This is a genomic window from Pseudoalteromonas sp. GB43 (assembly GCF_054923805.1).
This window is the reverse complement of record NZ_JBPCHJ010000001.1, coordinates 2,835,760-2,893,430: the sequence shown is the minus strand read 5'-3', so window position 1 is coordinate 2,893,430 and position 57,671 is coordinate 2,835,760. Positions and strand designations below refer to the sequence as shown.

Genomic DNA, 57,671 nt, shown 5'->3' with positions numbered 1-57,671 from the left:
CTCTAAAAATGGCGTTTAAGATATTTTTGTCTTCGGGATTGTTCTCAAGCTCAACTAATTGCTCTGACAAAAGCTCTAAGATTTCTCCTGCCTCAACAAGGAAATCCTGTAAAATATCTTCATCGACTTCAAAGCTCATGCAGCTACTCTCCTCTTAGAAGCCCAGACTTGATAATAGATCATCGACTTCATCTTGTCCTGAGACAACATCATCACGAGAGTCTTTATCAATAATGGACCTTCAGGACCTGCTAGTGTATCACTTGTTGCAGGTGCTTTTTCTATGGCCTGTTTTTCTTGTTGTTGATGACCATCTTCTTGACTGCCAAACACAGTTAAGAGATTAATTAAACTGTCTTCTACTTCTCGCACTAACTCAATGACGCGACGGATTACTTGCCCCGTCAAATCTTGATAGTCCTGTGCCATCAGCACATTGGTCATCAAGCCCTGTAGCTCATCGGTTTTAGTATGCGAGTTATTCATAAAATTATCTAAGCTATGACATAGCTTTTTAAACTCACCGAGCTCTATTTCTCGGCTCATTAAACGATCCCACGTTGGTTTAATCGTCGCTATTTCATCTGCAAGTTGTTGCGCTATAGGTAAACTAGCTTCAACTGCATCCATGGTTTTGTTAGCGGCGCTTTCTGTCATTTCCATAACATAATTTAAGCGCTGCTTAGCGTCTGGGATCGCATCGGTAGTTAAATCTGAAAGACGAGTATCTAGATCAAAGTTTTTTAGCGCTTCATGTAATTGTCGCGTCAGTTTACCGATTTCAGCAAACAGCTCTGATTGTTCTTTTGATGCTGTTTCAAGTATCAGCTGATCAGCTTTTTCTTGTTCACCATTTTCAAGAAACTCAACAAGTTGACGAGCTTGCTCTAAACTTATTTGAGGCGCAGCTAGTGCTGACATAAGCCTCTCCCCTTAGATTAACCTAAACGTTCAAACACTTTTTCCAATTTGGTTTTAAGTGTCGCAGCAGTGAATGGTTTAACGATATAGCCATTAACACCCGCTTGAGCAGCAGCAACAATTTGTTCTTTTTTCGCTTCAGCTGTCACCATTAATACAGGAATATGCTTAAGGCTATCATCAGCACGAATTGCTCTTAACAAATCAATGCCTTGCATACCTGGCATGTTCCAATCTGTTACAACAAAATCAAATTCTTGATTTTGTAGCATTGGCAATGCTGTTGACCCATCGTCAGCTTCCTGCACATTGGTAAAACCTAAATCCCTTAATAGATTTTTAATGATACGTCTCATTGTAGAAAAATCATCAACAACAAGAATTTTCATGTTTTTATCCAAAACATCCTCCGGTGAGGTTTGAACCTATATTTACTTACTACTAATTAATCCAGTCATTGATTTTTGCTTTGAGCTTAATCATCGCCTGACCATGTATCTGACTCACACGCGATTCACTAACATCGAGTATGTGTCCTATTTCTTTTAAGTTCATTTCGTCGTTGTAGTACAAAGACAAAACAAGTGCATCTCTTTCTGGTAACGATTGGATAGCCGTTAATAGAGACTGGTTAAACCGCTCATTTTTAACGTTATTAAACGGTTTGTCTAGTCCTAAATCCTGACCTACAGGTGTAATGACGTCTTCATCAACGCCTAAGTCCTCTATACCTAATACTTTACTAGAATTTACATCATGTAGAATATGATGGTACTCATCGAGCGTTATATCAAGTTTTTCAGCGACTTCTGTATCTTTAGGTTCACGATTTAGCGTGCTTTCTAATTCGGAAATGGTTTCAGCCACAAGGCGAGCATTTCGGTGAACTGAGCGTGGTGCCCAGTCACCTCTACGAATTTCGTCTAACATCGCACCACGAATACGAATTCCAGCGAAAGTTTCGAAACTAGCCCCTTTGCTAGCATCAAAGTTTTTTGATGCTTCAATTAGGCCTATCATGCCTGATTGAATTAAATCATCGAGTTGGACACTGGCAGGTAAACGAGCAATTAGATGGCACGCCACTTTTTTAACTAAAGAGGCATGTTTTTCAACAATCGCATTTAAGTTTTGTGCTGATTGATATCCCATCGCTTTATTCACCGATGTTGTCATAGTTAGCCGTTTACTAGTTTTTCAATGAAAAATTCTAAATGGCCAGAAGGTTGATTAGGAATCGGCCACTTAACTGCTTTTGTTGCTAATGTTTTAAACGCCACCGCAGCTGGTGAGTTTGGAAATAATTCAACAATCACCTTTTGACGTCGCGTAGATTTACGCATGTTCTCGTCATAAGGAATGGTAGCTACCAACTCCATTGAAACGTCTAAAAAGCGATCCGTTACTTTTGAAAGTTTAGCAAATAATTCTTGCCCTTCACGCAAACTGCGCACCATATTGGCAACAATTTTAAATTTATATACGCCATGCTCACGGCTAAGCACTTTTATAAGCGCATAAGCATCGGTAATTGAGGTAGGTTCATCGCATACAACCACAACAACATCTTGGGCTGCACGAGAAAAGCTTAATACCATGTCAGAAATACCTGCGGCGGTATCGACAATTAAAATATCAAACTCGGTGTTTAACTCGCTAAAAGCGCGAATAAGACCTGCATGCTCAGATGGTGTTAATTCCACCATGCTTTGCGAACCAGACGTCGCTGGTACAATTTTGATGCCTGCAGGGCCTTCAACGAGAATTTCGTCAAGCTCACACTCGCCTGACAAAACATGAGATAAGTTACGTTCAACACGAAGGCCAAGCATTACGTCACAGTTTGCCAAACCTAAATCGGCATCTAATACTAATACACGATTTCCTTGCTGACCTAATGCGATTGCGGTATTGAGTGAAACGTTGGTTTTACCCACTCCACCTTTACCGCCAGTCACAGCGATAACTTTAACGCCACTATTATTATTTTGATTCATTTTGCGCAGGCCGCTTGCTTGATCTAATACTGTGTTAATCATACATCCCTACTGTGTTCGACGCTACTGCTTGACGTCTTGAATGTTGTGCTTTTGCTCGTTTTAAATACAATTGTTCAGCTTTTTTCACTAGTTTTTCAGCATTCGCTACGCGAATATCCTCAGGAACACGCTGACCGTTAGTAAGATACCCTATTGGCAAGCGATTTTGAATCGCTATGCTAATAATCTCACCTAAACTTAAAGATTCATCCAATTTAGTGAAGATACAGCCACTTAGGTGAACCTTTTTAAAGTGTCTTACGGTTTCTTGCAACACATTTATCTGTGCTGTAGCACTTAATACTAAATAACTACGAATATCAACACGCTGATTACGCATTAGGGTATTTAACTGCTCAGTTAAACGTAAATCACGTTGGCTCATACCCGCTGTGTCTATTAATACTAGACGCTTATTACGTAAATGGTATAACACTTCAGCTAATTCATTCGCATCTTTTACCTGCTTAACACCACAACCAATAATACGACCATAAGTAGCCAATTGTTCGTAGGCACCAATTCTGTAGGTATCAGTGGTGATCAACGCCACTTTATCAGCACCATATTTTTGTGCACCCAGTGCAGCTAATTTTGCAACTGTGGTTGTTTTACCAACGCCTGTTGGACCCACTAACGCAAATACACCGCCTTGACGCAGGATTTCGTTATTCGTTGTATGCATTTGGTTTTCAACCATTTGCAGAAGTGCTTGCCACGCTTGTTGACGTGATACATCATCAGGAATGAAACAGGTCATTTGCTCAGCAACATCACGTTCAATACCCATACCTGCTAAGCGGTCAATCATACATGCGCGAGTCGGATCACGGCGTGCCATATCTTGTTGCATTAAGCCAGATACTTGGTGTTCAAGTAATTGACGAATCGCATTCATTTCTTCGCGCATGGTCGTCATTTCTGATTGATTCGCAGGTTCTGAGTTTTTGTGCTCGGCTGGTGAATCTAAATCATCAAAACCAGAATCTAAGTCGTCATCAAAACCTAAGCTATGTGCTTGAGTTTGTACACGAGGTGCTGCCTGCGGTTGATAACGAGGAGCTTGCTTGTATTGTGGCTGTTGCTGCTCAAAGCTTGGCTCTTTTGCTTGATAGTGTTCACTCGTATCAATACCAGATTGACTAAACATTGACGCAAGCTCTGGCGAACGAGGGCGTGGGGCTTGACGCTCAAGTAACGCTTGTAGGCTATCAGCAACTTTCGCTTGCGGCTCAGGTTTAGCACGCATTGGCTCAGGTTTAACAAAGTTATGCTGTGGAGCAGGTGCTGATTGTGCCACTGCTGGTTTAGCTTCGGCTTTCGGGGCTGCTTTGTCGTAATCAACAGCTGCAACGATTTCAACGCCGTTAGCAAGCTTTTTGTTCGACATAATAACCGCATCAACACCTAACTCATCTTTCACTTCTTTCAGTGCAGTGCGCATATCTTTAGCAAAAAAACGTTTAATTTTCATGGTTCAACCCCTTTACTATCCTATTGTTGGCCTACTGAGCTGACAATCTTAATCTGTCTTTCGTCTGGTACCTCTTGGTAAGACATCACCCTTAAACCTGGGATGGTGTACTTAACGAAACGAGATAGCACAGTCCGTAACATTCCTGACGTTAACAGTATCGAAGGTTCGCCGGCCATTTCTTGGTTTTGGTGCGCTTCATTCAATGATTGTTGAAGTCGCTCTGCAAGGCCTGGCTCTATTCCGGCACCTTCGTCACCTGCATTCTGAAGTGACTGATGCAACATCTGTTCCAACTCAGGCGCCAAGGTTATGACAGGGATCTCAGAAGACATACCAACAGCGTCTTGAACAATCAGTCTGCGTAGTGAAATTCTCACTGCAGCCGTTAGTACATCTGGGTCTTGGCTACGTGGGCCATACTCAACAAGAGTTTGAACAATCGAGCGCATATCGCGAATTGCCACCCCTTCATTGAGTAAGTTTTGTAGCACTTTTACGATAGTAGTGAGTGGTAATACATCAGGAACCAACCCTTCAACAAGACGAGGATGACTCTTCGCTAACATATCTAATAAGTTTTGCACTTCTTCATGACCAAGCAGTAAAGCTGCGCTATTAGTAAGTAACTGACTAATATGAGTTGCAACCACAGTTGCTGAATCAACGACTGTGTAGCCAAGTGACTGCGCTTCATCTTTTTGATTTGGTTTGATCCAAACCGCATCCAACCCAAATGCAGGATCTTTTGTGGCAACCCCTTTGATTGGACCAAATACTTGACCTGGATTAATCGCTAACTCATCACCATGCTTAAGCTCACCCTCACCGCTTGAAACACCCATCATAGTGATTCTGTAAGCGTTAGGGTCCAGTTCTAAGTTATCGCGAATATGCACAGGAGGTACCAAGAAACCAAGCTCCTGAGACAGTTTCTTACGCACACCTTTGATACGATTTAATAGTTCACCACCTTGAGATTGGTCAACAAGTGGAATTAAGCGATAACCCACTTCTAAACCAATAACGTCAACCTGTTGAACATCATCCCAACCCAGTTCTTTTTGCTCTTGTTTATTAGCAACACCTGTTCCTGGTGCACCTCCATTTGCTTCTTGCTCTGCTTTTTCGGCTTCTGCTTTGGCTTTTTGTTGTTGCGTGAAGTAAGCAAGGTAACCCAGTAATCCACCTAAGCTTAAAAATGCAATATGCGGCATACCTGGCACTAGACCCATGATGATCAAAATACCTGATGCGATATACAAAGACTTTTCGTTACCTAGCTGAGTCTTAACTTGGTCGCCCATGTTGTGCGATTCATTTTGACGGGTAACAACGATTGCAGTACCGATTGACAGTAACAATGAAGGCAGTTGTGCAACTAGACCATCACCAATGGTTAGCAAGGTGTACACTTCCATCGCACGGCTGAACGATAAATCATGTTGGATCATACCAACAAATAAACCACCAACGATGTTAATCACTAGAATAACGATACCCGCTATTGCATCGCCTTTTACGAACTTACTCGCACCATCCATTGAACCATAGAAATCGGCTTCGCGGGTAACCTCTTCACGGCGTTCACGGGCTTGCTCTGCACTGATAAAACCAGCGTTTAAATCAGCATCAATCGCCATTTGTTTACCCGGCATTGCATCAAGAGTAAAGCGAGCTGATACTTCAGAAATACGACCTGCACCTTTGGTGATAACCACAAAGTTAATAATGATTAAAATCAGGAAGACCACTAAACCAACGGCATAGTTACCGCCGATAACCACCGAGCCAAAAGCCTCGATAACTTTACCGGCTGCATCACCGCCGTTATGACCTTCGAGTAATACTACACGGGTACTGGCGACATTCAGCGCTAAGCGCATGATGGTTGCAATCAGTAGAACCGCAGGGAACATACCAAATTCAAGGGGTTTCATGGTGTAAACTGTAACCAGTAACACCACCAGTGCTAACGCGATATTAAACGAAAATAGAATATCTAAAAGAAATGGCGGCAGGGGTAAAATCACCATACCCAGCGCAGCAAGTACCATTAACGGCGTGCCGATACCCTTCGCATATTCTTTTTTATCTCTGTTAAGTTGTTGTAATACCGCTTTAAATTCCATAATTCAACAATTTCAAAAAATTGACACTACACGGAATTTGCAATAACTATTCCAAGTTATAAATTTACTGTTTAGTATTTGTAGGCATCGGGTATTGGGAGCTTTTTATTGAGTGGTACAGGACGTTTACCGCGCCCTTTTTGGAAGCGTTTTAACTGGAAGACATAAGCTAGCACTTGTGCAACGGCAGTGAATAGCTGATCAGGTATTTGATGACCAACATCGGTGGTGTGATACAGCGCACGAGTAAGCATGGGTGATTCAACAATTGGCACGTCATTCCCCTTGCCCACTTTACGAATTTGCATAGCAAGCTCGTCCACGCCTTTGGCAAGAACAATAGGCGCACCCGCTTTAGCTGTATCGTATTTTAGTGCTACAGAATAATGGGTCGGGTTAGTTACGATCACATCGGCATCAGGCACGTCTTGCATCATACGCCTTTGCGACATTTCACGCTGAGTACGGCGAATACGCGCTTTTATTTGCGGATCACCCTCAGAGTTTTTAAATTCGTCTTTTACCTCTTGTAAGGTCATTTTTAACTGTTTATGGTGTTTGTGACTTTGATAAGGAGAATCTATTGCAGCAATAATGATTAACGTACAAGTTAACCCCAAGAACATCCAAGATAGTATTTCGAGTGCATGGATAAAATTTCCGGGCGCGCTTTCAATGCTTAGGTGCAGTATTTCATCAAAGAAAGTATTAATTAAGAACACAGCAAAGCCTGCAACCACTACAAATTTTAAAATAGACTTAACTAGCTCTACTCCTGCTTGAGGGCCAAGCATACGCTTAATACCTTTAGCTGGCGACATCTTACTTGCTTTTGGTGCTGCCGCTTGCCAACTAAAGTTATAACCCCCCAGTAAAGTATTCCCAACAAAAGCGGCTATGACGATGATCAACACAAACATTGCCATAGGGAATAACAATGCATCCGCAACAATTCCCCACACTGAAAACATCTTAGTGGTGTCGTAGGTTTCATTACGGTTAAGGCTTAATAAACGTCCCATTATATTATAAAGACCTTTACCAATTTCAGGGCCATACAACAAGAGTGAAACTGCAGAAAAAATAAGCACAAACATGGTACCTAGCTCTTTTGAGCGGGCAACCTGACCTTTCTTCTTGGCATCATCAATTTTTTTCTGCGTGGGTTCTTCGGTTTTTTCTTGACCAGAATCTTCAGCCATGGCGCGCTCCTAAGGTGTACAACCAACAAGGCTGCACATTAACTCAACCATTTTTAACCACTGAAACTCAAATTGGGTCATAAAGTTGCCTAATGTTGCCCAAATAATCACAAGACCAGCTACTAAGGTAAACGGAAAGCCAATTGAGAAAATATTTAACTGCGGTGCCGCTCGGGTCATTACACCAAACGACATGTTAATCACCAGCATGGCTGTCAGTGGAGCTAAAGCAAGCACCAAGGCTGTGGTGAACATCCAACCACCCCAAGTAACGATATCCCAGTAATGATCAACCGCCCACCAATTGCCATCAATTGGTAGCACTTCAAAGCTATGAATGACCATTTGAATCATCATTAAGTGGCCATTGAACACAAAGAAAAGCAAGGTCGCCAAGATTAAATAAAATTGTCCCACAGCGGGTACACTCAGACCATTCGATGGATCAACTACGGACGCAAAACCAAGACCTGTTTGCATCGCGAGTATTTGCCCAGCAAGAACAAAAGTATTTAGCAATAAAACAGATGCAAACCCAATCGCCACACCAATAAGCATTTGCTGAATGACCACAAGAATCATCTCAAACGAAAAAAGATTGTTGAAAGTCGCAGGGGGCAGCATAGGCACAGCAACAAAGGTTACAACTACAGCTAAACCAAGCTTAATTCGGCTTGGTACATTCTTCGCACCAAGGCCTGCCATAATCATTATCATTGAGCTAATACGCACTAATGGCAGCAAAAAGTCGCTGAGCCATTGAATAATGACCGCAAATGGAAATTCCATTTAGCCTGCAATCTCCGGTATAGACATCACTAAACGGGTAAAATAGTCCATAAGCTCTTGCGTGAACCAGTGACCACCTATAATAAGTGCGCTTATGGTAATTAGCAAACGAGGTAAAAAGCTTAAGGTTTGCTCATTGATTGATGTTGCCGCTTGGAAAACTGCTACGACTAGACCGACTAATAAGCCAGGTACTACGATTGCAGACACTAACTTTATAACTAAAAATAGCGCGTCACTGAGTATATCGACAAAAATTTCGGGTTCCATTTTGTCTCTCCTACCTAATTATGTGCCTTGAATTGCATTGTTACACCCCGAGCCCAAAGCTCTTCGCCAGCGTGCCCATCACAAGGCTCCAGCCATCCACCAACACAAACAGCATGATCTTAAACGGCAAAGACACAATCATCGGCGAAAGCATCATCATACCCATGGCCATTAATACGGAGGCCACCACTAAATCAACTATCAAAAATGGGATGAAGAACATAAAACCAATGATAAAGGCCGTTTGCAATTCGCTGGTAACAAACGCTGGGATCAATACAATCAACGGCGTGTCTTCTGGCGAATCTAATTGCTCATAACCAGCTATTTTCGCAAAGGTCTCTAAATCTTTTATACGAACTTGCGAGAGCATAAACGCTTTCATTGGCTCTTTGGCAAGTTCTAATGCTTGCACTGAGGTAACTTGCTCATTCAAGTACGGCTCAATGGCGCGCTCATTCACCTGCTGATAAATTGGCGCCATAATAAAAATACTTAAAAATAGCGACATGCCTAACAAAATTTGATTCGAAGGCGTTTGTTGTAAGCCTATTGCTTGGCGTAGTATCGCCAGAACTACAATAATCCGTGTAAATGAGGTCATCATAATGACCGCCGCTGGAATAAAGCTCAGCGCCGTCATGATCGCTAATACTTGTAGCGTCACTGAGTAATCTTGAGAGCCATCAGGGTTGGTGGTAATGGTCAGTGCTTCTATGCCTTCAGCGTTAACCGACGGCAAAAACAACACACTTGCTAAAATAAGTATCCACTTGATCATAGCGTTAATTCTTTTTATTTGAAGGTGATTGTGGGTTCAGTAACTTACCAAATTTTTTGGCAAGTTCTGGCAGTTCTTTTTCTTGTAATGGTGTTTCTAGTTTATGCAGGTAGTTAATACTGTGCGGGGTCACACCAATTAAGTGCTGAGCGTTATCGATTTCAATGACCATCAAGCGCTCACGAGAGCCCAAAGGCAAACTGCGCACTACTTTAAATTCATCACTATTAGCAAGATTTGGATTTAGTTTTTTAACCAAAAAAGCCAAAGCAATAATAACCACCAGCACTAAAAGCAAAGACATCACCATAGACAGTAAATCTGCCGTCGGTGATGCCGTAGGAAATGCAGTGCTCGACGCACTTGTTAAAGCAACTAAAGCATTCATCGTAACTTTTTAATACGTTCAACTTGGCTAATGACATCAGTTAAACGAATACCGAACTTATCGTTTACAACGACCACCTCACCATGGGCAATCAGCGTGCCGTTAACCAATACATCAAGCGGCTCACCAGCGACTCGGTCTAGTTCTACCACCGAACCTTGGTTAAGCTGTAATAAGTTACGAATGTTGATTTTTGAACGGCCCACTTCCATAGAAATAGTAACCGGAATGTCCAAGATGGTATCAAGTTTTCGCTTTTCGTCGCCCGATAGCTCATGTCTTTCATCTTTTAATTCATCAAGCTCTGCCACAGCAGCATCGCCTGAGCCACCCTCAGCTTCTTCAGCTTCGGCTAGTGCCGCGGCCCATTCGTCCATTGTATCTTGATCATCACTCATTATGTTTAACCTTATAAATCGACTACCAGTCTAAATCTACACCTTCAGATAGATGTAGATCTTCTTCTAGTTCTGCTAATTCTGCATCTGAATCCAGTTTTTTGCCACCTTTAGTGAACACATGTAGTTCTGACTTAACTGATTCAGGGCGTTTAATTTTTTCGCTAATTTGTAGCGCCACATTGTCACGTGAGCGGCCCATTTTCGCTCTGAAGGTCGGCAATTCTTCTACAAATACGGTGATATGCTCTGGCATTTCAACTGGGATAATATCGCCAGCTTTAAGCTCCATGATCTGTTGTAGCGTTAAATCAACCTCAAGCAATTGAGTCGATAGGTCGACTTCTACATCCATGATCTCATCACGTAATGCTTTACTCCAACGTAAGTCGGTGTCTTCGGTGTCTGATTGCACACCGGCATCGAGCAATTCGCGAATAGGCTCAAGCATTGAATACGGTAATGCGATATGGAAATCACCACCACCACCATCTAGCTCAATATGGAAGGAGCTAATAACAACCACTTCAGTTGGACTTACGATGTTCGCCATTGCTGGGTTAACTTCTGAGTCAAGGTACTCAAAAGATACATCCATTACCGGCGCCCATGCTTCTTTATAATCTTCGAAGATAATTTTAAGGAGCATTTGAACAATACGCCGTTCTGTTGGCGTAAACTCACGGCCTTCAATTTTTGCATGATAGCGGCCATCACCACCAAAAAAGTTATCCACTAAAATGAATACTAATCGGGCTTCCATGGTAATTAAGCCAGTGCCCTTCAACGGACGAAAACGTACCATGTTCAAACTGGTTGGCACGAATAAGGTATGAATATATTCGCCAAATTTAATCATTTGCACGCCGTTGATTGACACCTCAGCGGTGCGGCGCATCATGTTAAATAGGCTAATTCGCATATGACGGGCAAAACGTTCATTCACGATCTCCAAGGTCGGCATACGACCACGGACAATACGATCTTGTGATGAGAAGTCATACTGTAAGGTATTACTGTCTAAGTCATCACCTTCGTGAATATCTTCCTCTTCGACTTCATCAACGCCGTGTAAAAGCGCATCAATTTCGTCTTGAGATAATAAATCGCTCACGCTGACCCCTTATTGCATCACAAAGCCGGTGAATAATACCCGCTCTATCACTTTGCTACCTTCAACATCACTTAATGCTGATTGTACTTTTTCAAGTGCAGCAACACGCACTGACTCTTTACCTTCACTGGTACCTAATTCATCTGCGGTCGTTGTTGAAAGAACGCCAAGTAAGGTACTTTCGATAAGTGGAATATGCTTTTTGGCAGTTTCTTCGTTCACTTCACCGCGAACAAGTAGCTGAACTTTTATTTGTACAATACGGTCGCGACTCGCACCGGGTACATTAAATACAAATGGGCGTGGCATTGCGACATAGAGAGCCGAACCAATCTGTGCGGAGCTCGATGGTGCAGCAGCCTCAGTCACTGTGGTTTCATCTGCTAGGCTCTCTTCAGGGGCATCATCACCCATAAATAAAAAGTAACCTGCGGCGGCGCCAACAATCAACACTACAGCTGCAATAATGATAATCAGCTTCTTTTTGCCTTTACCCGTATCTTCTATTTCTAAATTTGCTTCTTCAATCATTGTCACTTCCCTCAAAGTTACAGCAAGTTGTTTATCACACTGTAACTATTTTATTTCTTATAATAGCAGGACTTATGCATAGTAATCTATTGATGATGAAGATTGTTGTCGAGAAGTTTCTGCGCTTTGCGCTGTTACTTCTGGTTGTTGCTCCTCAGCTTGTTGATTTCCTGCAAGCTGCCCTTGCCCAGACTGCTCTTGTTGTTGCTCAGGGTTACCTTGCTGAATACTACTTTCACCCAATTCAATACCTTGCTGCGCAAGCATTTCGCGCAAACGTGGCATTGATTGCTCTAAAGCTTCTTTAGCCTGCTGATTTTGAACAACAAAATTAATTTGCGCTTGTTCAGCATCGCTACGTATACGAATTTGCATACTGCCCATTTCTGGTGGGTCTAAGCGAATTTCCGCTTCTTTATTATTAATATTTAGTAACGCACTAACTCGCTCTTGGAGCATCTTTGCGGCGTCACTCTTTATAATATTGATCGCTTGCATTACACCAGGGTCAATGCTCACCGATTTAGAGTGAGCCTGAGTTTGTGTGGTTGCTTGAGTCTGCATTGTTTGTGCATCAATTGCTTGCTCATATTGCTGATGAGCCACCTCATAGGCACCCGGTTGTGTTGCTGCATTGGCTTGAGTCGTTAACTGAGTAAATAACTGAGCTACACGCGAAGGCACAGCTTCTTGTGTACGTTCGGTATTAATTTTTGTATCAAGCTCTAAAGTTACTTCTTCACTAGTTGCAGCCTTTGTAACATCGGCTGTAACCTGCGCAGTATTGTTTTGTTTTGTATTATTATTTTCAGCATTGACTGTGGCGGCGGTTATCGGCATCGCTGTGTTGACTATTGCAGGAGCATTAATAGCCTCTTTGAGCACAGTTTGTGCCGCAGAAAGTTTTTCGTACTGAGCAGTACCCGGCGTTAACGTTTGCAGTTGAGTATTCACTTTATTTAACAGTGCTTGCTGCTCATCTTTCGTCAGTGCAGTGATTTGCTTTTCGATGCTAGTCGGCAGTTTAGTATCAAGCGCTTTATTATCAGCTAATTTAGCATCTTGTTTTGTCAGACTTTCATCAGCAATGCCTTGCTCTACAGCAAATTGTGATACAGGGCTCTGTGCAGGCTTACTACTCATCACATCAGTCAATAGCGACTTGATTGTTGCCAGCTCATCAGCGCCAAGCTTATTGTCAACTTTTAGTTGATTGATTTGTTGCTCAAGTTGCTTTTGTTGATCAGTGCTGAGCGACAAACCTTTAGCGAACTCACTTACAGCCTGACCGTCGCCACTTTGTAGTTTGGCAAGCAGGTTAACGATTGACTTATCAGTTACTGGTTTATCTGATGCTTTTGCCGCGCTTGCTTCAACGCTCTTAGGAGCTAACTGCTCAGTAGCTAGATTTACCGCTGGCTTATCAACGTTGCCATGCGCTTGCTTTGTCGTCACTTCAGCCGCTTTTGCATCAGTTTGAACGCTATTATTTGCATCGCTGAGCATCTTGTTTAAAACAGCTTTGCTTTTATCATTTGCGCCGAGTTCATTTCCATCAGCTGTTTTTACAGCGTCTAAATCAACAGTGGTTTCTTTACTGTCCGTTGCTTGTATTGCACTGGCAAAGTTAGCTACCTGAGATTTTGTATCCGGTGTATTAACAGCTGAAACACCTTGCTTTTCTTTGTCTGTTAATGGGTCATCAACAATAGGGGTCACGCTATCTTTTGGCGGTAAATCACCAATCGCTTTTAGTTGACTATCTACTGCTGTCGCAACTTTAGACTTATGTAATAAACTTGCGATTGAGTTGTCACCTTCTGCTGCGACTTTTGAATCATCGGTTTGCGCAACGTCTGTCATAGGTGAAGGTATTACAGGTGTAATGGTATCGATTGGGGTTGGTTTTTTATCAACAACTACAGGGCTAAAGTCATTATTTTCAATCAATTTATTAACACGTGTACTCATAGCTTGAGCCGCATTAATTTGCGAAAGCAGTGAGTTATCTTCACCTTCTACAAGTGCAAGTTCATCGCTTTGCTCTTTAGTTACAGCTTCATTACGAACATCTGGATTTATTTTAGGCTGCTGATCTGTAGATGTGGGAGCAGTTGCAGCTTTAGCATCAGTCGCTGTATTCTCATCACCTGGTTTTGCATCTGATTTAGGTTCTTCAGATGTACTGATAGCTTTAGGTTCATCAACTGAGTCAGCATCTGCATCACTTTTTGCTTGCGCGTTTGCCGCTTCACTTGCTTCTGTCAGTGAAGTTAAAAAACTTAAGCCCGATGCTTTGTTGTTAGACTCTGAGTCTTTGCCTGAAAAACCAGTACCTTGCTCAGTTTTAACCTGCAAATTGATATCACTGATCGCCATAATTCACCTAAACCTAGTCATCTAAAGTAATGAGGCAATTTGCCGCCGCAAGTGCCAAAATTAATGCTACTGGTTAGGTAAATGCAATTAACATGCCTAAAAAGGAAGTATTTTAAAGAAGTGCGTTTTTAAGTTGACGCTGATAAAACTGATTTGCAGCAAATTCATCCAGCATTTTTTGTTCTGCTTTTGCCACTTGCATCGCTTGTTTTTCAGCTTGCTTTTCGATTAACTTCGCTACTGCTTTTGCTTTCACTTGTTGCTTTAACCACAGTGCTTTTCGCTGTGTCACAACTTGTTTTGCGGTATTCACTGTACTTGCTTGCTGGCGTATCGCTTCTTCAATTTTTGCAATAAAAGCATGATATTGGCTGAAGCCAGCACTAGACAAACCAGAGCGACCTTTCAAATGTAACTGCTGAGAATACTCTAAACGAAAGTTATTAAGCCCTTGCAGTTTTTGTTGATTGCTTTGTAAGTGCTGCTGTGCTTTTAAATAATCCATGCGTAAAGACTCTTCTTTATCGCTCTCAAGCTTTAACAATAAATCAAGTTTACTTTTAGCCATTAACCTTGCCCTAATAACTGCGCTAGACCTTGCAGACCTTCATCATAACTGATCACATCTTTCATACCTTGTTGAAGGAATTGATTGACTCGCGGCATCATATTAATTGCTTGGTCGAGCATAGGATCGGTGCCTTTTTGGTACGCCCCTAAGGTGATCATATCTTTGTTTTGTTGATACATTGAATACACTTGCTTGAGCACACGCGCTTGTTGCATATGCGCTTCAGATACAACCTGCGGCATTACACGAGAAATCGACTTTTCAATATCAATAGCCGGATAGTGACCACTGTCGGCTAAATCTCGAGATAAAACAATGTGGCCATCTAAAATAGCGCGGGCAGAGTCAGCAATTGGATCTTGCATATCATCGCCCTCACTAAGTACAGTAAAAAACGCGGTGATCGCTCCTTGCCCTTCACCACCATTACCGGCACGCTCCACCAGCGCAGGTAATTTAGCAAATACTGAAGGCGGATAACCTTTCGTAGCCGGAGGCTCACCAACCGCTAAGGCAATTTCACGTTGTGCCATGGCATAACGGGTAACAGAGTCAAGTAATAACAACACGTTAAGTCCTTGATCGCGAAAGTATTCCGCAATGGTCACTGCACTTTCACAGCCTTTTAAACGCATTAATGGTGACGCATCCGCAGGGGCTGCAACTACCACTGAGCGCTTACGCCCTTCGACTCCTAAAATTTCTTCAATGAATTCTTTTACCTCACGACCACGTTCACCCACAAGGCCGCCAACCACGATTACATCTGCTTCAGAACCACGAGTCATCATACCTAGTAGCACTGATTTACCAACACCAGAGCCTGCAAACAGACCCATACGCTGGCCTTGACCCACGGTAATAACGGAGTTGATGGCTCGTACACCTACATCCATAGGTTGACTGATTGGTCGTCTTGCCAGCGGGTTAATTGCGTTTTGCGCAAACTTTAAGTGATGCTCAGCATTAATTGCACCTAAGCCATCAAGTGGCCGACCAAGGCCATCCACTACGCGGCCAAGTAAACTCATGCCTACAGGCAATCCTGTTTCGTTTACTTTTGGGATAACTCGCGCACCTGGTAGTACGCCAGAGATGTGATCATTTGGCATTAAGTACAGTGTTTGGTCATTAAAGCCAACAACTTCAGCATCAACAAAGCCGTTAATGGTTTCAATTTTACATTGACTACCAACAGGTGCTCTAAGCCCTTTTGCTTCTAGCGTTAAACCAACAACACGCGTCAGAATACCGGCAACAGCCGGTTTTGGAGCCTTGATATGTTTTTCATAGCGCTGTAAGCGTTCGCTAAGAGTCATTGATTGAGCACTCATAATGAACCTAAAAAGTGTTAGATACCACTGCTATGCAAAAAGTTTTCCAACGTTTCTTTGACGCGAGTTTTTATCGTCATATCGAGGGATGATTGCGGGGTTTTAATTTCGCAGCCACCGCGCTCTAAAGTCGGCTCTGCCACTAACTGCCAATGGTTATCTGCAACAGTTTGTTCGCCATAACTTTCGGTAATTAAAGCAATATCATCAGGATGTAAGTGAATACGTACTTTCACTTGCTCTTCACCTAACGCATCAATGGCTTGCTTCAAAGCATGTAAAATGACTTCTGGTGAGGTTTTGATTTCTTGGTAAACTAAGACTTCAGTTAACATAACAGCTAATTGCACTAACTGCTTTTCGGCACTTTCATCGACTTTAGATAATGGTTGAGAAAGGCTATCAAGTAAGCTTCTTAAGTTAGTGAGCTGCTCTTCTAAAATAGGCTTAATTTCTTCTTGGCCTTGCTCCTTACCAAGCTCAACACCTTCTTTAAAACCCGCTTCTTTCCCCTCATGCGCGCCTTTTTCAAAACCATCTATATAGCCTTGTTCATGACCTTGCTTTAGCCCTTCTTCATAGGCATCTTGACGGATTTTTTCAAGTTCAGCCATGGTCAATGACGGAATTTCAGGCTCTTCTGGCTGCTCTTCGGCCTGCTGCTTTTGCTGCTCTTTACGATATAAGTCAGCTAAAGGCGTGCCATACGCCGTTGAGCGTCCAGCGAGTTTTGTTGTATCTTGCGTCACTTCAGGAATTGGCCAGTTTTCCAATAGTTCATCGGCTGCTTCACTGGCATGTACTGGGCGTCCTGTATGAAATGAAGACTTACTCATGGCTTACAGGAACTCCTCACCACCACCGCCACCAAGCATAATTTCGCCTGAGTCAGCTAAACGTCGTGCCGTAGAAAGAATTTCTTTCTGTGCCGCTTCTACTTCGCTAATACGAACAGGGCCCATTGCCTCAAGATCATCAGCGAGTAATTCAGCGGCACGTTTTGACATATTGCCCAAAATCTTCTCTTTTAATGCTTCGTCAGTACCTTTAATTGCTTTCATTAATACATCTTGCTGTACTTCACGAAGAATTGCTTGAATACCACGGTCTTCAACATCCATTAAGTTCTCAAAGACAAACATAAGGTCTTGGATTTGCTGTGACATCTCTTCATCGTGTTCACGGATTGAATCCATTAACTGACCTTCAACATTGGTATCTAGGTAGTTCATGATATCAGCGATCGCTTTCAAGCCACCCATTTTCGCAGCTTGCGCACCAGCTTGACCTGCGAACTGTTTCTCCATGATTTCATTCAACTCTTGCAATGCTGCTGGTTGAACTTCTTCAAGGTTTGCAATACGCATGGTTAAATCTAGACGCACTTTTTCTGGGAATTGCGACAAGATTTCCGCTGATTGCTCTGGCTCTAAATAAGATAAAACAATGGTTTGAATTTGCGGGTGCTCGTTGCGAATGATATTCGCCACTTGCTTTGAGTCCATCCACTTCAATGAATCAAGACCTTTCGCCCCTGAGCCCATAACAATTTGGTCAATAAGGCTGGCAGCCTTGTCTTCACCAAGCGCTGCTGTAAGGGCTTTTTTAATAAAGTCTTCAGACTGAAAGCCAATGGTACTGAAGCTTTGAATTTGCTCAATAAACAAATTATGGACTGCGCTAATTTTCGCTTGCGATAAATCATCTAGTGCGGCCATTGCCATACCCACTTTTTGCACTTGCTTTGGCTCTAAGTGCTTAAGGATTTGCGCAGCATCTTCTTCTGATAAGCTCAGCAATAAGATTGCCGCCTTATCAACACCGTCTAATTTATCAACATCAAACGCCGGTGGTAATTGTTTTTGTTCTTGATCAGTCATCTTCTGTTAACCACGCTTTCACTACTTGAGAAGACAGTTCTGGTTCATTTGCAACCAATGCACGAACTGCTTTGAGTAAATCTTCATCGCCATGTAAGTCTGGCAGCTGTAGTGTACCATCACTTGAGAATCCTACAGCAGCAGAGTCAAAGTCTTTATTTAGCATATCTAGCGTGCTATCACCAATATCTACACCTGCACTTAATGCATCTTCATCATATTCTTCTAGTGTATCGTCTGGGTAAATTAGACGTTTCAGCATAGGTCTTACAACAAAGACAATAAGTACGATGATAACCAGTGCACCTAATGCTAAGCGTAGCATCTTCATGAACCAATCTTGCTCCCAAAGTGGAACTTCAATCGCTTCACCTGTATCTTGTCTTACAAATGGCACTGTAACGACTTCAAGTGCATCACCGCGTTGCATATCAAACCCAACACCACCTTGTAGTAAGCGACGAATATTTGACAATGCTTCGACAGAGCGAGGAACCATAGTTGTTTCACCGTTTTCACCTACTTGTGGTACATAATCAACGGCAACTGACACACTGATGCGGCGGATAACACCGGTTTGCTGGCGCTTATGCGAAATTGTGGTATCAAGTTCGTAGTTACGTGTTGCTTCTTTATGCGAACGACTTGGGTTCGTTGCTGAACCTGCACTACCTTGGCCAGCGACCTCAGGAATATTAGAGTTAACTGGCGGCTGATTCGTTAGCGCACCAGGAATGCCCACAGCAAGACCACCAATGTTGTTTTCTTCGAACGTGGTTTCACTGCGCACAGCGGGTAAGTCTGGGTTATAACGTTTTTGTGTTTCTTCGACTGCACTAAAATCCATATTTAAGTCGACTTGCGCTGTGTAGTTACCTAAACCTACAACTGGAATAAGGATGCTATCGATTTTATTTAAGTATTCTTCTTCACGCTTACGCTCAATTTCATACTCTTTTCGAGAGCGAGCAGCAAGTGAGTTTTGTGAGCCTGAATTCAGTAAACGACCATTTTGATCGGTAACAGTAACACGCTCTGGCGATAAACCTTGGACTGCTGAGGCAACAATATCAACTACTGAGTCAACTTCTTCACCATCAAGCGTACGGCCGCGTTTTAAGGTTAGTACTACCGTCGCTGAAGGTTGTTTTTCACGACGAGCAAATACGTTTTCTTTTGGAATAGCTAAAAGTACTTTGGCGCGAGTAACATTTTTTAGCTCTTCGATGGTACGTGCAAGCTGTTGCTCACGACCATGCTTTAAGCGTTCACGTTCAAGGCGTTGGCTTACACCAAACCCCATGTCTTGCATGATGATGTCAGTACCTGAGCTTGGCGCTTGATCTAGCCTTCACGAGCCATCAATAATTTGATGTTTTGGTATTCACCTTCTTCAACAGAAATGACGTTACCATCAAGTTCGTAATCAATCTTTTGAGCGTCTAAGAAGTCCAGCGTTTGAATAAGCTCTTCCGTTGGCATTTTGCCAAGCGGACGCATATCTGGCTGACGAGCCCAAATAATAATAAAAATTGCGATAGCCAAACAGATTGCTAAAGCAATCACTAAAGTAGCCTGGCGTAAAACGTCTACACCATTTAAGGCACTTAGGTAGCCTGACTTTTGCTCTTGTTGATCGTCAGTATCGGTTGCATCGATACCGCCGCCTGCTAAGGCTAGATCAGTTGATTGATTAGATTGCGCCACAATAATTCTCCACTACCTAGTTACACAGGCATGTTCATGATTTCTTTATAAGCTTCAACAAGTTTATTGCGAACCTGTACCGTCGCTTCAAAGGCAACTGATGACTTTTGCGAAGCAATCATTACGTCCGCAAGTGAAACACTGCGATCGCCCATTTCAAGCGCGGTTACTTTTTGTTTTGCTTCTTGTTGTAAGCCATTCACTGTATCAAGTGCATTGGTAAGTAAATCACCAAACTGTGCCGATGAAGTTGGCTGAGTTTGTGTTGGTAAATTATTAATTGAGTTACCACGACCAACTTCTGAAGCCATAGATTGCATTTCTTGAAATAATGCGCTGTTTTGAACTTTCATAATACTCTCTGACAATGCAGTTTACTTATGCACTGATAAAGCACAAACCGTGCCACAAAATAAAACAAGTATTTTCAATAACTTAATGCAGTTAATTTACTTGTCAGAGTTTTGACAGCAAACAAGCTCACAAAAATGCGAGCTTGTTTGACTAACTTTTTGGAAGGAGTTTATGCAGGTAAGGCGATACCCAAGTCTCGCATTTGCGCCAGTTTATAACGTAACGTGCGCGGACTGATACCTAAGGTTTCTGCAACCTCTTTACGCTTACCGTTACAACGCGCTAAGGTTTCTAAAATAATACGATGCTCTTTGTCTTTCAGCTCGTCTTTGTAATTACCTTGCTCACTCACTTGTGGCACGGTATCTAGATTAACTTCAACAGGCTGTTCTTGATATACCGGTGCGTTGTGTGGCGGCGTAGCGACTGGCTTGATATCCACCGTAAGCAACTCTTCAATAAAGACATCATCTTGATGAATACTATTACCATCGCATAATATCAACGCCCGTTGAATAACGTTATCGAGCTCTCGTACGTTACCTGGCGTTAAGCATGCGATAGCAGCTTTTGTTTCGCACCCTCACTTAGTTGAGCGATAGGTTCTTTACTTTTCAGGCAATGACGCTCAATTAGATGCTCAGCCAACACAACAATGTCACCAGGACGCTCGGCTAATGGTTTCCACATTAGCGGGAATACATTTAAGCGATAATATAAATCTTCCCTAAATAGATTTTCGCTCACTGCTTCTTTTAAATCTCGGTTGCTTGTAGCAAGAACACGAACATCAAGCTCTATGGTTTTACGACCGCCTAAGCGCTCTACTTCGCGCTCTTGAAGTACACGCAGTAATTTTGCTTGTAAGCCTAAATCCATCTCAGTGATTTCATCAAGTAAGATGGTACCACCTTGAGCTTGCTCAAATTTACCCGGGCAAGCTTGAATAGCGCCGGTAAACGCCCCTTTTTCGTAACCGAATAAAGTTGCTTCAAGCATGTTTTCAGGAATAGCAGCACAGTTAATAGCCACAAAGGGGGCATCGCTACGGTTTGATTTATCGTGGATAAAACGAGCCAACACTTCTTTACCTGACCCACTTGGGCCAAGCACCATAACACTGGCATCTGAGCGCGCTACTTTACTGGCAAGTTCTAATAACTTAATGCTCGATGGATCGGCAACAATTGGGCCATCGGTTTCTTTTTCCTTTTCAGGTAGATAACGACTCACCATGTTAAGGAGCACTTCTGGAGCAAACGGTTTTGCCATGTAATCAATCGCACCTAAACGCATTGCTTCTACAGCATCATCAATGGTGGCATAGGCTGTCATCATTAATACCGGCAGCTCAGGATAATTAAGTTTAATGCTACGTAATAGGTCAAGGCCACTCATGGCGCCCATTTGCACATCACTAACAACCAATGAATAGCTATTTTGCTTAAGCAAGATCATCGCTTGTTCAGCGCTATCTGCAGCAACGCAATCAATACCCGACATTTCAAGGGTATCGATCAGTGCTTCTCGTAAGCCTGCGTCGTCTTCAACGACTAAAATAGAGTTAGTATTCATTTTGCCTCCGCTGAGATTGGTTCTGCACTAATTGGCAAGATCAAACTAAAACATGCTCCCCCATGAGCATTATTAGTCACTTCAACCCGTCCTTGGTGCGCATTGGCTACTGAACTTACAACTGCAAGTCCAAGCCCCGTGCCTTGGCTTTTGGTAGTGTAAAAAGGTTCGAATAATTTGTTGGCATGACGTAAATCAACACCTGGGCCATTATCACTGACACTGATACGAACACAGTTTTCGCTAGTTTCGTCACGTTCGGCACTCAGGGTTACCACAGCCTCAGAGCCAATAATTTGAATACTATTGTGGATCAGGTTTTGAATAGCACTCGCCAGAGCAGTTTTATTACCCATAATTTCAATATCTGGCTCAGGCAAGTTCACGCTAAGTTCACTGTTATTTTGTGCAACCATAGCATCAGCACCGGCTTTTACTTCATTAAGTAACTGTTGCATTGAAACGCTTTCGACCACTTGTTGCTCACCACTTTTGGCAAATAACAGCATATCGTTCACTTGGGTTTCTAAATCTTTTAAACGCGACATTAGCTTCGTATGAAAGTTGCCACGCGAGCTTTCTGGCAATCGCTTTGAGCCTAAATTTGCGGCATACAGCATGGCCGCTGATAACGGTGTTCTGACTTGGTGAGCAAGCGAAGCGACCATTTTGCCAAGCGCACTTAAGCGCTGCATATGTGCAACTCGCTTTTGTAAGCGTCTGGTTTCAGTTAAATCTGTCATTAGAATTAACTGCCCTGGCTCTGGAGCAAGCGCAGTAATATCAAGCTTAATTAAACGGCCATCTTTAAGTGATACTTCATGTCCATCGTCTTGCTGTGGTCGAAATGAGCGTTGAATAACGCTAAACCACTTTTCACCTTCAAGGGGTTCACCTAGCATATCAATGGCAATTTGATTGGCTTTTGCGATCATGCCTCGGCCATCTAAAACCACCACACCCGCAGGCATGGTATCAACCAAATGGCGTCTAACCAACTGGCTTGTTGGCGCAGCTCACTCAATTCACCCACATACTCTTCTTGCTGTAGGCATGGGTTATATTGTTTGGCTGTGATAAATTGTGGTTTTAGGACATTTGCTAAGGCCATAATCAATACTCAAAAAATCGTGTCTACCTAGCTAAATGCACAATCCGTACCAAATTTATTTTTGTTTTATTTCAATAAATTAAAGACAAAAACAACACTGACAAAAAAATGACAATCGCGAGGGAATAATGCAAAAAGAACACCATTGTCGTTGCCCATGGCTCGATACCAGCAAAGAAGATTATGTGGCCTATCATGACCAAGAATGGGGGGTGCCATTATATGATGATCACCGCTTATTTGAGTTTATAACCTTAGAGTCAGCACAAGCGGGACTGAGTTGGTATACCATACTTAAAAAACGTGATGGCTATCGCAGTGCCTTTAAAAACTTTGTTGTTGAAGATGTTGCCAGAATGACCGAAGACGACGTCGAACGGTTAATGCAGTTTGAAGGCATTATTCGTAATCGCGCTAAAATCGCTGCTACTATCAATAACGCGCAGCGTTTTATTGAAATTCAAAAAGAATTCGGCAGTTTCTCAAACTACCAATGGCAGTTTATGGGTGGCAAGCCACTGGTAAACGACCTCGATAAATTAGCGGACTATCCGGCTATTACTGAAGCCTCAACAGCATTTGCCAAAGATTTAAAAAAGCGTGGCTTTAAGTTTTTAGGGCCAACCACTGTGTATGCGCATATGCAAGCCTGTGGCATGGTTAACGACCATAGTAATGATTGTTTTAGAAAACAAGAGATTATTGATAGTTATTAGGTGATATGGGCTAAGCTTGGCTTCTATCTTCTCGGTGCTGCAAGCAGCCTCCGGTGGTAAAAAGCTAATTAAGTAACTTATTCACAAAGAGGCTAAGAGACGCTGCGCTTATGAGGTAAAAATAAAGATGTTAAATTTTAGGCTCTAGGCTACTAGGTGTAGCGCGCAGCACCTCGATTACCTTGGTGGTAAAAGTATTAAGAGCCTGATTCACAAATAGGTTAAAGGAATATTGCGCTTTAAATATTAAAAGAAAGGGCTTGGTTTCTCATTTGTTCCTCATTATTTTCTCTTTGTGCAAAAAGCTTTTAGTGATTTATTACCACAGCAGACCCCGAATGAAAGACGGTGAGCGCGCCCGTAAGTTTAGCGCCTATAAATAAAGACACAGCCCATTCTATAGGCGTAATAACCATAGTACTTAGTTAATTTTTGCCTAAAACCTGCTCTTAACTATTAGTCACGCGTTAGGTTGTATTTCTTCATTTTTTCGACCAGTGTGGTGCGCCTAACACCTAAAATTTCTGCTGCACGTGCAACAACGTAATCATAGCGCTCTAATGCTTGGCTAATTAAGCTAATTTCTAGCTCAGCAAGATACTCTTTGAGCTCAATTCCTTCATCTGGTAATAAACCTGAGTCAGCCGTTGTTGCTGGTACTTCAGGTTCTTCATCATCGTAATCACTAAAGCCGGTACTGAAAATATCGTTGAAAGCATCTCGCTCCATCAACTCTTCAGGGTACTCAGGCTCATAAGCCTCAACTTCGATATAACGATATTTAGCTGGTAGGTCTGGCACATCAACTACTTTATCAGGGAACATGATCACCATGCGCTCAACTAAGTTAGCAAGCTCACGAATATTTCCCGGCCACGCATGCTCTTTTAAGCTTTGAATCGCACGCTCAGTGAATTTGGCCGTTGTGCCACTTTGCTCGTTCACACGACGCATTAACTCTTTTAAAAGCAGAGGAATGTCGTCAGCACGCTCACTTAGCGAAGGATTTTCAATTGGAAACACGTTTAAGCGATAAAAAAGGTCTTCACGGAAGTCGCCTTTTTCAATCATCTCTTCAAGGTTGCGGTGAGTTGCAGCAATAATTCGTACATCAGCTTGAATAGGCTTAGTACCCCCTACTCGCTCATAGCTACGCTCTTGCAACACACGTAGTAGTTTAACCTGCATTTGCAAAGGCATATCACCTATTTCATCTAGAAACAGCGTGCCGCCTTGCGCTAATTCAAAGCGCCCTTTGCGTGCAGAAATAGCGCCCGTAAAGGCCCCCTTTTCATGGCCAAATAGCTCACTTTCAAGAAGTTCGCCAGGAATAGCACCACAGTTTACCGGCACAAATGGCCCGGTATTGCGTTTAGAGAGTAAATGAACATTACGTGCAACAACTTCTTTACCTGTGCCTGACTCACCTAAGATCAGCACATTGGCATCGGTTTTTGCTACTTGCTCAATTAAAAAGCGCACATCTTTTACAGCTTCGGTTTCACCGACTAAACCATCAAATGATTTGTTGGATTTAGCTTGTTTATGGTCACCCGGTAGCATGCGCTGATATTGCTGACAATCATGCAATAGCTGAGTAGTTACGTCATGGTTAAACGGTTCACAAATTAAACCAACTACATTAGCAATGCTTAGCAGCGGTTTGAGTGTTTCACCAATTAATAAAAACGGAATGGCAGGAAACTGTTTGATCACAGCCTCGTGATTTAGCTGCTGTAAAGCACCAAGAATGACCATGCATTCTTGCTGTTGATGTTTTTCACAAAAAGACTGTAATGTAGTCTCATCAACTAATTGTGCAGTTTCACCAATGAAGGTAAGTGCTGCATGTAAACCTATCGCACGATTATTATTATTGTCTAAAATTAAGATCATTATTGGCGAACCACAGTTACCACGAGGTTAGTTAATTTCTAAATTGTAAGCGAGTTTAGGAGGGATGCAAGCGCTAAGCGGCAATTTATTGACATCAACGCCAAAAAATAGTCACTTAGCACTAAAATTTAATACTAAAGAATTAACTTACAAATTTAGCCTGTTTGAATTTTAAAATATTCTATACTCGTTGCTATAATCTCTATAGAAATGCTCAAAGAAAGATAACATCAATGGCATTAATATTGCTTATCTATTTTTATGAATCGGTGTTTTTAATATAGGATTTTCTCATGGCACATATATCGATAAAAAAGTACAGTCAAGTTAGCGTTAGCAACATTAATGAAATGTCTCCTTATGAGCAGATCAATTTGATTTTCAGCAATATTATCGGACGCTTAGCAGCAACTAAAGGCTTTATTGAGCGTAAAGAATTTGAAAAAAAAGGTGAAAATATTTCTACCTGCATTTTATTATTCGGTGCTCTACAAGATGCACTCAATTTTGAGCATGGCGGGGATATCTCTAGCAACCTACTATCGCTGTACGACTTTTGCCAACGCAGGTTAACTGAAGCAAATGTAAACAACGACATTGCAGCAGTAGATGATGTTATCCGTATCGTTAAAGAAATAAAAGAAGGGTGGGATTCTATTCCGCTCGAAGAGCGCATACCTAAAGCTGAGCAATAATGCCGAATTATAACGCTCTGAATGAATTACTCATTGCATTATCAGAGCACATAGATAAAACAGATATTGAGCTGGCAAGCCAAACGTTAATAGCTATTGACCAAGAGTTAAAACATTGGTGTGAGAGTGAAACACCACCTCAAGAAAAAGAGTTATTAGCTATACAAGCTAAAATTTTAGCCGCTACAGCTAGACTTAAAAACGCGAGAGATAAAACTCAAATCCGAGTTAATCAACCAGCGTAAATCACAAAAAGCTATTTCTAAATATAAAGCAACTAAACGCTAATTTTCGTTTAGTTGCTTTTGACATACTCAGTTATATAAACGCGTTATTAGCGCTATATCAATTGTGAAAAATAAAGTCGCGGTTGTAGATAGTGAATTGGTTTTTGTACTTCTATTCAAACAAAGTAAAATATTTACTAAATAGATCGTTTATGAACCAAAAGCAAAAAAGCGCCAAAAGAGTTGGCGCCTAAATACCGATAAGAAAATAGACTAATCAATTATTTACTTTGCTTAACAACCCCTGGCATATTATCAAGCTGCGCTTGCACATAGCTACTGGTTGAGTTCATCTGGGCTACAAGTAAATCCATGCTATTGTACTGTGCGTATAAACGAGACTCTAACGACTCCATTTTTCTTGCAAAATCAATTCGCTCATCATCTAAGCCATCTAACTGGGTTTGTTTACTGTCAATTCTGTTTTGAACAATACCATCTGAGTCTGTATAAAAGCTCATTAGCTCATCAAAAGACTGTGCAAAACCGCCCTCGTCTTCATTTTCACCTATAAAGAACTCCTGCACTAGGTCTACATCTGCTTCGACTTGCTCGTTTAGGCGTTCTGTGTCTAGGCTTAATTTACCGTAACGGTCTGCTTCAACCCCGAGTTTTGATAACGACAAACTACTGCCATCACTCAGGGTTACTTCACTGGTTAATTGCTGACGGAGTTTTGACATTACCCCACGAAGCATAGAATCACCAGCCATCACACCAGCGCCGTCTTCACCTGATTTACCTAAATTATTACTAAGCTCAAGTAATTCGTTATAACTTTCAATAAAACTGTTTAAGCCTGCTTTAATATTATTGTTATTTTCAGTAATTTTTAACGTGCTATCATCGTCATCAGTGCCATGTGCTTTTTTGGCGGTAATCGTTACACCGTCAATAACATTTGCAAACTCGTTATCACTGCTAGTAACTGTTAAATTACCATCTATGGTAATTGAAGCATCTATTGCAGCAATTACTTCACTGATGTTTGTCACCCCTGCATCTGTGTCATAGCCTAGAGCCGATAAACCTGCCGCGTCAGTATTATCGCCATCAGCATCAGTTGCTGTAACTTTTATTGCGTTTTCAACACCACTATTTTTTGCGGATAAAACTAAATGCTGGCCATTATCGTCGGTAATAATCGTTGCTGTTACATTGTCGTTATCTTTACTGTCATTAATCGCATCACGAATTTCAGACAAAGTTGCAGTATCTGACACATCAATATCAAAACTATTCTCACCTGACGCTATAGTTAACGTCCCTTCACCAACTGCGGCATCTTCTGCAAATGCACTTGACATCAATTTATGTTCAGTCGCAAGATTGTTTACTTTTACATTATAACCACCAGGCTGAGCCTCTTTATCTGAGCTTAGTGTTACAAAATCATCACTACCAGAAATACTACGTTTTTGGTAGTTATCAACCTCACCTAACGCTTCCATTGAGGTTTGCAATTTTTCAAGCGCTGATTTTAGTGCACCTGCAGCTGAAATATCTGTAGTTAACGTTGCTTCCTTGTTGTTTAAACGTGAAGTAAAAGGGGTACTTTCAGCGCTAACCAAAGCATCAACAATATCTGCTACTGCTAAGCCCGAGCCTAAACCATTAAATGAAATAGCCATAATACTTCCTCACATTACACATTTAACTTAACAAAAAACTTTAAACAGTTTGATCAATTAAAAAACCTGCGGTTTCTGAAAGTTTAGCCACTAGGCTCAACACTTCTTCAGATGGGTATTGCTTAATTAGCTCACCACTGTTTTTATCAACCACTTTAATAACATCACGGCCCGACTCTTCATCAACTTGAAACTGCAAACTTCGATTCATTTCGCCCATGAAATCTTGCAATTGTTGCGCCATCTTCTCAAGCTGCTCACGACCAATTCATCTTTTTCACCGCTTTGTTGCGATTTTTTTTGCGCTTGCTGAGAGCTTTGCTCCATTTGTTGTTGAAGTGTATTTTCCGTTTTATTTGATTCATCAACCGCCGTTGCTGTTAATTGAGGACTCGCCGCTAACTTATCATCAGCTTTTTGCGGAGCCACTGCAAAATCAGGGCTTTGGGTTATTGCACTCATAACGCCTCCTTAAACATTTTACCCTAGGGTAATACAACAAAAGGAGATTAGCACAAGCCAATCTCCTTTTTATTTTAGTTAACTAATGCTGACTTAACCATTAGTGTTGTAACTAATCACACTATTAACCAATTAAGCTAAGCGCTGCTTGTGGTAATTGGTTCGCTTGCGACAAGATTGATGTACCCGCTTGTTGCAAGATTTGGTTTTTAGTCATAGCAGCTGTTTCAGATGCAAAATCAGTGTCTTGAATACGGCTACGTGAAGCAGATACGTTCTCTTGAACATTTGCTAAATTACTGATTGTTTGACTAAAGCGGTTTTGCACCGCACCTAAGTTTGCTCTTTGTGCATCAATTTGCGATAACGCACCATCTATAACAGCTAATGCGCTTTGTGAGCCATCCTGACTTGTAATATCCAAATCAGAAACTTTATTAAGTGAAGCTACTGCATCAGCACCTAAATCTGCATCAGTGGCTGTTACAACGCTAAAGCTGTTATCTGAAGACAGTTTAATACTCCCAGCTACAGCAACACTATCAGCCGCAGCAGCTTGTCCATCCAATGCAATAGCAGTAGTTTGAACAGTCCCGTCTTGGGCAACACCTTTTACTTCCATATCAGCTGTAGCTGCCGTAAAATCAGAAATGTTAATATCTTTACCAGATTCATCTGTAAGCACTAATTTACCATCTTTACTCTCAGCAGTAACACCCGTGTTACTTGTTTCTGCGTTTATTGCAGAAGCTAAATCTGTTAAGTCACTTGTGTCAGCTACCGATGCTGAGATTTGTGTTCCATTCAACTCAAAGGTTACAGAGTCAGCGGCTGTTAAAGATATCTCAGCCTGAGATCTTGCATCAGCTGTTACACCTGTAGAATTAGATAGCTCATTTATAGCTGTTGCAATTTCACTAGCTTCAGCTCCTCCGCCAATCGCAGCTGGCAAATCTATTCCGTTAACTGTTAAAGCACCACCAGCCACTCCGTTGGCAGCAAGGGTAGCATTATCTGCAGCAGCAGCAGCTCGACCTAACCCCAGTGCTGAGGCAGCAGCTCCAGCCAATGTTGTTTCGAAAGAGCCGATATCACTTGCAGCAACGCTCTTAAGAGTCACCCCAATAGTTTCATTAGCGTTTGAACCTACTTGGAATGACTTTGTACCGAATGAACCATCCAGTAACTGCTGACCACCAAACGATGTTGTTTCTGCAATTCGTGTTAACTCTGTATTTAACTGTACAACTTCTTTCTGTAATGCTTCACGATCTTTATCTGAATTCGAACCATTTGCTGACTGAAGTGCAAGTTCACGCATACGTTGTAAAATATCAGTAGAAGCTTGCATTGCGCCTTCTGCGGTTTGCGCCATTGAGATACCATCATTTGCATTACGTTGCGCTACAGCTAAGCCATTTACCTGCGAAGTTAAACGATTTGAAATTTGTAGACCTGCCGCATCATCTTTTGCGCTATTAATGCGCATACCTGATGCTAAACGCTCCATTGACGTTGCTAGACCTTGACCTGATTTAGACAAGTTACGTTGAGCATTTAATGAAGATACATTTGTATTTACTGTTAAAGCCATGATAAAACTCCTGATTACTTTCGTAATATATCTGTTTTGATTTAACCAAGAACTTTCACAATTTGTATGTTCAAGCTCCGTACTGGTTAAGTTAACGGCAGATGCGAATTTATCTTTAGGCTTTTTTTTAAAAAAATGGATTTTATTTGAGGGTTTCAACTTAAAAAACTGATTTTAATCACTTTTTATTTTAAAACTATTTAAATTTTTTCGCTTAAATCGTATTCCCCTCTCATTTACTGCTCACTGTTTCTCTTTGTGCAAAAAGGTTTTAAGTGAATTAGTTACAAAGAGCATTAAAGCCACTGTGCGTTTCACTAAGAAATAAGAAAATTGTAATAAAAGAACACCGAGTGAATGCCGCCTACCTATTTTATTGTTTACGCAATAAAAAAGCGCAACTTGTGCGCTTTTCATATATAAAGCTATAATTTTAACTAACCACCTAACAAGCTGATCGCCGCTTGTGGTATTTGGTTAGCTTGCGATAAAATTGACGTACCCGCTTGTTGTAAGATTTGGTTTTTTGTCATAGCTGCTGTTTCAGATGCGAAATCAGTGTCTTTAATACGACTGCGTGAAGCAGATACGTTCTCTTGAACATTTGCTAAATTACTGATTGTTTGACTAAAGCGGTTTTGCACCGCACCTAAGTTTGCTCTTTGTGAATCAATTTGTGATAGCGCACCATCTATGATAGCTAGAGCGCTCTGAGAGCCATCCTGAGTATCGATGTTTATATCAGATACATTATTAAGAATAGCAACAGCATCAGCACCTAAATCTGCATCAGTGGCTGTTACAACGCTAAAGCTGTTATCTGAAGACAGTTTAATACTCCCAGCTACAGCAACACTATCAGCCGCAGCAGCTTGTCCATCCAATGCAATAGCAGTAGTTTGAACAGTCCCGTCTTGGGCAACACCTTTTACTTCCATATCAGCTGTAGCTGCCGTAAAATCAGAAATGTTAATATCTTTACCAGATTCATCTGTAAGCACTAATTTACCATCTTTACTCTCAGCAGTAACACCCGTGTTACTTGTTTCTGCGTTTATTGCAGAAGCTAAATCTGTTAAGTCACTTGTGTCAGCTACCGATGCTGAGATTTGTGTTCCATTCAACTCAAAGGTTACAGAGTCAGCGGCTGTTAAAGATATCTCAGCCTGAGATCTTGCATCAGCTGTTACACCTGTAGAATTAGATAGCTCATTTATAGCTGTTGCAATTTCACTAGCTTCAGCTCCTCCGCCAATCGCAGCTGGCAAATCTATTCCGTTAACTGTTAAAGCACCACCAGCCACTCCGTTGGCAGCAAGGGTAGCATTATCTGCAGCAGCAGCAGCTCGACCTAACCCCAGTGCTGAGGCAGCAGCTCCAGCCAATGTTGTTTCGAAAGAGCCGATATCACTTGCAGCAACGCTCTTAAGAGTCACCCCAATAGTTTCATTAGCGTTTGCACCTACTTGGAATGACTTTGTACCGAATGAACCATCCAGTAACTGCTGACCACCAAACGATGTTGTTTCTGCAATTCGTGTTAACTCTGTTTTTAATTGAGTTACTTCTTTTTGCAGGGCCGCACGGTCTTTATCTGAATTCGAACCATTTGCAGATTGAAGCGCAAGCTCTCGCATGCGCTGTAATATATCAGTAGAAGCTTGCATTGCCCCTTCAGCGGTTTGCGCCATTGAGATACCATCATTGGCGTTACGCTGTGCCACCGCTAAACCATTTATTTGTGAGGTTAGACGGTTTGAAATTTGTAGGCCTGCTGCATCATCTTTTGCGCTATTGATACGCATACCCGATGCTAAACGTTCCATTGACGTTGCTAGACCATCGCTCGATTTAGTTAAGTTACGTTGTGCGTTAAGTGACGACACATTAGTATTGACTGTTAATGCCATTTTACCATCTCCTAGTTTTAATTAGGCTGTGGTCCAATGAACTTGTGAGGAACCACGCGCTTTGTAAAACTTAAAAGCAGGAAATGTGCCAGCTCAAAGAAAAATTACAACCCACTGTTTTTAAATAACTTTTAAAACTTCTTGTTTGTAAATGTAAGAAATAAAAAGGCCAGTGACAATTTTTTGCCACTGGCCTAATAGAAAGGCAAACCTTTACCGTATGAGTTTAATTATAAATAATCAAAAAGCGTTAAATTAGCTAAACGACCAAAGGTTGCTTGTGAAGCCTGTAATGCGGTTTCATGCCTTGTTAAGTCACTAATTGCTTCGGCCATATCAACTTCAACCAAATTTGATTTACTCGATTTATTATTGATATCTATCGCACTATTTGAATCAGTGATACTTTCAACCAAGTTCATTCGAGCACCTAAACTTGCTTGTGTGAATACCACTTGTTCGCTGGCGCTTTGTAATTGGTCTAAACCGTCTGCCAGTGCATCATTAAGCTCATCACCTTCTAAACTACTATTTAAATTGGTGATTAAGTTTTGCATAGTATTGAGTACATTTTCTTTATGTGGGGCCTCTAATTCGAACTCTAATGTCCCTGGTGCAGTGCCTTCTAGCTTAAACTCCATGCCTGCGTATTCAATAGACTCACCGGTATACTCACCTGTGACTGCTGGTGTAACGGGGTTACCATAACCATCATTAATTACATAGGTATCTGGATCGCCCGGATTAACACCGGCGACAAGCTCAACCTGAAAAGAGTTATCTGCAGCTGTAGCTGTGGGATTTAAATCATAATTTGCTTTATGGAACTTATCAAAATCGGCTTGGTTTTTTACATACACAGTACTTTGTGCAGTAATACTCCCCGTTACAGTGCCTTCGTTATCAACAACATTTAAACGCGCATTTACATTTTCAAAAGCACTAAAGCCATTATCGCTCGATTTAACATTAACACCTTGTGCAATAGTGACTGAATGCTGGCCTTGGTCGCCTTGATAGTCGTATTGACCTGTATTTGAGTTAAAGCTATAGGTTTGAGTTGTATCTTGATAGCCAGAAAAAATATATTTACCGTCTTCTGATTGACTATTCATTAAGCTCACTAGGCTTTTTTGCAGCTCGCTTAATTCACTCGCAATAGATTTTAAATCATCATCACTCATGGCACCACTACCCGCTCGAATCGTCAGCTCCTGGGCTGCCTGAATGGTGGTGTTGATACTTTGTAAGATACTTTCTTCTGTTTCTAGCCGCCCATTCAACTGATTAATATTTTTAGTATACTGCTCGTTTGTTTGAATTTTATTTGTATATAATGCTGCTTGTGAGTAAGCAGACGGGCTTTCAGAGGTCGATAAATACTTTTTACCTGTTGTTACACGCTCTTGTGCATTAGCAACACCTTGCTGACCTTCAAGAATTTTATTAACGCTATTTTGGTACATTAAGTTATTTGATAAACGCATAATTACCTCGCCGAATTAAGTAAGGTGTCGAATATTGAACGAGCAGTGGCAAGTACTTGCGCTGATGCTGCATACGACTGTTGAAAGCGCAGTAAGTTTGCCGCTTCTTCATCAAGGTTTACCCCTGATAATGATTCATACCAAGCTTCTGACTGCTCTGCTAATGCGCTAAACGCCTGTTGACTTGTTTGTGCCTGCGAAGTAACTACACCAATATCTGATACTAAACCAGTGTATGCTTGATTTAGAGTTTTATGATTATTCTTTGAATTACCTGAAACATTTTGCCTGACAATGTTATCGTTTTGAATGTCAGCTAATAGTTGCCCATTACGGTTATCATCAAAGCCATCTACATTAGCCTCTATAGTGAATGAGTCACCTAAAGCTGGTGTGCCTTCAATGTTAAAGTCAAAACCAACTTCCTCCGCAGTGAGCGTTGTAATATCATCTAAAACGCCCGCTGCCTCAGCTTGTTGAATAATATTTTTACCCGATGAATCAATTGTAAATGGATCAGTCTCATTGGTACCATCACTTAAGGTGTACATATCGGGGTTTTCAGCGCTTTTTGTTAAAGTTAAAGACCCTGTTGGTAATTGTAACGCTGGGGTGTCTGTGAAATTTGACACATCAGATACAGTTCCAGCTGAAATACTGGCAGTGCCTGTATTGTTAATATCGTTTGCAGTACGAATAGGTGAAGCGAGTGCGATATCTTCTGGACGATTTGTTGCAAGCTCTAAGCTTGTTGATGCTTGAGAGTTGAGTTTAACCATAAATTGGTCATCAACACTTGGCGGATTAGTCATATCGAGGGTAACTTCTAAACCAAACAAATCTAAACCTGAGTTGTTTAATGAATTAACCTTACCTGTGGCTGGGTCAACGTCTGCTATAGTAAAAATATCATCGCCGTTGGCATCTTTAATCGTCTCGCCTTTATTATCAACAGGGTAAATTTCAACTTCATTTGTATCACTGTATTTCACAATAAAATCACTGGCCGGCAAATTACTGCCTTGTCCAGGTTCAACCGTTGCCGTCATACTCGAATTACCGTTATTAGCTTGATAAGCAAATGCATCAACGGTAGGAATTTTAAATATATCCCCACCTAAATTGCCATCGCCATCCATACCTAAATGATTTTGCTGATTAAAAGCATCGGCCAATGTTAAACCCATTTGACCCAATTGATTTTGTGCTGGCACTAAAATATCGTCACGAAATGCCAGTAAGCCACCAATTTTGCCTTTTAACTTATCTGTATCTAATTCTAGCGAAATAGCTTTACCGTCATTAGTATCTAAGTGTAATTCTTTAAAATTAGGATCAGGGTCGCCCGTTAAAGAAAATAGATTAAAAGCACCATGCTGCATTACTAAGGCTTGGCCTGTTCCCATATATACTTGTTTAGAACCATTGGATCATCAACTGTTTCAATATCGATTAGCTCAGATAAATCACGAATTGCTTTATCTCGTTCATTATAAAGCGAGCTAGATCCTGATTCTTGTGAGGTGCCATCTACTGACGCGATCTTAGTATTTAATTCACTGATAGTTTGAATAAGGTCGTTTGCTTCTTCAGAGAAAATCTCTAATTGATCATTAACTACGGTTTGCTGATCTGCAACAATGCCTGATAAACGCTCCATTTGGTCAATTAGACTTTGTGCATCAGTCATTACTAATGACCGTGCTACAGATGATGAAGGCTGGTTTAAACTTTCTTGTATGTTGTTAAAAAACGAGTTGATACTGGTTGATAAGCTGTTTGACTCTTCAGAAAACAAGCTATCAACTCGACTCGCTTCTGTGACGAATTGATCAAAAAAAAGTTTTACTAGAGGTATCTCGATTTAGTTGCTTTTGCGCAAATTCATTCAGTAAACGATACGTTTCACCACGACCAACTTGATTATCGATCATGGTTGTGAACTCAGTGCGCTCACGCACATAGCCCTCGGTATTAACGTTGGCGATGTTTTTACTGGTGGTTTGTAAAAGCTCAGAGTTAGCTCTGATACCTGCATTTGCTATGTCATATAAGCTAAATGACATGAGGGTCTACTCCTTAACGTACCAATGAAGCAGCGACGCTTTGAAGCTCAACGCGCTTCAATACCTGCTTAATTTTATCGGCATAATTTGGATCAGTTGCATAACCTGCTTTTTGTAACGAATCTAAAAAGGCTGCAGGCTCTGCGGTATTATTGAGTGCTTCTTGATAACGTGGATTTTCATTTAAGAAATCCACAAAATCATTAACACTGTCTTTAATCGATTGATAAGAGCGGAAACTGGCTTGCTTTTTAACTGGCACGCCTTGTTCAAATTCAAGCGTGACTTTGCTTGCTTTATCGCCTTGCCAGCTCCTATCCGATTTAATATTGAATAAGTTGTTACTACTGGTGCCATCAGCTTTACTGATGATGTGTTTACCCCAGCCCGTTTCGAGTGCAGCTTGAGCAACCATCACAGCTGGGTTTAAGCCAATTTTCTGTGCGGCATTTTTAGCATGCTCCCAAACAGAGCTAATGAAAGACTCAGCATCTTCAAAGCGGTTTTCTGATTGCTCGTTTGCTGATGTATCAGCAACAACTTGTGGTTTAGCCTTAATCTCAGCAGTGCTATCAAGGGTGCCGCTTGCACGTTTATCACTATCAAACTCAGCCGTCGTTCTAAGCACAGAACCTGGGGTAAACTGTTTACCATCTGGCGAGAGCTGCTGAACGATTAAGTCAGCTAAGCCGAGCGAACCATTTGATGAAAGCTCAACCGACATTTGTTGGTCATGCATCTCTTCAAAAAATTTAACGCCGCTTGAATTAAATGGGCTGTCTTTATCTTCAAACGCTTCATTTGCTTTACGCATGCTTTTCAGCAGCATCTGAGTGAAGATAGATTCAAATTGTGCCGCCGCTTTTTTCAGCGCCTCTTTTGACGCATCGCTAGAGGCATCACTTTTTAAGGCATTTTGACGTAATGAGTCTAAGTTGCCTAAATCAAAAAAGTTTTGCTTGTCGAGATGATTAGTATCCATCAGCTTTTTGACACAATAGTTAATAATGAAATTTAAAATGCAAAAATTGCGCCAATAAAAAGCTTTTATAAATGAGTAGCTAATAACGGATAGTGGAATGGTGTAACTTCAGGGCCAAGGTTTTGACTGATGTTTATACACTGAAGGATTAAAAGTTATAGAAACAAAAAACGCGCTCGACAGCGCGTTTTAATTTAAATGATAACCAGTTGCCCGTTTATCGCCCCCGCTTCTTTTAAAGCTTCTAGGATTGCCATTAAATCACCCGGTGCGATCCCCACCTCATTGATTGCGCGTACGAGATCATCAAGATTAACACCTGGATTAAATACAAAAGCACGTGAATCATCTTCGTTCACATCAATAATACTTTGATTGGTAACGGTAGTTTCACCATCACTTAAAGCATTTGGCTGTGACGCATTTTGCTGCTCAGCAATCGTAACCGTTAAACCACCATGAGTTATTGCCGCAGGCTGTAGCTTCACATTTTTGCCAATCACAATTGTACCTGTGCGGGAGTTAACAATAATTTTTGCTGCTGTGTCTGCAGGCTTAAACTCTAAGTTTTCAAGGGTAGATAAATACGCAACACGTTGAGATGCATCTCGCGGTGCTAACACTCGCACTGACGCTGCATCAATTGCCTGAGCACTATCAGGACCCACTAAATCATTAATCGTTTGTTCTAAGCGTTTAGCCGTTGTGAAATCTGGGCGATTTAAATTAAAGGTAATATAGTCACCTTGCATAAACGGGCTCTTAATAGCACGCTCTACAATGGCACCGTTTGGAATACGACCCACTGTGGGTGTGTTAATAATTACACGGCTACCATCAGCCCCTTCCGCACCTAAACCACCTACAACTAAGCTACCTTGTGCAATCGCATAGGTATTGCCATCAACCCCTTTTAAAAAGGTTTGTAATAAGGTACCACCACGTAAACTACCCGCACTACCAATAGACGAAACCGTAATATCAATGGTTTGACCCGGTTTTCTAAATGCCGGTAACTCTGCATGCACAGCCACAGCTGCAACATTTTTAATCTTAGGTTTTAAGCTATCTGGTAAGGTGATACCAAAACCATTTAACATGGCTTTAAAGCTTTGTTGAGTAAATCGGCTTTGTTCGCCTGTGCCAGGCAAACCAACAACCAATCCATAACCCACTAATTGGTTAGAGCGTACACCCTCAACCATAGATACATCTTTGACTCGCTCAGCCTGTGCAGAAAACTGCAGGCTAATTAAGCAAAGAGCGATGATGTATTTAAACCCATTCATGACTTTATTCCTCTAAAATGGGAAAAGCGAACTACTAAAGAAACGAGACAGCCAACCTGCACTTTGCGTTTCTTGAATTTGCCCTTTACCTGAGTATTGAATTCGCGCATTAGCAATACGATTGGAAGTTACTGTGTTATCTGCTTGCACATCTTCAGGACGAACTAAACCTTCTAGGCGAATAAATTCTTCACCAGTATTCAAAGTGAGCCATTTTTCACCACGAATAACCAAGTTCCCATTCGGTAAAACACGCATCACATTGACAGAAATATCACCAAATAAGCTATTTGATTGGTTAGACTTTGAATCGCCTTTAAACGATGCCCCTGAGCCAATACCAAACTGAATGCTGTCGCCACCAATGTTAACCGGGTTTCCGCCAAGCCCAATAACAGGGTCTAAACTAGCATCTGTTTCTTTGTCGGTTTCAGTTTTTGCCGCTTTAGTTGCTTGGGTAGACTCTTGCAATTTAACAGTGATGATATCGCCGGCGCGTAATGCCTTTTTATCTGAGTACAAGTCATTTGCCGAATAACTATCAAACAACGAACCTGTTGGTACCACTTGTTCAGTACTTGGTTCCGGATACATAGGCGCATAGTAAGGGTCATCCTGAACCACATGATGATTTTGCGTTGTCATACAACCACCCAGCATCAATGCTGCTGATGTGACTAAGATAATATTACGCATGCTGCCTCCTACCCATTAAAGTTGCTGATTGATGTAACTAAGCATTTCATCAACAGCTGAAATCACTTTTGAATTCATTTCATAAATTCGTTGCGTTTCAATCAAGTTAACAAGCTCTTCCGTTACATTCACGTTAGAGGTTTCAAGGGAACCTTGAACCACAGTGCCTAAACCATCGATACCAGGATTACCTTGCACAGGTGCGCCACTCACAGCGGTTTCTGTGTATAAGTTTTGCCCCATAGGCTCAAGACCCGATGGATTAATAAAATCACTAATGGTGAGCTGACCGATGACCACGTTCTCTGCTTGACCTGAAATACGCACTGATACTTCACCGTCTTGTGAAACAGTAATTGATTGTGCATCGTCTGGTACGTTCATTTCTGGCTGTAATGGAAAACCCGCGCCGGAAGTTACAATGCGACCATCTTCGTCAGTCGTGAATTGACCATTACGTGAATAGGCAATATTGCCATCTGGTAATTGCACTTCAAAAAAACCTGGGCCTGAGATCATCCAGTCCAATGAATTTTCAGTGGTAAGCATATTACCTTGTGAAAAGTTCTTTTGGTTAGCAACCACTTTGGCACCGGCACCAAGCATTAAGCCTGACGGCATTTCAGTGTCTTGCGACGAGCGGTCACCTGGCTGGTTAATGTTTTGATATAGTAAATCTTCAAATACGGCGCGGCTTTTTTTGTAGCCTACCGTGCTGGCATTCGCGAGATTATTTGAGATCACCGAAATATCGGTTTGCTGGGCGTCAAGCCCGGTTTTACTGATCCATAATGCAGGATTCATAACTCTACCCTCTCAGTCATCTTAAACAATGCGTAACAGCTGATCTTGACGCTCATCGAGCTCTTCGGCTGTTTTCATCAATTTAACTTGTAATTCAAATTGGCGTTGATTGCTGATCATATCGACCATTTCATGCACTGGGTTTACGTTCGACATTTCAAGCGTTCCCGACAATACTTTTACGTTTGGTGAAATGTCACAAAAACCACAAAGGTCATTGACCAACATGTCTTCTTTTGGTCGAAATAAACCGTCATTGCCTTTTTCAAGCTGAGTGTTATCAGCCTCAATCACTTTTAAGCGATCAACCACTTCCAAAAAGTTAGCAGGCGCACCTTGCGGGCGAACCTGAATAGCGCCATCTTCACTAAACTCAACTTTTTCAATAGGCAATGGCAAAATGATTGGACCACCTTCGCCAATTACTTGACGGCCATGGCTCGTGATCAATGCGCCATCTGGAGTAATGTTTAATGTGCCAGTTTTGGTGTACGCCTCATTGCCGGATGCATCTTGTACGCTCAACCAACCACGGTCGCTCATTGCGATATCAAGCTCACGGCCAGTTTCAACAAAACCACCCGATTCCATATTAGATCCTGGGCGTTCTTGCATTGCAAACACCCTAGATGGCAGACCTTCACCAAAGGCTTGCATAGAGCGAGCTTGTGCAAAATCAGCTTTAAAGCCAGTGGTGTTAGCATTAGCAAGATTGTTGGCCTTGAGCTCAAGACCTCGCAAACTTTGCTTAGCACCCGACATGGCAATGTAGACCATTTTGTCCATAACATTGACTCACTAAAAATACGATAATTAAGAAATGCAATAAAAGTGCCAAAGTAAAATTGACGCTAAAATAGAAGAGAAAAATGAATAGTAAGAATGAAAAAAGGCTGCCAATAGAGGAAGCAGCCTTCGTGTCGGATTAAGCTTAGAACCGTTAAGATTAACGGATCTGTAGGATGTTTTGTTGTAGTGTTGAGTTAACCTCAAGCGCACGTGAATTTGCTTGGAAGTTACGCTGAGCACTAATTAAGTCAACAAGTTCATTGGTTAAGTTAACGTTTGATTGCTCAAGCGCTGATGAGTTAATTGAACCTAGAGTACCTGAACCTGGTTCACCCGCAATCGGCTCACCTGACGTTAAACTCTTCTTCCAAGATGTATCACCAACTTGTTGCAAGCCCTGTGAATTAGAGAAGCGCACCATAGCAACTTGACCTAGGAACGACGTATCTCCATTACTGTATGATGCAACAATTTTACCGTCAGAACCGATATCAATTCCTGATAGACGACCTACAGTCGCACCATCTTGCTCTAATGCTTTTACTTCAAAGTTACTTGCGTATTGAGTTGGAACTTTATTTGCTGTTGCCGCTTCATCACGCCAGTTAATAGTCACATCATCAGGGAAACTTGCACCATTCGAAAGTAAATCAGAAAAACGTCTGTCGCAGCACCTAAACCACTCGGTAACGTTAATGGATTAAATGTTGTATCAGTATTCGCTGTACCATCTGTACTTTGTGGTAAGCCACTGGCATCAAACTGAAAAGTTGATAATGGTGTATAAGGTGTTGTGGTTTGCTCAACACCTGTTGCATCAAATGGCTTTTCATCTAATGTAGCGTATACTTCCCACTCATTTTCATTACCAGTCACTGTAGAATCAGTTTTCACAAAGAAGAACTGTAGAATATGCGGTTCACCTAATGAGTCATACACCGTTGTCGATGTAGAGCTGTTATAAGTTGCACTTGTTTCTGGATCGAATGGTGTCACAGTTGGCGCAGAGGCACGTGAATCAAGGTTAAATGACGAATAGACATTCGTGGTTGCACGTGGTGAACCTGATGCATCTGGAATTTGTAGCGCAGAAGATGTACTTAAGCTTACAGAGGTTGTGTCACCGGTTGCTTCATCAACAGGGAAACCTTGTAAGTAATTACCGCTCGCATCCACAATAAAGTTATCTTTATTAAGTTTGAACGCACCAGCACGCGTGTAAGTAAAGTCTTGTGCACCTAAGTCATTCGCCATTGCGAAATAACCTTCACCAGTAATTGCTAAATCAAGTGAGTTATTTGTGAAAGAGAGTGAACCTTGGTGGAATTGTTGTGCCACCATTGTTGTTCTTACACCATCACCATTTTTTGTTTTACCAGAACTAAATACTGATGATGCGTATACATCAGCGAACTCTGCACGAGACTCTTTAAAGCCCGTAGTGTTAACGTTAGCAATATTATTTGCTGTTACGTCTAAATCTTTTTGTGCGGCTGCTAAGCCTGTTAATGCAATATTGAAGCTCATAACTCACCTCTAACCTATCTCTTAGCCTAAGCTAACCCAAACCTTTTATACTTATGCGATTTCAGCTATATCAGTTAGCCTAACCGCACCCTCTTTTGTATTTACGATAATGCCGCTTGCGCCATTAATATTGACACTTTCAATATTCTTAAAGGTCGCCATAGGCATACTGCTGTAGTCTCCATTTACAAAGCCTTCAGCACTGATGTCATACTCGCCTTCAGGGAGCACATTGCCATCGTTATCTTTACCATCCCACTCAAAACGCAGTGCGCCCGCAGACTGAGAACCTAGTTCAATGGTTCGTACTAATTGACCTGAAGAATCTGTTATTCTTAGCGTTAAAGATTCAACGGCAGTCTCAGCAACCACCGACCCTTTAGCAAGGTTTTCACCGTCAAAGTCAATGGTGTCAGACTCTAATAACGCTTGCTTACCAACCAAAGTGGAAGCCTGTAACGCAGAATTTGATGTCATTGATGCAGTCAGTGAGTCAAACTTCTCGTTTAAGTTTGAAATACCTTCAGCCATAGTAAAGTTCGTCATCTGCGCGATCATTTGATCGTTATCAGCAGGGTTACTCGGATCCTGGAACGACAACTGCTGTGTTAACAACGAAAAGAAATCTTCCTGAGAAAGTGTGTTGTTGTCTTCCTCAGTTGTTTGCGTATTGCTTTGATTCCAACGCAAGCTATCCATATAGGATGATGATGCAGAGCTGATGTCGTTACTCATAACTTATCCTCGATTACCGTTGTCCTAACAACAGTGTTTTACTTAACATTTGCTTAGCTGCATCAGCAACTTGCACATTTGTTTGGTAAGAGCGAGAGGCAGAAATCATATTTGCCATTTCTTCTACAACATTAACGTTAGGTTTGTAGATATAACCATTTTCATCCGCACTTGGGTGATTCGGGTTATATTCAATTTGTAGCGGCTTATCGCTCTCTACAATACCTAAAACTTTAACGCCTACAGAAGAGCCCTGAGGATTGCTTTGCGATGCTGACGCTTTGGTCAACTCTGCAGCAAAAACAGGATGGCGCGCTCGGTATGTCTGGTCTTGGCTAGAGCTAATCGTGTTTGCATTCGAAATATTACTCGCTGTGGTATTTAAGCGCACATTTTGTGCACTCATACCCGTGCCTGAAATATCAAAAACATTATATAAACTCATGATTAAGCTCCTTGACTACCGAGGGCTTTTTTAAGGCCTTTAATTTTACTACTCATAAATTGCAGGCTTGCCTGATACTCTAATGAGTTCTGTACATACAAGTTTCGTTCCACTTGTATATCTACAGAGTTACCATCGCCTGTATCTGCTTGATTTGGCGTACGAAACATTTCTGCACCGCCAACAAAACGGCTGCCTCCGGCAATATGTTTAGCATCGGTTCTTACCATGCTATTGCCGCCTTGTTGGTTGCTTTTTGCCGCTTTTAATGCCGAGGCAAAATCAATGTCTTTCGCTTTATAGCCCGGCGTATCAGCATTAGCGATATTGGTCGCTAATAACTCAGCGCGTTGTGAACGGATCAACATTGCATGGGGGTGAACACCAAATGCTTTATCAAAACTGATAGCCATAACCATCTCCAAAAAATTGACTCTATAGTGATTAATGCAAAAGATAAGCCAATAATGAAGGGGATGTTTTATTTAAGTAAGGTATTGAATAATAGATAAATTTAGCAACCTAAGAGCTAGGTTGCTAAGAAAGGTTTACTTTTTCTGGTAGATGATGCCTGGATTACAACGAACCATCTCAAAGCTATCACTTAAGCCCGCCATTGATTCTGACGCACCTAAAAAGAGGTAACCTTTAGGGTTTAGGGCTTGAGCAAATTGCGAGATAATTTTAGCTTTTACCTCTGGTGAGAAGTAAATGAGCACGTTACGGCAAAATATAATGTCAAACTTGCCCATTAAAGCGTATGAATCCAGTAAGTTAAGGTGTCTAAAGCTGACCATTTTGCGTATAGGGTCAATGACTTGAGCCATTCCATTGCCGCTGTCTTTAAAGAACTTTTGACGGCGTTCCATCGACAAACCACGCGCAAGCGCTAGCGAGTCATACTCAGCGTTTTTGCACATATCAAGCATAGTATTAGAGATATCAGTGCCGATTATTTGCGCCCCCATCTTTAATACACCTGGGTTTTTTGACTGAAACTCGGCAACCGACATGGCAATTGAATACGGCTCTTGTCCTGATGAACTTGCCGCTGACCATATTTTTAATGGTCTACGCACATCTTTAAGCTCAGGAAATAATTTCGTTTTCAATAACTCAAACGGATACTGGTCACGAAACCAAAGCGTTTCATTGGTTGTCATTGCATCAACCACAGCGGCACGAAGCTGCCTCTCATGAGGGCTCAGTGTTTTACTTACCAACTGCGATAAAGACTCAACATTAAAACGCGCCATAAGTGGAGCGAGACGGCTTTTAACTAAATAAAGTTTATTATCGCCAAGCACAATGCCGCATTGTTGCTCTAAAAAAGAGCGAAATTGATCGTATTCGCTTTGTTGTAAATGCTTATTTTCCAAAGTAATACCACCTATAAACTATTAATCACAATGAACCCATTTTTTTACAGCAGTCGCTAGTTCATCTGGGTTAAATTTAGCAATAAAATCGTCAGCTCCCACTTTCTCAATCATTGCTTGGTTGAATACACCACTTAAAGAAGTATGTAGAATCACATGCAAAGGTGATAATTTTGGATGACCTTATCTCGGCGGTTAAGGTATAGCCATCCATTTCTGGCATTTCAACATCTGAAATTAATAAGCCAACTCGCTCAATAATATCGTTCTGGCAATCAAGTTGAGCTATTTCTCTTAGTCTTAGTAAGGCCTCTTTGCCATTTTTAGCAAGCTCAGTTTGTACACCAAGTGGCTCAAGCGCTCGTTTTACTTGATTTCTCGCGACAGCAGAGTCATCAGCAATAAAGACGATTCTTTCACCTAAATCTTTCTGGAACTCACCTTCACCAACAACATCTGCGCTAACTTCAGTGTTCACTGGGCAGATTTCATTTAGGATCTTTTCAACATCCAAAATCTCAACCAGTTCGTTTTCTATTTCTGTGACTGCTGTTAGGTAAGAATAACGTCCAGCTCCCGAAGGTGGTGGCATTATTTTTTCCCAGTTCATATTTACGATACGTTCTACACCACCAACCAAAAACCCTTGTACTGAACGGTTGTATTCGGCAATGATGATAAAGCTGTCTTTTATGTTTTCAATTGCAGGACCACCGACAGCCATTGATAAGTCAATAACAGAAATAGTTTGTCCACGAATATGCGCAACACCGCGAATATAGGCATTTGATTTTGGCATGTTCGTAAGTGGCGGGCATTGCAAAACCTCTCTTACTTTAAACACGTTAATACCAAAGCGCTGACGCCCTCTGAGTTTGAATAATAGTAATTCAAGGCGGTTTTGCCCAACCAACTGAGTTCGCTGGTTAACTGAGTCTAAAATGCCTGCCATTTCAATCTCCTAAAGATAAACAATCAGAGCTGGAACAATAATTGCCTTCTTTGTGTTAAAGCTACATAAGGTTACGAAGCGTCTGTTTTTTGACGCAAAATATTTATACCTTGTTTTCAACAATAAGCATAGTCGAAACAATATGAGTTTGTTAAAAAAAAGCCGAAGATACAGTGTTTTTTATTTTCTTTCTAGCCTGTTGTTTGCAACACAACTACAAGCAGAAGTCTATAACAACGAGCAACTTCAACAGATCGCTGTTGATTTTGTGAGTGAACACATGCCTGACTTGAACACAACACCACAGATAAGCGCTTTGCCTCTGGATAGTCGCATTCCTGATAGGTTATGTGAGTCGCCATTAAACAAAGAGTTACCAACAGAGCCTCCTTTTAATCGGCAGGTCACGGTACAACTTAAGTGCCAAGACATAAATAGTTGGACCCAATACGTTCACGTTAGAATTATAGAACTTGAGCCAGTCGTTGTTGTTACAACGAGTCTTACTCGAGGTGAAGTTATTCGTGCCGAACATTTACGCCTAGAAATGAAACCTAAGCAATTTGTTAGAACGCAATACGTACAAGATGAGTCTATACTTATTGGCAGTCGCAGTAAGCGAAATTTACGCGGTGGTACACCTATTGTTATGAGCCAAGTTTGCATGGTTTGCAAAGGCGATAACGTAACTATCTATGCTTCGTTACGGGGCTTAAGGATCAAAACCACCGGAATTGCGCTAGAAGATGGCACGTTAGACGAATTAGTACGTGTAAAAAATAAAAAATCAGGTAAAGTATTAAATGCGCGTGTGGATGGAGTCGAGTCTGTACAGGTAAATATTTAATTTTAACTATTTATGCTAAAGTATCCGCTGTGCCCGCCGATATAAAGGCATAAGTTGGGTAATGTATAGGTCAAAAATTATGGTAAGCAATGTCAATAATGGTCAACAACAGCCTTCTGTGTTGACAAATACCAAGCAAAAAAAGCTTGATTTACAAAAAGATAATGCTAATGCAGCTGCTGCTAAATCAGCCGCACCTAAAGCAAGTGCAGATTCTGTCAGTTTAACACCTCAGGCAAAGCAGCTTAAATCACTGCAAGAAAAAGCAGAGCAGTCTTCTGGTTTTGATAGCAATAAAGTGGCTGAGCTGAAAAAAGCGATCAGCGAAGGTAAATACCAAATTGATGCTGAAAAGCTAGCAAAGAACATCGCTGCATTCGAGTTTGATGTCTATGGCTGATCATAATCATTTAATAGCCAGCAAACTAACACAGCAAGTTTCGTGCTTGGAGTCTATTGCTGCGTTGTTAGATGATGAATTGACAGCCATTGCTGCAAAACGTGGCGAAGGATTAAAGAGTATTGCCCAACAAAAAATTTCTTTGCTCCAACAAATCCAAACCATAGATAAAGAAGTGCAAAAGCTTGTCGCGCACAACGAATCGCAAGATGATGACGTGAGTGCACTTATTAAGCAAGTTAACACTCTCCTAGCAAGCTGCAAAAAGAAAAACGATGTAAACGCCCATGCGGCTCACCAAGCACAGTTAAGTGTTAAACAACTTAAAGATATTCTAATCGGTGCGCCTTCATCGATGACCTACGACCAAGGCGGCAGCGTAATTCAAGGCGATAAAAAAATCGTCCACAACTTGAAAGCCTAAACCCCAATATTATTCTTTTAAAAAAACGCGATAACTAAGTTAGTTATCGCGTTTTTTAATGTTTGCAGAGTTAAATGAGCCAAAAGTAATACCAATCCGCTTAATTAAGTTGTCTATTTTGAGGCAATAAAACCTTGTTGATAACAAGGCAAACATTTCGTTATTTAGTTGTTCTAAATGAGAAATTTTTAACGCAGTTAGCGACAGGTTTAATCCCTCAAAATGATTAAGTATTATTGCGGGTTGGTATAATCCGCAATATCACTCAATTAAGCAAGGTACTGTAAGAAAAGCGCATTTCAGCGCTTTTCTTTTATTGATTAAATATCTACAGATTTATTTCCATCTTCGATTAGTTTCTTAATCATGTCCTCTGATTCACTCTGAATATCACTTGCAGGTTGTGAACTTATTGAGTCATTAGGATCAAAAGCTAAACTTTGCTGTTCGCTATCGATATTCAATGCCAGTACCTCACTTTGTTCTGAGTCACTTAAAACATCATCGATTGTTACTTCAAGCGGAGCAGAATTAGAGTGCAATGTCGGTTCTGTATCCGCTTTAGCTAATATCACGCTTAAATCAATACTTTCACCGAGCTGCTCAGCGCCTGAAGTTGAAATTTCATTTTCTGGTGGCTCTTCAGAGTTCTCTAAGCCTGCTAAAACAGGTTCTTCTCCAAGAGATATGATGCCGCTATCAGGCTCTGATTCAATCACACCTGTACCGACTAAATCGTTAGAGGTGTTCTTGACGATATACTCACCAGTTTCAGTATCAACAATAGCAAAGTAATATTCATTCCCTAAATCAAGAAAAGAAAGCCCTATGCTCCAGTCACCGTCGCTATCAGTTGTGGTGCTTGGCGAAGAACTAAGAACTGAAGCGTCGATAATATTGAGTAAATTAAAATCGATTAAGTTAGAGCCAATGGCATAAACCTCAGTTCCCGGCTCAGCAGTGCCTTCGGCGAAAGGTAAGAGTAAACCTAATATACCTGGATTATAGTTAGTAACATCAAAAGCATCTAAGCTAGGGTCATTACTATAATCAATACTCGATATAGTGGTTGTATTACCTGCAGCATCTGTCGCAGAGGCCTCAACATATGCGAGAGTTAATAAAGAGACTGACAAATTAAGCACTTGCCAATCACCATTAGCGTCAACGGTGGCTGTGTAAGGAACTCCTATGCCACCTCCAATTAGGTAGTTTGTAATGGTAATAACACTTCCTTCAGGCAAATCTGAAGTACCAGAAAGCGATACCAAGTTACCTAATAAGAATGACGGCGTGATTGATAACTCTGGAGCTACAGTGTCAACTTCTCCGCCCGTTTTACTATCAGTTCCTGTGTTACCTGCGGTATCTGTGATGCTTGCAGTGACCGAATACACTCCATCAGCTAACGCTTGACCTGCTTCAACTTGCCAATTGCCACTCGCATCGGTTGTGGTAGTAACTGTATGTTGTAAACCGCCTGCGGCAGTGAACACAATTACTACTGTACTATTTGCAGCATCAGATGTGCCGCTGATAACAGGGGTTGAGTCGTTTGTGAGTATTAAACTGCTTTGATCAATGCTCACAATCGGTGCCGTAGTATCAACCGCAGACGTTGTACTTACTGAACCATCATTCCCAGCAGTATCAGTCACAACAGCGGTTACCGTATACTGTCCTTCGGCAAGCGCTTGGGTTGCTTCAACTTGCCAGTTAAGGCTTGAATCAAGCGTTGTTTCAACACTATGACTAACACCTGCTGCATCAACGAAGGTGACAACCACTCGATTACCAGCGACTGCTCCTGTTGCACTGCCAGAAGCGAGCGGTGTTAAATCGGTTGCAACAGCAATCGTGTCTATAACAACATCAGGCGCAGTGATATCTATAATGCCAGACACCGAAGTGGTTGCGCTATTACCTGCAGCATCAGAGATACTGGCTTCAACCGTGTATGCTCCTTCAGCTATTGAGGAAGGTAATGCCACAGACCAATTACCTGATGCATTAACAATAGCAGAAGCAGTAACATCATTACCTAAACTATCAGACACAACTAACGTGACAACGGTGCCCTGAGGTGCATCACTGGTACCACTAATTGTCGGTGTAGTATCATTTGTAATTGCTGGTGCATTAACCAAGATTGATGGCGCCGTGAGATCTATCTCACCAACCTTTGATGCTGTTCCAGTTAAACCATTTTCAGTTACACTTGCATCTACCGTGTATTGTCCTTCACTGAGTACAGTAGCAAGCTCAACACTCCAAATACCACCCGTTACCGTTGTAGTTATTGTTTGTGTATTTCCAAGTGCATCTTCAACATTTATTGTAACTTGTGTGCCGTCTACTGCATCACTGGTACCTGAGATGATGGGGGTTGTATCATTTGTAATTGCCAACGTGCCAATAGATACTGTTGGTGCATTAGTGTCTAATGTTGCATTGTCTGTGGCAGTCGTCGTGTTATTTGCAGCATCAGTGATGCTTGCAGTAATAGTAACTGAACCATCGTCAAGTGGTGTAACAACATCAACTGACCAAGTACCATCAATTTGCACTGTAGCTGATAATGAATAAATATTCCCACCGTTAGAAACACTCAAAGAGACTATGCTACCTGCAGGTTCATTACTTGTACCGCTAATTGTAGGTGTAGAATCATTTGTCGTTCCTAAGCTATTAATAGTGAGCGAAGGAGCAAGTGTATCAATAGAACCAGATTCAGTATCACTGCCAATATTACCCGCAACATCCATTATTGACGCTGTTACAGTATAGCTTCCATCAGGTAACGCGGCTGGTGTAACTTGCCATGTTCCATCTCCCAACACTGTCGCAGTCAGTGTTTGGGTATCACTATTGCTGTCTGTAATCGTGACAGATACTTGAGTTCCTGGCGATTCTGTTGATGTACCTGAAATAACTGGCAAACTTGAGTTTCCAATACCCAATGCGTCAAGCAATACAACAGGCGTAACTGTATCAACTGTTATTGATGCTGTTGCAGTTTGCGTGTTGTTTGCATCATCCGTTATGCTAGCCGTAATCGTGTAACTACCATCAACGATGTCGACAGGTACTACAAGCTGCCATGTGCCATCTGAATCAACCGTCGTGGTCAGAGTTTGACCCGCTATTTCAACAACCACTAAACCACCTATCTCATTACTACTACCCGAGATAGTTGGTCGAGCTTCAGCTGTGCCACCAATAGCATTTACGCTTAAAGTTGGTGCTATACTATCCAGTACACCTGTTGTTTGTTCAGTTGTTAAATTACCCACCTGGTCTCGAACCGATGCTGTTACTGTGAATGTGCCATCAGCAAGTTCTGCTGGTACATCAACAGACCAAGTTTGATCGCTTTGCACTGTTGCAGTAAAGCTTTGCGAATCTCCATTAGCGTCTTGAACAGTCACATTAATAACCGTTCCTTGACCCATATCCGTTGTACCCGAGATAGTTGGTGTTGTGTCATTAGTAAGTGTGGCAACAGACACTGTTAGTTCAGGTGCTACATTATCAAAATCAAGGGTGCTCACCGTTGCAGTGTTACCTGCTGCATCTGTTCCACTTGCTGTTACATAAGCTAAATTAAGCAGTGGTACAGTAATATTCGCTAAAGTCCAATCTCCATTCGCATCTGTAATGGCAGTGTATGTTAATCCAATTAATCCACCGACAAGGTGCTCAGTGATCGTGATCACACTTCCTTCTGGTAAGTCTGAAGTCCCAGACAAGCCAACCAAATTACCCAGTAAAAATGAAGGGATCACACGAATGTCTGGCGCTATAGTGTCGACTTCACCACTGTCACTGGCACTGCTGTTATTACCTGCTGCATCACTGATACTGGCACTGACTGTGTAGTTGCCATCGGCTAAGGCTTGCCCTGCTTCGGCGCTCCAATTGCCTGAGGCATCAGTGGCGACTGTCACGGTATGGCTGATACCATCAGCATCGGTAAAGGTCACGGCGAGTGAGGTATTGGCTAAGTCTGAGGTGCCAGTGACCGTCGGCGTATTGTCGTTGGTCAGTGCTGGCGCATCAATGCTAATCGTTGGTGCCGTCACATCGATGGTGCCTGTTTCAGTATCGCTGCCTTCGTTACCCGCCGCGTCACTCACGGTGACCACCACGGTATAATCCCCTTCGGCTAATGCCGTACTTGGCTCAACAGACCAACTGCCATCCGCTTGCACCGTCGCTGTCGCACTTTGTACATTACCGGCACTGTCAGTGATAGTAAGCAGCACTAAGCTGCCCACTGCCGCCCCAGTGGTTTGCCCACTAATGAGCGGTGTCACATCATTACTATCGGCCAAGGTATCAAGGCTAATCGTCGGTGCAGTAATGTCGATTTCACCAGTGGCACTGGCTGTTGCTGGGTTACCTGCTTGATCACTGACCGTCGCCGTAACCGTGTATTCTCCTTCTGCTAACAACGTGCTCGCCGCCACTGACCAAGTGCCATTGCTTTGCATCACGGTAGTGACTGTGTGGCTGTTGTTGTTTGCATCGGTAAAGACCACAGTGACTGTACTGCCTTGTGGGGCACTGGCTGTGCCACTAACTGTTGGCGTGGTGTCATTAGTGACGTCTAATGCATTTATATCAATCGCTGGCATGGTGGTATCAATGATACCTGTTCGTGTGGCCGTTCCATCAATGCCGTTTTCTGTCACGGTTGCGGTGACTGTAAAGTCGCCTTCAGCCAAAGCACTGCTTGCTGTGACTGTCCATGTTCCGCCATTAACCGTGGTGGTTAATGTTTCTGCTGGGTTGATACCATCATCAATTACCACAGTCACTACACTGCCATTGACCGCATCACTGGTGCCGTTAATCGTCGGTGTCGTATCATTGGTTTCGCCAATGACATTAATTGTGATACTTGGTGCGGTGGTATCCAGCACCGCGGTGTCATTAGCGGTTGTTTCATTCCCCGCAGCATCGGTGATACTGGCATCAATGCTGATGCTGCCATTGTTTAATGGGCTTGGTACATCTGCTGACCATGTGCCATCTCCCAGTACCGTGGCTGTAAAGGTATAGGTGTTTGTGCCGTCTGAAACACTTAAGTTAACCACACTGCCCGCCGGCTCATTGCTGGTCCCACTGATTGTTGGGGTATCGTCGTTGATGGTACCCAAGCTGTCTATCGCTAAGCTTGGTGGCAAGGTATCGATGCTGCCACTGCCTGTATCGGTGCCAACGTTGCCTGCCGCATCAACAATCGTTGCTGTCACGGTATAAGCGCCATCAGGCAAGCTCGGTGCTGTGGCTTGCCACGACCCATCAGCTTGCACTGTGGCTGTGACGGTATGTGTATCGCTGTTGCTATCCACAATAGATAAGCTCACTACCGTTCCTGCTGGCTCAGTAGAGGTGCCCGTAATAAGTGGCGTGCTGTCATTACCCAAGCCAGTGTCGTTAACCACCACCACTGGGGTTGTGGTATCGATAGAGCCTGTGGCATTGACCGTCGTTGGGTTACCCGCTTCATCACTAATTGTTGCTGATACAGTGTAGCCACCTTCGGCGAGTCCATTCGGTACTTCCACGCGCCAATCACCGCTACTGTCAACGGTTGCGGTCAGTGTTTGTACGGTACCATCATTATCTGTCACCGTTACCGTCACCGTGCCACCAATTTCATTACTGCGTCCTGTGAACTCAGGCGTCACATCACTGCCCGCCCCAACGCCCGTTAAGGTTAAGCTTGGTGCAACGGTATCAATGACCCCAGTCACCGTTTCTTCTGTAAGGTTACCCACCCCATCACGCACACTGGCGTCAACAGTAAATTGACCATCAGCTAAGACCGTTGTTGGACTCACTGACCAATTACCGCTGGCATCCACTATCGCTGTCAGGGTGCTGCTATCACCATTGGCATCGGTGACGACCACGGTCACTTGTGCGCCTTCACCTGCATCACTGGTACCACTGATGAGCGGTGTATTGTCATTTCCTATTGCATCCACATTAACGGTGAGTGTCGGTGGTGTACCATCAAAGTCACTTGAACTGATAGTACGTACATTGCCTGCAGCATCCGATGCACTGGCTGTTATCGACGCTAGGTTCGCTAACGGCACGGTTAATCCTGTCAGTGACCAATCACCATTGGCATCGGTGGTTGCCGTATATGTCACACTGCCACCGCCTAATAAGGTTTGGGTGATGGTCACTGTGCTACCGGCGGGTAAATCTGATGTACCACTTAAGGTCACCAATTGACCCAGTAAGAAGGTCGGCACAAAAGCAAGCTCCGGTGGAATGGTGTCGACTTCACCACTGTCACTGGCACTGCTGTTATTACCTGCTGCATCACTGATACTGGCACTGACTGTGTAGTTGCCATCGGCTAAGGCTTGCCCTGCTTCGGCGCTCCAATTGCCAGAAGCATCAGTGGTGACTGTCACGGTATGGCTGATACCATCAGCATCGGTAAAGGTCACGGCGAGTGAGGTATTGGCTAAGTCTGAGGTGCCAGTGACCGTCGGCGTATTGTCGTTGGTCAGTGCTGGCGCATCAATGCTAATCGTTGGTGCCGTCACATCGATGGTGCCTGTTTCAGTATCGCTGCCTTCGTTACCCGCCGCGTCACTCACGGTGACCACCACGGTATAATCCCCTTCGGCTAATGCCGTACTTGGCTCAACAGACCAACTGCCATCCGCTTGCACCGTCGCTGTCGCACTTTGTACATTACCGGCACTGTCAGTGATAGTAAGCAGCACTAAGCTGCCCACTGCCGCTCCGGTGGTTTGCCCACTAATGAGCGGTGTCACATCATTACTATCGGCCAAGGTATCAAGGCTAATCGTCGGTGCGGTAATGTCGATTTCACCAGTGGCACTATCGGTACCAGTATTACCTGCCGCATCTGAAACTTCTGCTTCAATAGTGTAATTACCCTCGGCAAGTACTTCAGTTGCAGCAACTGACCAGCTTCCGTCAGCACTAGTAATAGCAATTAAAGTTTGAATATTACCAGCACTGTCGGTAACCGTTAGTCTAACCTCAGTACCTGCAGGAACGCCTGAGCTTTGTCCTGAGAATACTGGGGTTGTTTCATTTGTGATATTTTGAGGATCAATGAAAACACTTGGTGCTGTGGTATCGATATTACCCGTTGCGGTGTCAGATCCTTGATTTCCTGCAGTATCTTGTACTGTAGCAACAACAGTAAATTCTCCTTCAGCAATTGCTACGCTAGGCTCAACAGACCAGCTGCCGTCCGCTTGAACAATCGCTGTCGCTGTTTGAACATTACCAGCACTATCGGTGATTTCTAAATTAACAAGTGTACCTGTTGCCACACCATTCGCTACACCACTGATCAGCGGTGTTACATCAGCACTATCTGACAATGGATCAACACTAATAGTAGGGGCTGTTAAATCAATTAAACCGGTTGCCGAGGTTGAAGCAGAGTTTCCGGCAACATCACTCACAGATGCTTCGACAGTGAAGCTTCCTTCAGCAATAATAACCTCAGCATCAACAGACCATGATCCATCAGCTAATGTGGTAGTAGTTAAAGTTTGGGTATTACCCGAAGTATCTGTTATTAATAAAGTTACCTGCGTGCCTTGCGGTACACCTGTTGTTTGACCCGTTAGAGTAGGTGTAACGTCATTTGTATCAGCAATCACATCAATACTAATTGTAGGCGCAGATAAATCGATGATACCTATTTGAGAGTCGCTCGCTTCATTGCCTGCATTATCTACCACCTCAGCTAATACAGAATACTGTCCTTCAGCCAGCGCATTGCTAACTTCTGCTGACCATGAACCATCTTGCGAGATAACAACAGATGCTGTCTGAACGGCTCCTGCACTGTCAGTAATTGTGAGTGTTACGACACTACCAGCCGCCAAACCTGACGTCTGACCCGTAATGATCGGAGTAACATCGTTGCTATCTACTAAGGCATCAATACTGACTGTCGGCGCTGTTACATCAATTACGCCTTGAGCAGCAGCATCACTGGTCAAGCCATCAACTGTTACTGACGCATTAACAGTAAATGTGCCTTCACTTAAAGCTTGCTGTATCTCTACACTCCACTGACCATTCTGCACTGTTGCAGTAAGCTGTTGGCTGTTGTTATTACTGTCTTCAACAATTATAGTTATGACGCTGCCATTAGGGGCATCTGAGGTGCCACTTATAGTTGGTGTTGTGTCATTGGTTTCGTTGATTGCATCTATTGCAATGCTAGGCGCAGCACTATTTAAAATAAAGCTATTCGTTGCTTGATATGATTGCCTGCAGCATCAGTTATTGACGCTGTAACATTGATGTTGCCATCGTCTAATTCTGCAGGCACATCCCCAGACCAACTGCCATCAGCATTAACGGTTGCGCTAAATTCATAGCTGTTAATACCATCTGAGACAACAACCGTAACGATACTACCTGCAGGCTCATTCGTTTGTCCGCTAATAGTAGGCGTTGTATCGTTGACCGTTCCCAAATTGTCAATCGTAATAATTGGAGCAGTGAGATCAACAATACCGTTTTGAGTGATTTGCGTTTGATTGCCAGATTCATCCTCTACACTTGCTGTCACCGTGAACGCCCCTTCAGCTAGAGGCGTATTAGGGCTGATTGACCAGCTTCCGTCCGCAGCCACAACCGCAGAAAGCGTTTGTACCACGCCATCGCTGTCAGTAACGTTGACAGTAACAATACTGCCTGCAGTGACATCAGTTGTGCCTGTGATCAACGGCGTACTGTCATTAGTCAAAGGATCAAAATCTAACGTTAATAAAGGATTAATTCCATCGAACGTACCAACTTCAGTATCCGTGCCTGTATTACCTGCATTATCAGTGATGCTGGCTGTTACAGTAAATTCCCCTTGCGACACTGCACTTGTAACAGGCACTGCCCAATTTCCATCAGCATCAACAGTTGTCGTATAGGTTTGGCTATTATTTTGAGAGTCGACAACAGTAACTGTTACTGTATTACCTGCCGTCGCTCCTTGTGAGCTGCCTGAAATTAGAGGCGTACTGTCATTGATAGCGCCTATGGTATCTATGCTAATAAGCGGTGCAGTCGTATCAACCACTGCGGTGATCGAATCATTTGCGGTATTACCAAATTGGTCGGTAACAGTGGCATCAATCGTAAACTCACCCTCTGCAAGTTCATCTGATACATTGATACTCCAATCTCCATTTGCATCAACTGTTGTTGTAAATGTTTGGCTTGGACCCGAAGCTGGAATAATCACCACCGTGACCACATCACCTGCTGTTGCATTTAATGTTGAACCTGAAATACTGGGTGTTGTGTCGTTTGTTTCGCCTAACGCATCAATTAAGATAGTTAAAGATGAACTATCCACCGTACCCGTTTCTGAATCAGAGGCTTGATTACCAGCTAAGTCAGATACCGTAGCGGTAACCGTGTATTGCCCATCAGCAAGGCTGCCTGGTACGTCTGCACTAAATACACCATTATCATTAGTGATTGCAGTAAACGTCTGACTATTGCCATTTGCATCTGCGACAACTAAAGTGACCGGTGTGCCTGCTGCAACGCCTTGCACTGTGCCTGAAATTGTAGGTGTGTTGTCAGCACTACTTCCTAAGTTATCAAGGCTTATAATTGGCGCGGTTAGATCAATGATCCCTGTCGTCGTATCTTGAGCTTGATTACCAGCAGGATCACTCACTGTTGCGGTAATTGTAAACTCACCCTCAGCCAACACTTGATTTGCACCAACTTGCCAGCTGCTATCTGCATTAACTGTGGTCGTCAGTATTTGCTGATTTCCATTACTATCAACGAGTATGATCGTAACAACCGAGCCAGCATCAACCCCTGATACAACACCTGAAATAATGGGTGTAACATCATTAGAATCGTTAAACTCATCAATTGTGATGGTAGGTGCAGTTAAATCAATCACACCCGTTTCAATGTCTTGTGCGCTATTTCCTGCTTCATCTTGAGTTTGCGCAACAACAGTGAACTCGCCTTCAGCTAGCTCTTGATCAATATTAATCGACCAGCTGCCATCGGCATTTGTAACAGTTGCAAATACTTGTGCACTCCCATTACTGTCGGTAACCGTGACTGTAACTGTGCTACCAGCATTTAACCCTTGTGTTGTGCCTGATATTGTCGGCGTGGTGTCATTACTATCAGCAATTGCATTAATATTAATAATTGGTGCAGTTAAATCTATTGTGCCAGTTGCTGTTGCTGAACTGGTGTTACCCGCTTCGTCGCTTGCGCTTGCAGTGACAGTATAATCTCCCTCAGCAAGCTCATTTAAAGTTTCGACTTGCCATACACCTTGTGCATTTGTGGTGGTTGTTATCGTTTGCACAACACCATTACTATCTGTAATGACTAACGTAACTGTCGTTCCTGCTGGTACATCTGCAACAGATCCTGAAATTAGTGGAGTTGTGTCATTAGTATCATTTAAAGGATTGATTGAAATAGTAGGATCGGTTAAATCAATGACCCCTATTTCTGTTGCTGTTGCTGTATTACCCACTTCATCGGTTACTGTCGCGGTGACTGTGAATTGACCTTCAGCCAATGCAGTACTTGCTTCAACAGTCCAATTACCGTTTGCATCGGTGATAACTTGTAAAGTTTCAGTCGCTCCATCACTTCCTGTAAATGTAACAGTAACGACTGCGCCTGGTTCAACATCTTG

Annotated in this window: 42 protein-coding genes and 8 pseudogenes (2 of these 50 only partly in view); 6 read left to right on the top strand and 44 right to left on the bottom strand. The window is 42.3% G+C overall.

Annotation, left to right across the window (positions count from 1 at the left end; genetic code table 11):
- From ACRWSG_RS13730 to ACRWSG_RS13615, 24 genes and pseudogenes are all read right to left on the bottom strand, one after another.
- Positions 1–139: the 5' portion of a chemotaxis protein CheA gene (locus ACRWSG_RS13730; protein WP_462166535.1), read on the bottom strand. The gene continues 2,153 nt to the left of window position 1, outside the view; only the first 139 of its 2,292 coding nucleotides appear in the window; its start codon is at positions 137–139; the stop codon falls past the left edge of the window.
- 15 nt (positions 140–154) lie between these two features.
- Positions 155–921, bottom strand: a pseudogene (locus ACRWSG_RS13725) (protein phosphatase CheZ).
- A 17-nt stretch (positions 922–938) separates the two neighbouring features.
- Entirely contained in the window at positions 939–1,322 is a 384-nt protein-coding gene (cheY, locus tag ACRWSG_RS13720) for a chemotaxis response regulator CheY (RefSeq protein WP_016708035.1), read from the bottom strand.
- A 40-nt stretch (positions 1,323–1,362) separates the two neighbouring features.
- Positions 1,363–2,073, bottom strand: coding sequence for an RNA polymerase sigma factor FliA (locus ACRWSG_RS13715; protein WP_054562345.1), 711 nt, complete (start codon positions 2,071–2,073; stop codon positions 1,363–1,365).
- A 26-nt stretch (positions 2,074–2,099) separates the two neighbouring features.
- Positions 2,100–2,960, bottom strand: coding sequence for a MinD/ParA family ATP-binding protein (locus tag ACRWSG_RS13710; protein WP_054553259.1), 861 nt, complete (start codon positions 2,958–2,960; stop codon positions 2,100–2,102).
- A complete protein-coding gene (gene flhF, locus ACRWSG_RS13705; protein ID WP_462166534.1) occupies positions 2,953–4,434 on the bottom strand; it encodes a flagellar biosynthesis protein FlhF in 1,482 nt (493 codons plus the stop codon). The genes ACRWSG_RS13710 and flhF overlap by 8 nt, the downstream gene beginning before the upstream one ends.
- 20 nt (positions 4,435–4,454) lie before the next feature.
- Positions 4,455–6,566 carry a flagellar biosynthesis protein FlhA gene (gene flhA / locus ACRWSG_RS13700; protein ID WP_462166533.1) on the bottom strand — a complete coding sequence of 704 codons (2,112 nt, stop codon included), beginning with the start codon at positions 6,564–6,566 and terminating at the stop codon, positions 4,455–4,457.
- Between the two features lie 71 nt (positions 6,567–6,637).
- Positions 6,638–7,768 (bottom strand): flagellar biosynthesis protein FlhB, encoded by a 1,131-nt coding sequence (gene flhB / locus ACRWSG_RS13695; protein WP_054553262.1) that lies wholly within the window; start codon positions 7,766–7,768, stop codon positions 6,638–6,640.
- A 9-nt stretch (positions 7,769–7,777) separates the two neighbouring features.
- Complete coding sequence (gene fliR, locus ACRWSG_RS13690; protein ID WP_054553263.1) at positions 7,778–8,557, bottom strand: flagellar biosynthetic protein FliR; 780 nt, start codon at positions 8,555–8,557, stop codon at positions 7,778–7,780.
- A complete protein-coding gene (gene fliQ / locus ACRWSG_RS13685; protein ID WP_054553264.1) occupies positions 8,558–8,827 on the bottom strand; it encodes a flagellar biosynthesis protein FliQ in 270 nt (89 codons plus the stop codon). It lies immediately after the preceding gene.
- A 40-nt stretch (positions 8,828–8,867) separates the two neighbouring features.
- Positions 8,868–9,608, bottom strand: coding sequence for a flagellar type III secretion system pore protein FliP (fliP, locus tag ACRWSG_RS13680; protein WP_054553265.1), 741 nt, complete (start codon positions 9,606–9,608; stop codon positions 8,868–8,870).
- Positions 9,609–9,612: 4 nt separating this feature from the next.
- Entirely contained in the window at positions 9,613–9,996 is a 384-nt protein-coding gene (gene fliO, locus ACRWSG_RS13675; RefSeq protein ID WP_054553266.1) for a flagellar biosynthetic protein FliO, read from the bottom strand.
- Complete coding sequence (gene fliN, locus ACRWSG_RS13670) at positions 9,993–10,394, bottom strand: flagellar motor switch protein FliN (RefSeq protein ID WP_054553267.1); 402 nt, start codon at positions 10,392–10,394, stop codon at positions 9,993–9,995. Before fliN ends, fliO begins: the two co-directional genes overlap by 4 nt.
- 22 nt (positions 10,395–10,416) lie before the next feature.
- The gene (gene fliM, locus ACRWSG_RS13665) at positions 10,417–11,508 is read right to left on the bottom strand and encodes a flagellar motor switch protein FliM (protein ID WP_054553268.1); all 1,092 of its coding nucleotides are present in this window, start codon (positions 11,506–11,508) and stop codon (positions 10,417–10,419) included.
- Between the two features lie 9 nt (positions 11,509–11,517).
- Positions 11,518–12,039, bottom strand: coding sequence for a flagellar basal body-associated protein FliL (gene fliL, locus ACRWSG_RS13660; RefSeq protein ID WP_462166532.1), 522 nt, complete (start codon positions 12,037–12,039; stop codon positions 11,518–11,520).
- Between the two features lie 72 nt (positions 12,040–12,111).
- Entirely contained in the window at positions 12,112–14,418 is a 2,307-nt protein-coding gene (locus tag ACRWSG_RS13655) for a flagellar hook-length control protein FliK (protein ID WP_462166531.1), read from the bottom strand.
- A 112-nt stretch (positions 14,419–14,530) separates the two neighbouring features.
- Positions 14,531–14,986 (bottom strand): flagellar export protein FliJ, encoded by a 456-nt coding sequence (gene fliJ, locus ACRWSG_RS13650; protein WP_054553271.1) that lies wholly within the window; start codon positions 14,984–14,986, stop codon positions 14,531–14,533.
- The gene (gene fliI / locus ACRWSG_RS13645; protein WP_462166530.1) at positions 14,986–16,323 is read right to left on the bottom strand and encodes a flagellar protein export ATPase FliI; all 1,338 of its coding nucleotides are present in this window, start codon (positions 16,321–16,323) and stop codon (positions 14,986–14,988) included. The genes fliJ and fliI overlap by 1 nt, the downstream gene beginning before the upstream one ends.
- A 17-nt stretch (positions 16,324–16,340) precedes the next feature.
- A complete protein-coding gene (gene fliH, locus ACRWSG_RS13640; protein WP_339980786.1) occupies positions 16,341–17,159 on the bottom strand; it encodes a flagellar assembly protein FliH in 819 nt (272 codons plus the stop codon).
- Positions 17,160–17,162: 3 nt separating this feature from the next.
- Complete coding sequence (gene fliG, locus ACRWSG_RS13635) at positions 17,163–18,203, bottom strand: flagellar motor switch protein FliG (RefSeq protein WP_462166529.1); 1,041 nt, start codon at positions 18,201–18,203, stop codon at positions 17,163–17,165.
- Positions 18,196–19,910, bottom strand: a pseudogene (fliF, locus tag ACRWSG_RS13630) (flagellar basal-body MS-ring/collar protein FliF). The gene fliG and the pseudogene fliF overlap by 8 nt, the downstream one beginning before the upstream one ends.
- Before the next feature lie 20 nt (positions 19,911–19,930).
- A complete protein-coding gene (gene fliE / locus ACRWSG_RS13625) occupies positions 19,931–20,263 on the bottom strand; it encodes a flagellar hook-basal body complex protein FliE (protein ID WP_138599040.1) in 333 nt (110 codons plus the stop codon).
- Positions 20,264–20,433: 170 nt separating this feature from the next.
- Positions 20,434–21,839: pseudogene (locus tag ACRWSG_RS13620) on the bottom strand (sigma-54-dependent transcriptional regulator).
- Positions 21,836–22,950, bottom strand: a pseudogene (locus ACRWSG_RS13615) (sensor histidine kinase). The pseudogenes ACRWSG_RS13620 and ACRWSG_RS13615 overlap by 4 nt, the downstream one beginning before the upstream one ends.
- 128 nt (positions 22,951–23,078) lie before the next feature.
- Here ACRWSG_RS13615 and ACRWSG_RS13610 point away from each other — a divergent pair.
- A complete protein-coding gene (locus ACRWSG_RS13610) occupies positions 23,079–23,666 on the top strand; it encodes a DNA-3-methyladenine glycosylase I (protein WP_199529241.1) in 588 nt (195 codons plus the stop codon).
- A gap of 456 nt (positions 23,667–24,122) precedes the next feature.
- Here the strand turns inward: ACRWSG_RS13610 and ACRWSG_RS13605 are convergent, their stop codons facing one another.
- Complete coding sequence (locus ACRWSG_RS13605) at positions 24,123–25,562, bottom strand: sigma-54 dependent transcriptional regulator (RefSeq protein ID WP_199529242.1); 1,440 nt, start codon at positions 25,560–25,562, stop codon at positions 24,123–24,125.
- A gap of 293 nt (positions 25,563–25,855) precedes the next feature.
- Between ACRWSG_RS13605 and fliS the strand changes: the two genes are divergently transcribed.
- Entirely contained in the window at positions 25,856–26,257 is a 402-nt protein-coding gene (fliS, locus tag ACRWSG_RS13600; RefSeq protein WP_138599045.1) for a flagellar export chaperone FliS, read from the top strand.
- Entirely contained in the window at positions 26,257–26,502 is a 246-nt protein-coding gene (locus ACRWSG_RS13595; RefSeq protein ID WP_462166528.1) for a hypothetical protein, read from the top strand. Before fliS ends, ACRWSG_RS13595 begins: the two co-directional genes overlap by 1 nt.
- Positions 26,503–26,765: 263 nt before the next feature.
- Here ACRWSG_RS13595 and fliD read toward each other — a convergent pair whose 3' ends face one another.
- The 17 genes and pseudogenes from fliD to ACRWSG_RS13510 form a co-directional block, all read right to left on the bottom strand.
- Complete coding sequence (gene fliD, locus ACRWSG_RS13590; RefSeq protein ID WP_199529243.1) at positions 26,766–28,175, bottom strand: flagellar filament capping protein FliD; 1,410 nt, start codon at positions 28,173–28,175, stop codon at positions 26,766–26,768.
- A gap of 40 nt (positions 28,176–28,215) precedes the next feature.
- Positions 28,216–28,637: pseudogene (locus ACRWSG_RS13585) on the bottom strand (flagellar protein FlaG).
- Between the two features lie 124 nt (positions 28,638–28,761).
- Positions 28,762–30,231 (bottom strand): flagellin, encoded by a 1,470-nt coding sequence (locus ACRWSG_RS13580; protein ID WP_462166527.1) that lies wholly within the window; start codon positions 30,229–30,231, stop codon positions 28,762–28,764.
- A 437-nt stretch (positions 30,232–30,668) separates the two neighbouring features.
- Positions 30,669–32,141 carry a flagellin gene (locus ACRWSG_RS13575; RefSeq protein WP_462166526.1) on the bottom strand — a complete coding sequence of 491 codons (1,473 nt, stop codon included), beginning with the start codon at positions 32,139–32,141 and terminating at the stop codon, positions 30,669–30,671.
- A gap of 230 nt (positions 32,142–32,371) precedes the next feature.
- The gene (gene flgL / locus ACRWSG_RS13570) at positions 32,372–33,628 is read right to left on the bottom strand and encodes a flagellar hook-associated protein FlgL (RefSeq protein WP_462166525.1); all 1,257 of its coding nucleotides are present in this window, start codon (positions 33,626–33,628) and stop codon (positions 32,372–32,374) included.
- A 2-nt stretch (positions 33,629–33,630) separates the two neighbouring features.
- Positions 33,631–35,694, bottom strand: a pseudogene (flgK, locus tag ACRWSG_RS13565) (flagellar hook-associated protein FlgK).
- Between the two features lie 13 nt (positions 35,695–35,707).
- The gene (gene flgJ, locus ACRWSG_RS13560; RefSeq protein ID WP_199529546.1) at positions 35,708–36,676 is read right to left on the bottom strand and encodes a flagellar assembly peptidoglycan hydrolase FlgJ; all 969 of its coding nucleotides are present in this window, start codon (positions 36,674–36,676) and stop codon (positions 35,708–35,710) included.
- A 194-nt stretch (positions 36,677–36,870) separates the two neighbouring features.
- Complete coding sequence (locus ACRWSG_RS13555; protein WP_462166524.1) at positions 36,871–37,965, bottom strand: flagellar basal body P-ring protein FlgI; 1,095 nt, start codon at positions 37,963–37,965, stop codon at positions 36,871–36,873.
- 12 nt (positions 37,966–37,977) lie between these two features.
- On the bottom strand, positions 37,978–38,661 hold the full coding sequence (gene flgH / locus ACRWSG_RS13550) for a flagellar basal body L-ring protein FlgH (RefSeq protein WP_054553305.1): 684 nt from the start codon (positions 38,659–38,661) through the stop codon (positions 37,978–37,980).
- Between the two features lie 15 nt (positions 38,662–38,676).
- Positions 38,677–39,465 carry a flagellar basal-body rod protein FlgG gene (gene flgG, locus ACRWSG_RS13545; RefSeq protein WP_462166523.1) on the bottom strand — a complete coding sequence of 263 codons (789 nt, stop codon included), beginning with the start codon at positions 39,463–39,465 and terminating at the stop codon, positions 38,677–38,679.
- A gap of 21 nt (positions 39,466–39,486) precedes the next feature.
- Positions 39,487–40,251, bottom strand: coding sequence for a flagellar basal body rod protein FlgF (locus tag ACRWSG_RS13540; RefSeq protein ID WP_054553307.1), 765 nt, complete (start codon positions 40,249–40,251; stop codon positions 39,487–39,489).
- A 160-nt stretch (positions 40,252–40,411) separates the two neighbouring features.
- Positions 40,412–41,781 (bottom strand): annotated as a pseudogene (gene flgE, locus ACRWSG_RS13535) (flagellar hook protein FlgE).
- 51 nt (positions 41,782–41,832) lie between these two features.
- Positions 41,833–42,516 carry a flagellar hook assembly protein FlgD gene (locus tag ACRWSG_RS13530; RefSeq protein WP_054553309.1) on the bottom strand — a complete coding sequence of 228 codons (684 nt, stop codon included), beginning with the start codon at positions 42,514–42,516 and terminating at the stop codon, positions 41,833–41,835.
- Positions 42,517–42,529: 13 nt separating this feature from the next.
- Positions 42,530–42,961, bottom strand: a complete 432-nt coding sequence (gene flgC / locus ACRWSG_RS13525) for a flagellar basal body rod protein FlgC (RefSeq protein ID WP_036970207.1) — start codon at positions 42,959–42,961, stop codon at positions 42,530–42,532.
- Positions 42,962–42,963: 2 nt separating this feature from the next.
- Complete coding sequence (gene flgB / locus ACRWSG_RS13520; protein WP_054553310.1) at positions 42,964–43,374, bottom strand: flagellar basal body rod protein FlgB; 411 nt, start codon at positions 43,372–43,374, stop codon at positions 42,964–42,966.
- 135 nt (positions 43,375–43,509) lie between these two features.
- Positions 43,510–44,340: a CheR family methyltransferase gene (locus ACRWSG_RS13515; RefSeq protein WP_054553311.1), complete on the bottom strand. Its 831-nt coding sequence runs from the start codon at positions 44,338–44,340 to the stop codon at positions 43,510–43,512.
- A gap of 21 nt (positions 44,341–44,361) precedes the next feature.
- A pseudogene (locus ACRWSG_RS13510) lies at positions 44,362–45,292 on the bottom strand (chemotaxis protein).
- 142 nt (positions 45,293–45,434) lie between these two features.
- Between ACRWSG_RS13510 and flgA the strand changes: the two are divergent.
- The 3 genes from flgA (at position 45,435) to flgN (ending at position 46,963) form a co-directional block, all read left to right on the top strand.
- Complete coding sequence (flgA, locus tag ACRWSG_RS13505) at positions 45,435–46,139, top strand: flagellar basal body P-ring formation chaperone FlgA (protein WP_054553313.1); 705 nt, start codon at positions 45,435–45,437, stop codon at positions 46,137–46,139.
- 79 nt (positions 46,140–46,218) lie between these two features.
- The gene (gene flgM / locus ACRWSG_RS13500) at positions 46,219–46,539 is read left to right on the top strand and encodes a flagellar biosynthesis anti-sigma factor FlgM (protein ID WP_054553314.1); all 321 of its coding nucleotides are present in this window, start codon (positions 46,219–46,221) and stop codon (positions 46,537–46,539) included.
- Positions 46,532–46,963 (top strand): flagellar protein FlgN, encoded by a 432-nt coding sequence (flgN, locus tag ACRWSG_RS13495; RefSeq protein WP_054553315.1) that lies wholly within the window; start codon positions 46,532–46,534, stop codon positions 46,961–46,963. Before flgM ends, flgN begins: the two co-directional genes overlap by 8 nt.
- A gap of 320 nt (positions 46,964–47,283) precedes the next feature.
- Here flgN and ACRWSG_RS13490 read toward each other — a convergent pair whose 3' ends face one another.
- Entirely contained in the window at positions 47,284–55,188 is a 7,905-nt protein-coding gene (locus ACRWSG_RS13490; protein WP_462166951.1) for an Ig-like domain-containing protein, read from the bottom strand.
- 32 nt (positions 55,189–55,220) lie between these two features.
- On the bottom strand, positions 55,221–57,671 hold the 3' portion of the coding sequence (locus ACRWSG_RS13485; RefSeq protein ID WP_462166522.1) for a beta strand repeat-containing protein. The gene runs 1,971 nt beyond the window's last position; 2,451 of the gene's 4,422 nt are visible here — the last part of the coding sequence; the start codon falls outside the window, past its right edge — the gene reads right to left on this strand; its stop codon occupies positions 55,221–55,223.

Bases quoted from the DNA above. Each gene is read 5' to 3' on its own strand.
- ACRWSG_RS13715 (WP_054562345.1), bottom strand. From the start codon at position 2,073: ATGGGATATCAATCAGCACAAAACTTAAATGCGATTGTTGAAAAACAT.
- ACRWSG_RS13710 (WP_054553259.1), bottom strand. From the start codon at position 2,960: ATGATTAACACAGTATTAGATCAAGCAAGCGGCCTGCGCAAAATGAAT.
- flhF (WP_462166534.1), bottom strand. From the start codon at position 4,434: ATGAAAATTAAACGTTTTTTTGCTAAAGATATGCGCACTGCACTGAAA.
- flhA (WP_462166533.1), bottom strand. From the start codon at position 6,566: ATGGAATTTAAAGCGGTATTACAACAACTTAACAGAGATAAAAAAGAA.
- flhB (WP_054553262.1), bottom strand. From the start codon at position 7,768: ATGGCTGAAGATTCTGGTCAAGAAAAAACCGAAGAACCCACGCAGAAA.
- fliR (WP_054553263.1), bottom strand. From the start codon at position 8,557: ATGGAATTTCCATTTGCGGTCATTATTCAATGGCTCAGCGACTTTTTG.
- fliQ (WP_054553264.1), bottom strand. From the start codon at position 8,827: ATGGAACCCGAAATTTTTGTCGATATACTCAGTGACGCGCTATTTTTA.
- fliP (WP_054553265.1), bottom strand. From the start codon at position 9,608: ATGATCAAGTGGATACTTATTTTAGCAAGTGTGTTGTTTTTGCCGTCG.
- fliO (WP_054553266.1), bottom strand. From the start codon at position 9,996: ATGAATGCTTTAGTTGCTTTAACAAGTGCGTCGAGCACTGCATTTCCT.
- fliN (WP_054553267.1), bottom strand. From the start codon at position 10,394: ATGAGTGATGATCAAGATACAATGGACGAATGGGCCGCGGCACTAGCC.
- fliL (WP_462166532.1), bottom strand. From the start codon at position 12,039: ATGATTGAAGAAGCAAATTTAGAAATAGAAGATACGGGTAAAGGCAAA.
- ACRWSG_RS13655 (WP_462166531.1), bottom strand. From the start codon at position 14,418: ATGGCGATCAGTGATATCAATTTGCAGGTTAAAACTGAGCAAGGTACT.
- fliJ (WP_054553271.1), bottom strand. From the start codon at position 14,986: ATGGCTAAAAGTAAACTTGATTTATTGTTAAAGCTTGAGAGCGATAAA.
- fliI (WP_462166530.1), bottom strand. From the start codon at position 16,323: ATGAGTGCTCAATCAATGACTCTTAGCGAACGCTTACAGCGCTATGAA.
- fliH (WP_339980786.1), bottom strand. From the start codon at position 17,159: ATGAGTAAGTCTTCATTTCATACAGGACGCCCAGTACATGCCAGTGAA.
- fliG (WP_462166529.1), bottom strand. From the start codon at position 18,203: ATGACTGATCAAGAACAAAAACAATTACCACCGGCGTTTGATGTTGAT.
- fliE (WP_138599040.1), bottom strand. From the start codon at position 20,263: ATGAAAGTTCAAAACAGCGCATTATTTCAAGAAATGCAATCTATGGCT.
- ACRWSG_RS13610 (WP_199529241.1), top strand. From the start codon at position 23,079: ATGCAAAAAGAACACCATTGTCGTTGCCCATGGCTCGATACCAGCAAA.
- ACRWSG_RS13605 (WP_199529242.1), bottom strand. From the start codon at position 25,562: ATGATCTTAATTTTAGACAATAATAATAATCGTGCGATAGGTTTACAT.
- fliS (WP_138599045.1), top strand. From the start codon at position 25,856: ATGGCACATATATCGATAAAAAAGTACAGTCAAGTTAGCGTTAGCAAC.
- ACRWSG_RS13595 (WP_462166528.1), top strand. From the start codon at position 26,257: ATGCCGAATTATAACGCTCTGAATGAATTACTCATTGCATTATCAGAG.
- fliD (WP_199529243.1), bottom strand. From the start codon at position 28,175: ATGGCTATTTCATTTAATGGTTTAGGCTCGGGCTTAGCAGTAGCAGAT.
- ACRWSG_RS13580 (WP_462166527.1), bottom strand. From the start codon at position 30,231: ATGGCTTTAACAGTAAATACAAATGTATCTTCATTAAATGCTCAACGT.
- ACRWSG_RS13575 (WP_462166526.1), bottom strand. From the start codon at position 32,141: ATGGCATTAACAGTCAATACTAATGTGTCGTCACTTAACGCACAACGT.
- flgL (WP_462166525.1), bottom strand. From the start codon at position 33,628: ATGCGTTTATCAAATAACTTAATGTACCAAAATAGCGTTAATAAAATT.
- flgJ (WP_199529546.1), bottom strand. From the start codon at position 36,676: ATGGATACTAATCATCTCGACAAGCAAAACTTTTTTGATTTAGGCAAC.
- ACRWSG_RS13555 (WP_462166524.1), bottom strand. From the start codon at position 37,965: ATGAATGGGTTTAAATACATCATCGCTCTTTGCTTAATTAGCCTGCAG.
- flgH (WP_054553305.1), bottom strand. From the start codon at position 38,661: ATGCGTAATATTATCTTAGTCACATCAGCAGCATTGATGCTGGGTGGT.
- flgG (WP_462166523.1), bottom strand. From the start codon at position 39,465: ATGAATCCTGCATTATGGATCAGTAAAACCGGGCTTGACGCCCAGCAA.
- ACRWSG_RS13540 (WP_054553307.1), bottom strand. From the start codon at position 40,251: ATGGACAAAATGGTCTACATTGCCATGTCGGGTGCTAAGCAAAGTTTG.
- ACRWSG_RS13530 (WP_054553309.1), bottom strand. From the start codon at position 42,516: ATGAGTAACGACATCAGCTCTGCATCATCATCCTATATGGATAGCTTG.
- flgC (WP_036970207.1), bottom strand. From the start codon at position 42,961: ATGAGTTTATATAATGTTTTTGATATTTCAGGCACGGGTATGAGTGCA.
- flgB (WP_054553310.1), bottom strand. From the start codon at position 43,374: ATGGCTATCAGTTTTGATAAAGCATTTGGTGTTCACCCCCATGCAATG.
- flgA (WP_054553313.1), top strand. From the start codon at position 45,435: ATGAGTTTGTTAAAAAAAAGCCGAAGATACAGTGTTTTTTATTTTCTT.
- flgM (WP_054553314.1), top strand. From the start codon at position 46,219: ATGGTAAGCAATGTCAATAATGGTCAACAACAGCCTTCTGTGTTGACA.
- flgN (WP_054553315.1), top strand. From the start codon at position 46,532: ATGGCTGATCATAATCATTTAATAGCCAGCAAACTAACACAGCAAGTT.